Below are 42,977 nucleotides of genomic sequence, written 5' to 3'. Positions count from 1 at the left end.
AAGGGCGGTGTCTTAACCGCTTGACCAAGGAGCCGTTCTTAAGCACAAGATAGATTATAGCATAGCTAATATTTTAAATACAAGACATTTTTACAGCATATTAATGTTTTTTTAATAAATTAAATCAACAGCAGCATATTCCATTTTTACCATATAATATAGTAAAAGAACGCGCAGTAAAATTTTACTGCACGTTCCTAATTGTCAGCAACAGTTTGGAACATCATTATATATTAGGCTATGAACGATATATTGGCAGTAGTTAACTGGAATGAAAGTACGCTTAATACAAGCTTTTTTCAATCCTAGTCAACCTTGCCGGGACGGGACCTACGAATTCATAATGCATTCTGTCCCGTTCCCCCATATGCATGCATTTATCTTTTTACCATAATTTTTCTAATAAGTTCGTTTGTTCACGGTCTGGACCTACTGAAAAAATTGAAATATGAACGCCGCATAATTCTGAAATACGTTCTAAATAGCGACGTGCATTATCAGGCAACGCTTCTAATGAACGACAGCCTGTAATATCTTCTGTCCAACCAGGTAATTCTTCAAATATTGGTTTACAACGTTTTAATTGATCAAGGTTAGCTGGATACTCTGTAATTTCTTCTCCATCTAACTCATAAGCTGTACAAATTTTTACCGTATCTAAACCTGTTAGTACATCAATAGAGTTAATAGATAAGTCTGTAATACCACTAACACGACGTGAGTGACGTAGCACGACTGAATCAAACCAACCCACGCGACGTGGACGTCCTGTCGTCGTACCATATTCACGACCAACCTCTCTAATATGGTGCCCATCTTCATCAAATAGTTCAGTTGGGAAAGGACCATCGCCTACGCGAGATGTGTATGCTTTACATACACCAATTACTTTAGAAACGAAGGTTGGACCTACACCTGTACCAACAGTGACATTGCCGGCTACAGGATTGCTTGATGTGACGAAAGGATATGTACCATGATCAATATCTAACATAACACCTTGAGCACCTTCAAATAAGACTTTTTCTTCAGCAACAAATGCATCATCTAAGATTTTCGCTGTGTCCGTTACAAAGTCTTTTAAACGTTGACCAGCTGCATAATATTCTTCAAAAATGTCATCAAAAGTTGGGCAAGATTCATTGAACATACCTTTGAAATATGCGTCTTTATATTCAATATTTTCTTTTAAACGTCTTTCAAATGTCTCTTTTTCTAATAAATCTGCCATGCGGATACCGATACGTTGTACTTTATCTACATACGCAGGACCAATACCTTTCTTCGTTGTACCTATTTTGTTATCTCCTCGACGACGTTCTTCAAATTCATCTTGAGCAATATGATATGGCAAAATAACTTGTGCGCGGTTTGAAATACGTAAGTTACTTGTTGATACACCACGTTCATTTAAGCCGTCTAACTCTTTTAACAGAGCTACAGGATCGACAACAACACCATTTCCAATTACAGCAAGTTTATCTTTATAAAAAATACCAGATGGTACTAAATGTAATTTATAGGTTTCTCCACCAAACTGAATGGTATGACCAGCATTATTACCGCCAGAAAAACGTGCAATAACATCTGCCTGTTCCGCTAAAAAATCCGTGATTTTACCTTTACCTTCGTCTCCCCATTGTGTCCCAACTACTACGATTGATGACATAAGAGCACCTCCAAGTTTTCTCGATTAACCACTAGATATTCTATCAATAACAATCTGATATTGCAAATAAAAATCGAACATTAATTTTATAGTGTTTTTCACATTATTATTTTAGAATTTTGATGTCTATCCACTTCGAAAACACTTTAATATCAAGGTTTAAAGGTATTTTTACAAATTTCTAAGATACATACTTAGCTGTTAAAAAATATGTTAAAACAAAATAAAAACCGTACATTTAAAATTAAGCAAAATTAAACGTACGGAAATAAAAATATTCTTTTCTTACATTTCAGCATGTGCATAATCAATATCGGTAAATTTATTATATTGCTTCATAAAGTGAAGTTTGACGGTACCGGTTGGGCCGTTACGTTGCTTAGCTATAATAATTTCGATTTCACCATTATCATCATTTGTTTGTGGTTCGAAATTGCCACCATCTTCATCTTCTTCACCATCGCCACGATTATAATAATCATCACGATATAAAAATGCAACAATATCAGCATCTTGTTCTATAGAACCTGATTCACGGATGTCACTCATCATTGGTCGTTTATCTTGTCGTTGTTCAACACCACGAGATAGCTGACTTAACGCAATAACAGGACATTCTAATTCTCTAGCGATTGCTTTTAGTGTTCGAGAAATTTCTGAAACCTCTTGCTGACGATTATCAGATAAGCGTGAACCGCTCCCTTGTATTAATTGCAAGTAGTCAATCATAATCATATCTAAACCATGTTCTTGCTTTAAGCGACGACATTTAGAACGGATATCTGTAATACGAATACCTGGCGTGTCATCGATAAATATTTTCGTACGTGATAATTTACCTACCGCAATGGTAAAGCGATTCCAATCTTCTTCAGTCATCGTCCCTGTTCTTAAACGGTTAGAATCTACGTTGCCTGAGCTACATATCATACGCGTAGCAAGTTGGTCTGCCCCCATCTCTAAAGAAAAGATACCTACTGTATAATTATCCTCGTGAACCGCTACTTTTTGAGCAATATTAAGTGCGAAGGCAGTCTTACCTACTGATGGTCTAGCTGCAATAATAATCAAATCATTACGATTAAAGCCAGCTGTCATTTGGTCTAAGTCACGATAGCCTGTTGGTATCCCAGGCGTTTGACCGCTATTTTGGTCAAGTTCTTCTGCTGTTTCATAAACTTGACCTAAAATATCTCTAATATCTTTAAATCCTTCACTATCGCGTGTTGATGATAATTCTAAGATACGTCTTTCTGCATCACTTAAAATAGCATCTAATTCTAATTCATCATTATATCCGTCATTAGCAATACTATCTGCCGTTTGAATGAGCTTCCGCTTTAAAGCATGCTTCGCCACAATGTCAGTATAGTATTGAATGTTACGTGTCGTGGGTACGTTATTAGAAAGCTCAGCTAAATATTGCGGACCACCCGCTTCACTTAATGTACCATCATTTGTAAGTTGATCCATAAGTGTAACGACATCAATTTCTTTAGTATCTTCATTTAAATGCATCATTGCACGGAAGATATGTTGATGGGCGCCTCTATAAAATGACTCAGGAAGCAATACCTCCTGAGTCGAACTTAACAATTCTGGATCAATAATAATCGCACCTAAGACAGATTGTTCAGCTTCATTATTATGGGGCATTTGATTTTGCTCATATGATCTATCCATTATTGATTACACCTCTTAATCAAAAAGTTAAACCTCTTTGATATCAATCTTATCTTAATTAACAGCGTCTTATTGTTCTACTACATGTACACGAATTGTACCATCAACTTCTTTGTCTAATTTCACTGGTACATTCGTATAACCTAAAGCATGAATACCTTGTGGTAAGTCCATTTTACGTTTATCTAATTTAATATCATGCTGTTTTTTTAAACCTTCAGCAATTTGTTTTGTGCTTACAGAACCAAATAATTTGCCACCTTCACCTGTTTTAGCACTGATTTCAACTTCAATATCAGCTAATTTGGCTTTTAGCGCTTTGGCTTCATCAATTTCTTGTTGTCTATCTGCTGCTGCACGTTTATTTTGTTGTTCTAATTGTTTTAAATTGCCAGGAGTTGCTTCTACGGCATATTTATTTTTTAGTAAAAAGTTATTCGCATATCCTACTGGTACGTCTTTAACTTCTCCTTTTTTGCCTTTACCTTTAACATCTTGTGTAAAAATTACTTTCATGCATCTTCACTCCTACTGATTTGTTCTGTAATTGCTTGTTGTAATTGTTCGATTGCTTCATCAATGGTTACATCTTTAATTTGCGTTGCTGCATTGGTAAGATGGCCACCGCCACCTAATGCTTCCATAGTTAATTGTACATTAATTGAGCCTAACGAACGAGCAGAAATACCAATTAAATTATCTTCTCTTTTTGCGACAACATATGACGCTTCAATACCTTCTAAACTTAACAGCTCATCTGCTGCTTGTGCAACAGTCACGGGATGGTAAATTTTATCATCTGAACCATGTGCAATAGCAATGCCATTATCTTGCACTACTACAGTTTGAATCAGTTCAGAACGATTAATATACGTATCGACATCATCTTTTAAGAAATGCTGAGTCAATATCGTATCAGCACCATGTGCACGTAAGTAACTTGCAGCATCAAAAGTTCTAGAACCTGTTCTTAATGTAAAATTACGCGTATCAACGATAATTCCTGCATACATAACTGTTGATTCTAAGCGTGTTAAACGCTGTTCTGTCGGTTGATACTCTAATAATTCTGTAACAAGTTCAGCTGTTGAACTTGCATAAGGTTCCATGTAAATTAATAACGGGTTTGAAATAAAGCTTTCACCTCGTCTATGGTGGTCAATAACGACTTTACGATTAGCTTTATTTAAAATATTTTCGTCTAATACCATTTCTGGTTTGTGCGTATCGACAATGACGACTGTCGTTTTAGAAGTCATCATATCCCAAGCTTCATCTGATGTAACAAAGCGCTCTTTTAGTTCTGGCTTTTTATCAATTTCATTCATCACACGGCGTAAAGTTGGGTCAATATCCTCTTCATTTAACACAACATAGGCTTCTAAGTTATTCATTAGTGCAAAGCGAGAAACACCAATTGCAGCTCCGATAGCATCTAAATCTGGACGCTTATGTCCCATAATAATTACTTTGTCGCCTTCTGTTAAAATATCTTTCAAAGCATGAGATATAACACGCGCTCTCACACGCGTACGTTTTTCCATTGGGTCAGTCTTACCGCCATAGAAACGTACATTACCATTCATACTTTTAATCGCAACTTGGTCTCCGCCTCGACCTAAAGCAAGATCAAGACCTGATTGTGATAATTCACCCAAATCTATAAGATTTTCTGTGCCTTCTCCAACACCAATGCTTAGTGTAAGTTGGGCGCGATAACCAACACTTTTTTCTCGCAACTGACTTAAAATTTCAAAGTTAGACTTCTCAATTTCAGCTAAAATCTTTTGATTAAGATAAGCTACGAATTGATCTGAACTATAGCGTTTAAAATAAATATTATATTCAGAAGCCCAACGACTGATAACACGTGTTACCATTGAGTTGATTTCTGAACGTTGCGTATCGTTCATATTCTGTGTTATTTCATCATAATTATCTAAAAATAACGTTGCTATAATTGGCTTAGAGTCTTCATACAACTTATTTGTATGCACCTCATCGGTAATATCAAAGAAATAAAGACAATGATCATCTTCACTATAGCGCACGTGATAATGATAATTATTATTTTCAATTTCTACTTCTTGAATCTTTTCCAATTGCTTTAAAATATTGGGGAAAACCTCATTAATAGGTTCAGAAATTACGTTTGATTCTAAATGATCTGACATAAACTGATTGATCCATTCAATATGATCATCCGCATCTAAAACGACCATTCCTATTGGCAAACGTTTAATTGCCCTATTACTTCCTGCTGAGATATGGCCACTTAAATCATCCACATAGTTATCCATTTTTATCATTGCTTGTCGAGCTAATACCGCACTGATAACGATAATTACAAAGAGAATCGCTGCCGCTATCCCTGCAACAAGTGGTTTAAAGATAAACCCCAATATAACAAGGGCTATCGCCGTTAGAACCATTAAAATGTACGGAACAAACAAAGCTTTTTTTGTGGATTGTCGGTTCATTTTTCCACCTCTATTCGCTTTTTAGTATCTTTTTTTTATTATCTGTTTTAAGTTAATTCCTAAATCAAGCACCCCTATAAGTGCAACAATATGCGTTACTGGCGAAATAATTGTCCCAATTACCATTAATATTATTGTTACTACGTCTGGCATGCGTTTTGCTTTTCCGAAGAAATGAATCACGCTTAATCCTTGGATGTACATCAATAATGATAACATAATCTGTAAGTTTATAACGATACTTTGGAAGATACTCGGTTGTGTTGCAAACATTACACATATTAAATCAATAACATATAACCATAAGACTGAACGTTTAAACTGCCATGCGAATAATGGTTTGAATATTGGTGTTGCTATTTTAAACTTTCTAAGAATTGGGAATGTGACAAGCAAATTGATTAAAATAAGGATAAATATTGCTATTATCATATAACTTGGAAGCTGAATAGACAATTGTTTAATGATAAAACTTAATGTTTGTTCATATTCTGCTTTCATGCCACTTTGAACATACGCTTGATCCAATAAATCTTCTAGTGGTTTTACTGCTGTTCGAACTAATACTTGTGCCTTGGGAATATGACCAAACACTTGTAATAACATAAAACCAATAATAGTTATTGTGCTGGCGACCGTCGTCGCTATGTAAAGAATCTGTTCTTTAGATGCACGTTCTTTAAGTAATTGTCCGATGACAATACTTGAGATAAGTACTAATATCATGGCACTTAATACGATTTTATTGCCGAATAATACTGCAATAACCAAAGTCACAATTGTAGCCAAACCAAATGATGGTATTGACTTATTCCAGAGAATAATTCCAGGAATGGTTGCAAATAAACATAACAGCCAACCCACTTCTGGTAATATATATGTGACTAAAGCGACTACAATTAATGCAAGCGTACCGATAATAGTAGCTTTAGGTTCTATTTTTGAAAACAACTTCGCCACTCCTATACTAAATTTAACTATAAGCACTATTTTAACCCGTGTAGCATATTAAAACAAATAAAGGACTTATTGGCATAGTAACTTTCATTTAAATGTCTAAATTAGCTTATCTTTAGACATTTTACACAGTCGTATGTCTTACCTCAATATCCATGATTGTCACTTCATTTACGTTTAAATGTTGATACCTTTAAAAAATGATATAAATTAGGTGCCCAATTATTAAAATTAAGCAAAAAGCCATCATGTCCAACATTATCTGGAACAAAGAAATGACGGTGATATTTAAAGCGTGCGCCTAATTGCTGTACCAGGTCATCTGGATATAGTAAATCATCGATAAATCCCATTGTCAGTACTTTAGTATCTAAAGCTTGATATACTTCATCAACATCTGTTCTACCACGGTCAACGTTATGACTGTCTAAGACATCTAACATAGTTAAATAGCAATCCAAATCATAATGTTCTTTAAATTTATCACCTTGGTAACGTTGATAATTGACTACCTCATCAGGAGTAAAGCGTTCATCATAACTTTTAGATGAACGATATGTTAAAAATCCTAATTGTCTTGCAATACTCAAACCTTCTTTACCACCGATATGAATGGCTTGACGAGCAATCTCATTAAATGCACGACTGTATGATGATGTCTTATCGGTGGCTGCTAAAATTACTGCTTTATCAACAACAAATCGCCGATTATATAGTAATTCCATCACTTGCATCCCGCCAAGACTTCCACCAATTAATATGTTAATCTTGTTAAAACCTAATGCTTGAATTCCTAATTCTATTGCTTTGGTAACATCTCTTAAAGTCAATTTCTTAGGAAAATGTTGGTCTGTAAGATGTGAGCTAGAGCCAAATGGGCTTCCTATCACATTAAACGTTAGGAATTGATAATCATGAATTGGCATATAACCACCATCGATAATTTCACGCCACCAACCTGGCTGTTCATTGGTTCCATACGTTAAATGATTTCCAGTTAAGGCATGGCAAACCACAACCAAAGGCTGCCCTTGATAACCTACATGCTCATATCGCAGTTTTAAATTTTCTATTTTTTCGCCAGACTCTGTAGTAAATGCTCCAAGTTCCAAAGTATCGACAGTATAATTTATCATGACTACTCCTCCTTTAAATAATATAAAAAACCGCTCCTACTCTAAATGAAGTAAGAAGCGGTCATTGACTTATCATTCGAGTATCTCGTTGGTTTTAGCACCGTGCATTACTGTCGGTTGCTGAAGCGTCACTGGGCCAAATCCCTCAGCTTCTCATAATAAGATATATTTATGTCTATTATTAAGTTAAATTTAAATTTATTTTATCTAAAAAATATGATAACTGCAATGCCTTACTGCGATTTAGTATAGGTTAAAAGAATAAACGAAGCCCCGCCATTAACACAATGCCTGTCACAACTGTTATGGTCAAACTGCGTGAAATAAAAGCAACAACAATAGTCGGAATCGTAATAATCACGAATGATAAATTAATAGTAAAGCCTAAGCCGTGCGATGGTTGTTTTATCATAGCGTCTACAACTAATGCAGTAAACAGTGTAATAGGAATATAAGACAGCCATTTAACAACCTTCTCAGATAATTGTATGCGTGTAATCATAATAAAAGGCACAATTCGAATTATCAAAGTAACTAAACCACTAAAAAAGATAATAGCAAACATATACCAAGACGTTGTCATCGTTCCATCACCACCCCTAATGTCGAAGCAATGATAGCAGACAATAATATTGCCACATAAGTTGGCATAAACCAGCTAAAGATAAACATCATGACAATAACAGAGATGATTAAAACAATGTATATTTTAAGTTTAGAATTGGTAATAGCATCAAACTGCGCAATAGCTAAGAAGACAAACATTGCTGTAATAGCGTAATCTAGTCCAAAAACTTCAGGATTACTTATAAATTTGCCAAACACGGCACCGCCAATCGACGCAATCGTCCAAAAGACATATGCCGTAATATTTAAGCCATGAAGCCAGCGATCATTAATTTTTTCACCTTTTAAATAAGGTGAAATAGCCACGCCAAATGTTTCATCTGTCAATATTGAAGATAGCCCTACCCTATTCCATAACCCATATTGCTTATAATTGGGTGCAAGTGTCATTGATAATAAGAAAAAACGTGAATTGACAATAAGCGTCGTCACGATAATTGCTGTAATCGGTGTACCTGCAATGACTAACGCACAAATAATAAACTGAGCTGCTCCCGCATAAACAATCAGACATAAAAGGATAATTTCTAATAAACTAAAATGTTGTGATGCAGCTACAATGCCAAAAGAAATACCTACACCTGCATAACCTAATAATGTAGGTATACATTCTTTAACACCTTGTTTAAAGGAAAGATGTGTATCCATTTTATGCCTCCTCTTTTTATTTAATAATCAAGATAAGTCTAATATAACACTAGAACTGTATCAATCCTTTTATACTACCGTTTGTCTGACGTTAGACAAACGAATGTCTAAAAATCTTTATATAAGTACCTTTAATTTTAATAAATTTTTCTGATAATTATTTAGACTACTCGCATTCAAATAACTTATCATTAAAAAAACAGGGAAACCATTGAGTTCGTATCTTTCTCAATCTTTCCCTGTATGATGATTTAATCTATGACATATAACGATGCGTCAACAAATAACGCTATTTATTTAACTGGTTTAATTTCTGTTTTACCGCCCATGAATGGCACTAAAGCTTCTGGAATAGTAATTGAACCGTCAGCATTTTGATAGTTTTCAACAATTGCCGCAAACGTACGTCCTACAGCAAGTCCACTACCGTTTAAAGTATGTGCTAATTCTGGCTTAGCAGCATGATCACGTTTGAATCGAATATTTGCACGACGCGCTTGGAAATCTGTACAGTTTGAGCATGAACTAATTTCTTTATAATCATTATAACTTGGTAACCATACTTCTAAGTCATATGTTTTAGCAGCACTGAATCCAATGTCTCCAGTACACAGAATAACACGACGATATGGTAATTTAAGCTCTTCTAAAATCGCTTCCGCATTCGTTGTCATTTCTTCTAGTGCATTCCAAGAATCTTCTGGTTTTTCAAAGCGAACCATTTCAACTTTATCGAATTGATGCAAACGGATTAAACCTCTTGTATCTCTACCAGCAGATCCAGCTTCACTACGGAAACAAGCAGATTGGCCAGTGAATTTTTCAGGTAAGACACCTGGTTGAATAATTTCATCACGATAATAGTTTGTTAATGGTACTTCTGCTGTAGGTATTGTGTATAGACCCTCTTTTTCTACTTTAAATAAATCTTCTTCAAATTTAGGTAATTGTCCAGTACCAAACATTGTATCAGCATTTACTAACTGAGGAACCATCATTTCAGTATAACCATGTTGTGTTGTATGTTTCGTAATCATATAGTTCATCAAAGCACGTTCCAATTGTGCACCGTCTTTTGTTAAATAAACAAAACGCGCACCTGATACTTTTGCAGCACGTTCAAAGTTAGCCATGTTTAATTCTTCAACTAAATCCCAATGTGCTTTTGGCTCAAAGTCGAAGTCACGTGGCGTTCCCCATTTTTTAAGTTCTACGTTTTCTTCATCAGAAGCCCCTTGTGGCACATCATCATGGATTAAATTAGGAATGCGGATTAATGTATCTTTGATCTTGTTATCAATCTCGTTAAGTTTAGTGTCAATTTCTTTAATTTTATCGCCTAGCTCACGCATTTCTTTAATAACATCATCCGCATTTTCTTGATTGCGTTTCTTTTCAGCAATTTGCTCACTTACTTTATTGCGATTCGCTTTCATTTCTTCAGTTTGACCAATTAATTTACGGCGTTGTTCATCTAATTGAAGCACGTCATCAACTACTTTAGGATCATCCCCGCGTAGTTTAATTTTATCCTTAACTTTTTCAGGCTCAGTTCTAAATAATCTAATATCTAACATGTAATATTCATCCTTCCCAAAATTTATATATAGTGCAGCAAAACACAAAAAAGACCACATCCCTAGACAAGGGACGTGGTCTTTACGCGTTGCCACCCTATTTAACAATTCATGCTAAAGCATCAATTGCACTTCACTATTATAACGGTATTACCGATTGCTCACATGAGTAGGTAGATTCATATAAATAGTGATTACTTGTTCACACTTTTACCACAAGCTCTCTGAAATCAACATGTTTATACTACTTATCCTACGAACAATAACTTATTAAGTTAATTTCAATATAGCAAAGTATCTTTCACATTTCAAGTTAAATTCTAAGCCATAACTTGTATAGATAATAATATTTACAAAATTGCCACTTTTTCTTCTACTTGAATTCATTACAAAATCTATTGACGAAATGCGATTACAGGTATAGTATTTTCTATTGTATTTATAGGACTTAGAATATATAGAAAAAATAGACATTTAATCATTATCATACAGTTAAAGTATAGGTTAAAGGAGGATATATAATGGAAACGTTAAATTCAGTTAATATCCCTAAAAGAAAAGATGAAACACATAAAGGTGATTACGGCAAAATATTACTCATTGGTGGAACAGTAAATTTAGGTGGCGCAATTATGCTAGCAGCACGCGCTTGTGTTTTTAGTGGTAGTGGATTGATTACGGTCGCAACACATCCTACAAACCATTCAGCGTTGCATTCACGTTGCCCAGAAGCCATGGTTATCGATATTAATGACACTAAAATGTTGACTAAAATGATTGAAAATACCGATTGTATCCTGATTGGTCCAGGGCTAGGTTGTGATTTTAAAGGCAACAATGCGATTACATTCCTTTTACAAAATATTCAGCCTCATCAAACCTTGATTGTTGATGGCGATGCAATTACAATTTTTAGCAAGCTTAAACCAGAAATTCCGACATGTCACGTTATATTTACGCCACATCAAAAGGAATGGGAACGTTTAAGTGGTATTCCAATTGAAGAACAAACTTACGAACGTAATCGCGAAGCAGTTGATAAACTTGGTGCAACAGTTGTCTTAAAAAAACATGGTACAGAAATCTATTTCAAAGAAGAAGATTACAAGCTTACTATTGGTAGCCCAGCAATGGCTACAGGTGGCATGGGTGATACACTTGCAGGTATGATTACAAGCTTTGTAGGACAATTTGATAACTATAAAGACGCTGTCACAAGTGCCACATATACACATAGCTACATTGGTGAAAAACTCTCTGAAAAAATGTACGTTGTACCACCTTCAACTTTAATCAGTAAGATTCCATATGTCATGAAAGAATTAGAAGTTAAAGCATAAGATTTTAAATTAAAACCACCCGTTCACACGGGTGGTTTGTTTTGCGGCTATAAGCCTTTCATACTGGCCAGCCCTAAAAGGGTACTGACAAGTCAGCCAACTGCACTACTATTCCAGCAACTCTAGAGCGTTACTATGTTTTCTTTTTATACCAATTTATTCTTCATGATCATCTTCAGTTGCATCACTATGATCTATATCTTCGTTCACACGATCCATAAAATCTTGTCTAACATCAATACGATCATCATTTGATGTATTGTCATTATCTTCATGTTCTGCTTCAGGTGCCTCTGTATGAATTGCATCACCTGGTGCACTATTTTCAATGACTTCTTCACTATCGTTAGTTAATTTATTATCATCTGTCATTGCTTCACTCTGTTCATCATCTTCTGAATCATTTTGTACTTTAGCAACAGTTGATACAAATTGTTCATTACCTAAACGCATTAATCTTACACCTTGTGCAGCACGACCATTTTGTGAAATATCTTGAACGTCTAATCTAATAATAACGCCACCATTTGTGACAATCATTAAATCTTCTTCTCCAGTAACTGTAGTGATACAAACAACGTTACCATTTCGTTCCGTAATCGTAGCAGTCTTAATACCTTTACCACCACGATTAGACAAGCGATATTCTCCTACTGGCGTACGTTTACCATAACCATTTTCAGTAACGACTAAGACCTCATCTTCACTTTCTGAATGAGCAACATCTAAACCTACTACGGTATCTCCTTCTCTTAAAGTGATACCTTTAACACCGGCAGCTGTACGACCAAGTGGACGTAGCGATGTTTCTGCAAAACGAATAAGTGATGCATGTGCTGTACCAATTAAGATATCTTGTTGACCATCTGTTAAGCGTACCGCAATAAGTTCATCATCTTCTTTAAAGCCAATCGCAATTTTACCGTTTTTATTGATATGTGAAAAGTTACTTAATGCTGAACGCTTCACAATACCATTTTTAGTAGCAAAGATTAAATAGTTACCTTCGCTTTCTAAGTCATTGACGGCAATCATGGTACTGATTGATTCATCATTCGCAAGTTCTATTGCATTAACGACTGGAATACCTTTGGATTGGCGAGATAATTCTGGTACTTCATAGCCTTTAAGTTTGTAGACACGACCCTTATTCGTAAAGAAGAGCACATGGTCATGTGTACTTAACGTAACCAATTGGCTAACAAAGTCTTCTTCTAATGTATTCATACCTTGCACACCTCTGCCGCCTCTATTTTGAGCACGGTAAGTTGATACTGGTAATCGTTTAATGTAGTTATTATGACTTAACGTAATCACGATTTGTTCTTCAGGAATGAGGTCTTCATCCTCAATATTATCAATGCCACCTAACTGAATTTCCGTACGACGTTCATCACCAAAACGCTCTTTAATTTCAGTCAGTTCATCACGCACTAATTGTAATAAGACCTCTTCATCAGCTAAAATTCGTTCAAGTTCATCGATATATGCCAATAATTCATTATATTCCGCTTCGATTTTATCTCGTTCTAATCCAGTTAAACGGCGCAAACGCATATCTAAAATTGCTTGAGCTTGTCGCTCAGTTAACTTAAAGCGTTCTTGTAAGCTAGTCATTGCCACTTTGTCCGTCTCTGACTCGCGGATAGTGCTAATAATTTCATCAATATGATCTAACGCAATACGTAAACCTTCAAGGATGTGGGCACGATCTTTTGCTTTTCTTAAGTTATATTCTGTACGACGACGTACAACAACCTTTTGATGTTCTAAATATTGTACTAATGCTTCTTTTAAGTTAATTAACTTAGGTCGCCCATCAACAAGGGCAATCATATTCGCACCAAATGATGTTTGTAATGGCGTTAACTTGTATAAATTATTTAGAATTACGTTGGCATTAGCATCTTTACGAATATCAATTACAACTCTTACACCGGTGCGTAAGCTTGTTTCATCACGTAAATCAGTAATACCGTCTACTTTTTTATCACGTACCAATTCAGCAATTTTTTCAATCATACGAGCTTTGTTAACTTGATAAGGAATTTCTGTGACGACTATACGCTGACGACCGCCACCACGTTCTTCAATTTCTGCGCGTGCACGCATTTGAATGGAACCTCGACCTGTTTCATATGCACGACGAATACCACTTTTCCCTAAAATTATACCAGAGGTTGGGAAGTCCGGACCTTTAATATCTTCCATTAATTCAGCAATGGTTATGTCTGGGTTCTTACTGAGATTTAACACACCATCAATGACTTCAGTTAAATTATGTGGAGGAATGTTAGTAGCCATACCTACTGCAATACCTGATGCACCGTTAACTAATAAGTTAGGGAAGCGTGCTGGTAAGACTGCCGGCTCTCTTTCAGTACCATCATAATTATCTAAAAAGTCAATCGTGTCTTTATTGATGTCTCGAAGAAGTTCTAGCGTAATTTTAGTCATTTTTGCTTCGGTGTAACGCATTGCTGCAGCGCCATCACCATCCATAGAACCAAAGTTACCTTGACCATCTACGAGCGGATAACGATAGCTAAACGTTTGCGCCATTCTAACCATTGCATCATAAATTGACGAGTCACCATGAGGGTGATATTTCCCCATTACATCACCCACGATACGTGCTGATTTCTTATATGGTTTATCTGGTGTCATACCTTGTTCATTTAAACCGTATAGTATACGTCTGTGTACAGGTTTCAAACCATCTCGAACATCAGGTAAAGCACGTGAAACGATAACACTCATGGCGTAGTCTAAGAATGATTCTCGCATTTCACTGGTTATATTTCGTTCATTAATTCTTGATTGTGGTAAGTCAGCCATCAAGAAATCCTCCTTCAAAAGTTCATTTCATAGTGCTTAGAAATCTAAAGTTGCATATACCGCATTATCTTCAATAAATTGACGACGGTTTTCCACAACGTCACCCATCAACATTTCGAATGTTTTATCCGCTTCAATGGCATCATCTAATCTTACTTGTAACATCATACGATTATCTGGATTCATCGTTGTTTCCCAAAGTTGATCTGCGTTCATTTCTCCTAAACCTTTATATCGAGAAATTTGCCATTTAGGTGTTGGGCTTAACTCTGATTTTAATTTATCTAATTCTTTATCATTAAAGACATAATATTTTTGTTTACCTTGCGTCAACTTAAATAATGGTGGTTGCGCAATATAAACATAACCTGCTTCGATAAGTGGACGCATAAAGCGATAGAAGAATGTTAATAATAACGTTCTAATATGCGCACCATCAACATCAGCATCCGTCATAATAACAATTTTATGATAACGTGCTTTTGAAATATCAAATTCTCCACCAATACCAGTACCAAATGCAGTAATCATTTGGCGAATTTCGTTATTGTTTAATATGCGATCTAAACGTGACTTTTCAACATTTAAGATTTTACCTCTTAACGGCAAAATTGCTTGTGTTCTAGAGTCACGACCTTCTTTCGTAGACCCCCCGGCAGAGTCACCCTCTACAATAAAGATTTCACTTTCATCAGGATTTTTACTTGAACAGTCTGCTAATTTACCTGGTAAGCTTGAAATTTCTAAATGTGATTTACGGCGTGTTACTTCTCGCGCCTTTTTAGCTGCAACGCGTGCACGTGAAGCCATAATTCCTTTTTCAACAATGATGCGTGCCACATTTGGATTTTCATATAAGAAGCGCTCGAAATACTCAGAAAATAGTTTATCTACCACTTGACGTACTTCTGAGTTTCCTAATTTTGTTTTTGTTTGTCCTTCAAACTGTGGATCACCATGTTTGATTGACACTACGGCCGTTAAACCTTCTCGTGTATCTTCACCTGACAATCTATCTTTGTCTTCTTTAATAATCTTACTTTTTGTACCATAGCTATTTAACACACGTGTTAGTGCACGTTTAAAACCATCTTCATGCGTTCCGCCTTCATACGTGTGTATATTATTCGCATAAGATAATAAATTCGTCGCATAACCACTGTTATATTGAATGGCTATTTCGATTTCAATATCATCTTTCATTTGATGAATATAAATCGGTTCTTCATGAATCGGCTCTTTATTTTCATTCATTAACTCAACATATGATTTAATACCGCCTTCGTAATGATATGTATCTTCTCGTTGTTCTTCATCATCACGTTCATCTTTTAATGTGATAGAAATACCTTTATTTAAGAAGGCTAGCTCACGAATACGCTTTTGCAATGTATCGTAATCATATACTGTTGTTTCGGTAAAAATTTCGCTATCCGCTTTAAAGCGAATCACCGTACCTGTTTTATCTGTTTCCCCAACTTCTTTTAAATCAAATTGAGGGACACCTTTTTTATAAGCTTGATGGTAAATCGTTTCATTTCGATGTACATAGACTTCTAAGTCTTCGGATAACGCATTTACAACTGAAGATCCTACACCATGAAGTCCACCCGAAACTTTATAGCCTCCGCCGCCAAATTTACCGCCGGCATGTAAGACTGTTAAGATAACTTCAACTGCTGGGCGCCCCATTTTTTCTTGAATATCAACTGGAATGCCACGGCCATTATCCGTTACTTTAATCCAATTATCCTTTTCAATAATTACTTCTATTTGATCTGCATATCCTGCTAAAGCTTCATCAATACTATTATCTACAATTTCCCAAACTAAATGATGTAGACCTCTTTCTGAAGTCGAGCCAATATACATACCTGGTCTTTTTCGAACCGCTTCAAGACCTTCTAATACTTGTATCTGTCCAGCACCATAGTTATCTGTGTTGTTTACATCTGACAATGTAGTCACCATCACTTTCTGTTACTTAATAATTTCACCTTGTTTAATGCGATATAACCTTGCATTATTCATAATGTCATGGTCGATACCGTCTACCGATGTTGTCGTTACAAATGTTTGTACTTTATGTTGAATCGTACTTAATAAATGTGTTTGTCTCGAATCATCTAATTCACTTAAAACGTCATCCAGTAATAAGATTGGATATTCCCCAACTTCAATATTCATTAATTCAATTTCTGCTAGTTTAATTGATAACGCCGTCGTACGTTGTTGACCTTGTGAACCATAAGTCTGTGCATCCATGCTATTTACATTAAATCCCAAATCGTCTCTATGCGGACCGAAAAGACAAACACCACGATCAATTTCTCTATCAAGATTGTCATTTAAAAACGTAATTACTTCTGACAATAAAATAGATTCATCTTGGCTTGTATCACTTAATTTAATACTTGGTAAATAATTAAGTGATAACGCTTCTTTATCGTTTGTTATTCCCGCATGGATGGGCTGTGCTAGAGCTTCTAAATCATGAATAAAATGCTCGCGTCTTAAAGTGACATTTAATGCATATTGCGCAAACTGTTGATTTAGGACTTCTAACATAGTGACGTCCGTCTTATGTCCGTATTGTAACTGCTTTAAGTAATTATTCTTTTGTTTAAGAATACGCTGATACTGAGCCAAATCATTCAGATATACTGCTGATATTTGTCCTAATTCCATATCGATAAATCGACGTCTTATTTGTGGAGACCCCTTAACAATATTTAAATCTTCAGGTGCAAAAAGAACCACGTTTAAATGACCGACATATTGAGTTAGTCGACTTTGTTCTAAGTGGTTCACTTTAACTTGTTTGCCCTTTTTAGTTATAAACATTGTTAGTGGCATTGTTCCGTGGCGATAATTTAGCTCACCTTCTATTTTAGCATACTCAGCTTTAAAACGTATAAGCTCTTTGTCATTTGAAGTACGGTGGCTTTTAGCCAATGCCAAAGTATAAATTGATTCAAGTAAATTCGTCTTCCCTTGAGCGTTCTCACCAATAAGGATATTCACTTCTGGATGACAATTTAACGTAACTGCTTCATAGTTACGATAGTTTTCTAATTGGAGTGTTTTTAATTTCATTGTTCACCTTGATGAATGATAATGAAGTCGTCTATTTCAGAAATTTCTGGAATAGCAATGCGATCATGATGTGTTAATTTTTTACCACGACGTGTTTCTCGACTTCCATTAATCAAGACTTCAACATCTTGGAGAAACCATTTTGCTTGTCCACCAGATTCAATAATACCCTCAGTCTTCAAAAATTGACCTAAAGTAATGTCTCCTGCAACAGCAATTTCTTGAACCAAATTAATCACTCCGTTTCTTTTTCATATCATTAGTATATTATACCTGTTTTATCAGGAAATTTCATTTAAAAGAAAGTGTGTAAGCGCTTAACAAATAATTTATTTTGTTATTTACAATAAAAAATGATGCAATACAGTAAAAATGAGAATAAGTAGAGGTTTAAAGTAGCTTATATCGTTTTTTTGCATTTTAAAGGGGCATACAACGCGTTTAACATATTTACTAAAACTTCATCATAAATTAAAAATTAGCCTCTAATTTAAGCTCTTAGAGGCTTTATATGAAGCATTGATAAACAAAAGAAAGCAAGATTGCTCTCTTTTGTTTGATTTGAACTAAATCATATACGCTATGTGTTTTAATATGTGCGAATTGGCAAGATAAGCTGTGTTACTGAGTCATCGGCTTTAGGTTTTAAAATGAATGGTTTCATTGTTCCAAAGAATTCTATTTCTACTTCATCATTATCGATGGCTTTTAACGCATCCATCATGTATTTAGAATTAAATGAAATTTTTAAATTTCCGCCCTCAACATTGGTTGCATTTACTTCTTCTTTAACTGTACCAATTTCAGGAGATGTTGAAGATAATTCAACGACGTCATTTCCTGTACTTAATTTAATGACATTATTTCCACCTTCACGTGCTAATAATGACGCACGATCAATCGCATGATAAAACTCACCATTATCAATGCCTAATTTGATTTCATAATTTTCAGGGAACAAGCGTGTTGTATCTGGATAATGTCCTTCTAACAAACGAGATGTGAAGTTGATATGGCCAACTTTAAATAAAACTTGGTTTTGTGCAAAAAAGATATCAATATCTTCTTCACTATCACTCATAATTTTATTTAATTCAGATAAAGCCTTTCCTGGAATGATAACATTTTTATTTTCTGAGTTATCTTCTAACTGCAATTTTCTAACAGCCAAACGATGTGAATCGGTTGCTGTGCATATTAATTCATTATCTTGTATAAGCCAGTTAACCCCAGTTAATACTGGTCGTGTTTCTGAGGTGGACACTGCGAAATTCGTTTGTGCTATCACATTTTTTAGTACTTTAACCGATAGTTGAATCGCATCGTCTCTTGAAACTTGTGGTAATAGTGGATATTGATCTGGATCTAAGCCACTAAGATTGAATTCAGAATGTCCAGATGTAATAAGTGTTTGAAATTGTTCGTTTGTAGATAGTTTAACTTCATTTCCTGGTAACTTTTTAATGATATCAACGAAGAAACGACCAGGAAGTACAACTGAACCAGTTTCAGAAATGGTAACAATATCTTCACCATCTACTTGTTTGGGTATTGTAATTTCAATAGATATCTCTGAATCTGAACCGGTCAAAATCACTTCATTATCTTTAGCATCAATTTTAATACCAGTTAAAATCGGTAATGTTGTTCTAGGTGAGATTGCTTTTAACGTATCATTGAGTTGTGTAATAAAGTAATCTCGTTTTATTGTGAATTCCATCATTAAATTAAACTCCTTCCAGTCGTTTATATATAATTATATAGGTTTTAAATTCATAGTAATAGTAGTAGGGCTTGTGGATTAGTGGATAAGTTTCTCAATCATTGATGATAGCTAAGTTATGCACATGTGGATAAACTGTGTACTGTGTGTATGACTTTTACACATTATCCACAAAATCACATTATCGTATTTTAAATATATAGTCTCATTTAAGAAATATTACAGTTATATATTCCCATAAATTGACGGGCTAATCTATAGCTAAACAATGAAAATAATTTCCCACTTATTGATTCCTAATTTCTTTTTCAAGATTTTCTACTTCTTGTTTGAAAGTTGAATCGGCTTTAATATCATTTGCAATCTTCTCATGCGCATGAATAACTGTCGTATGGTCACGTCCTCCGAATTCTTCACCTATTTTAGGCAATGAGAAATCAGTAAGTTCGCGAGACAGATACATTGCAATTTGTCTTGGATATGCAATGGATTTGGTACGTTTCTTTGCACTAAAATCTTCAATCCGTACACTATAGTACTGGCCAACAACTTTTTGAATATCTTGTATTGTTATTTTCTTAGATTTTGGAACTTGAATGATATCTTTGAGTGCTTCAGCAGTGAGTTCAGTAGTAATAGGTCGTCCTTGCAACTGAGAATAAGCTAATAATCTGGTTAGTGCACCTTCTAATTCTCTAATATTTGATTGAATTTGATTAGCTATATAGTTTAAGGCTTCCATTGGTATTTCTAAGTTTTCTTCTTCCATTTTCTTTTGTAAGATTGCCATACGTGTTTCATAATCTGGTGGTGTAATATCAACGATTAATCCCCATTCAAAGCGCGAGCGTAAGCGATCTTCCAATTTAGCGATTTCCTTTGGAGGACGGTCACTAGAAATAACGATTTGCTTATTATTTTGATGTAATTCATTGAATGTATGGAAGAACTCTTCTTGTGTTTGCTCTTTGTTTTGAATAAATTGAATATCATCGATTAACAGCACATCAATATTTCGATATTTTTCACGAAAGGCTTCATTTTCGCCGTCACGAATAGATTTGATAAATTCATTTGTAAATTTTTCACTAGAAGTATAAAGCACTTTGGCATTAGGATTATTACTTAAAACATGATGTCCAATTGCATGCATTAAATGTGTTTTACCTAGTCCAACACCACCATAGATAAATAAAGGATTGTATGCTTCGGCAGGCGCTTCAGCAACTGCTAAACTTGCGGCATGCGGAAATCTATTACCTGGCCCAATGACAAATGTATCGAAGGTATTATGTGTATTAAATTGATCAGTACCTACGTGCGCGTCATGTTCATCCTCTGCTTTAGCTTTTGATGATGTAGGCGCTTTTTTAGATGCTGAATCCCCTTCACTAACAATTTCAGCAAGTTGTTCGGCTGTAAGAAACTTAGGTGTAATATCTAATCCCATTATCTCTGAAAAGATGGATTCGAATATGGCTGAGTACTTTTGGTTGAGCCAACTAGCATAAAATTCATAACCAACAAGCACAATTGCTGTATTATTTTCAATTTTGTATAGTTCCGAATCTTTTAAAAAGGTGTTCATGCTTGTTTCTGAAATATGTAACTTTGCTGCTTCTAAAACTTTTTCCCAGATTTCTTGTTCTGACATAAAAACTCCATCTTTCTTTAATTTTGACTTATACACAAAATTCAGTATGGTGGATAAAGATAATCACAATATGTTAATAATTATCCACAAGTTAATCACAAATAGTGGATAACTCACTTAGTTTATCTCTTTATTCACAACCAAATTGTATATAATTTGAATAAATAACCCCTTATAAAATCAATATTCGAGCAACTTATCCACACAATTATAATTGTTAAGCTTAGAACATGTCAAATAACTGTGAATATGTGGTTAAATCGAGCGTAACTATGTGCATAACTGCAAAATTATCCACAACTTATTTGGTTGTTTTTGTGTATAAGTGGATAACTTATGCACGTCTCATATTTTGACGATAACAGTTACGGGAAATAATTATACTGATTGCTTTTAAATTGAAATATATGTAGTGTTTATTTTCATTGAAACTGTGATGAAAATATTTTTGGTGTTCAGCTAAAACTATCTTGCTTTATAAAAAGTATTTTGTTATATTGTAGTAGTTGCTTGAATTATGACTAGATAAAACGAAAACAAATGAAGATTTCTGATAAACAGAAATGATATTTATCTATTAAAATAATCAGTTTCATTGGCTCAGGTGAATGAAAAGAGTTAGTTATTAGTTAAAGATGGAGGTGTTTTGCATGGTAAAACGTACTTATCAACCAAATAAACGTAAACACAGTAAAGTGCACGGTTTCAGAAAACGTATGAGCACTAAAAACGGCCGCAAAGTATTGGCGCGTCGTCGTCGTAAAGGTCGCAAAGTTTTATCAGCATAAGATCACTGATTCATCAGTGGTCTTTTTTTTCGTTTAGAATGTATTATATTAAAATAAGATAATGAATTAAGCGAGTGATGTGGACGTGGAAAAAGCATATCGAATTAAAAAAAATGCTGATTTTCAATTGATTTATCGCCATGGAAAGTCAGTAGCAAACAGACAATTTGTCGTATACACATATCAGAATCAGATAGCTCATTTTCGCTTAGGTATCAGTGTTTCTAAGAAGATTGGGAATGCAGTGATACGCAATAAGATTAAACGTGCGATCAGAGAGAATTTTAAAGTACACAAACAAGATATTATTGCCAAAGACATCATTGTTATTGCTAGGCATCCAGCTAAAAATATGACGACTTTAGAAATTCAAAGTAGTTTGGAACATGTCTTAAAAATAGCTAAAGTATTTAATAAAAAAATTTAGCAAGACGAAATAATTATACATCCGTAAGTCTAACGTCAGACAAACCGAACACTTACCTAAAGATATAAAGCGGGATACTCGCAATTTAAAATGAAACAATTTACAATGTTAAAATGAAATTTTACTTGAATAAGGAGGCGAGTAGCGTTATGGATTTCGATACAATTACTAGTATTTCGACACCTATGGGAGAAGGTGCTATTGGAATAGTCAGACTATCAGGACCACAAGCAATTGAAATCGGTGATAAGCTTTATAAAGGGAAATACAAATTAGCTGAAGTCGATTCTCATACGATAAACTACGGTCATATTGTTGATCCTGAGACGAATGAAGTAGTAGAAGAAGTAATGATATCTGTATTACGTGCGCCTAAAACGTTTACTAGAGAAGATATCATTGAAATTAATTGTCACGGCGGCATATTGACCATTAATCGCGTGTTAGAATTGACTATGACTCATGGTGCAAGGATGGCTGAACCAGGAGAATATTCTAAGCGTGCCTTTTTAAATGGACGGATAGACTTATCACAAGCAGAAGCAGTTATGGATTTTATTCGCTCTAAAACAGACCGCGCATCAAAAGTTGCGATGAATCAAATTGAAGGGCGTTTAAGTGATTTAATAAAACGACAGCGACAATCTATTTTAGAAATATTGGCACAGGTAGAAGTGAATATCGATTACCCTGAATACGATGATGTCGAAGATGCTACGACCGAATTTTTATTGGAACAATCTAAAAATATTAAAGCCGAGATTGACAAGTTATTAGAGACAGGTGCTCAAGGTAAGATCATGCGAGAAGGTTTATCAACAGTCATCGTTGGTAAGCCAAACGTAGGCAAGTCTTCAATGCTTAACAACCTTATTCAAGATAATAAAGCAATCGTGACCGAAGTTGCAGGAACAACACGAGATGTGTTAGAAGAATACGTTAACGTAAGAGGCGTACCATTAAGATTAGTTGATACAGCAGGTATTAGAGACACAGAAGACATAGTAGAAAAAATAGGTGTTGAACGTTCTCGTAAAGCTTTAAGTCAAGCCGATTTAATTTTGTTTGTCCTTAATTATAATGAGCCTTTAACAAAAGAAGATCGTACTTTATTTGAAGTAATTAAAAATGAAGATGTTATCGTAATTGTTAATAAAACAGATTTAGCACAGCAATTAAACATTGAAGAAGTTCAGGAAATGATTGGTAATAAACCATTGATACAAACATCTATGCTTAAACAAGAAGGTATAGATGAACTTGAAATTCAAATACGAGATTTATTTTTTGGTGGCGATGTTCAAAATCAAGATATGACATATGTTTCTAATTCACGTCATATCGCATTGCTCAAACAGGCAAGACATGCAATTCAAGATGCTATTGACGCTGCTGAATCTGGCGTTCCAATGGATATGGTACAAATAGATTTAACACGAACATGGGAAATTTTAGGTGAAATCATTGGTGAATCAGCTAGTGATGAACTTATTAATCAGTTATTTAGTCAATTCTGTTTAGGAAAATAAATAAGTGGATTGGTAGTCTATAAATATGTAAATGGAAAAGGGAGGTTGAATCATGACACAAAATTATGACGTGATTGTTATTGGTGCTGGTCACGCAGGTATTGAAGCAGGTTTAGCTTCTGCGCGTCGTGGCGCTAAAACATTAATGTTAACCATCAATTTAGATAATATAGCGTTTATGCCATGTAATCCATCAGTTGGTGGGCCAGCAAAGGGTATCGTGGTAAGAGAAATCGATGCGTTAGGTGGCCAAATGGCGAAAACAATTGATAAAACACACATTCAAATGCGCATGTTAAACACAGGTAAAGGACCTGCAGTAAGAGCACTACGCGCTCAAGCTGACAAAGTGCTATACCAACAAGAAATGAAACGCGTTATTGAAGACGAAGCACATTTAGATATTATGCAAGGTATGGTTGATGATTTAATTATTGAAGATAATGTAGTTAAAGGTGTGCGTACAAATATTGGTACAGAATATCATGCTAAAGCAGTAGTCATTACTACAGGAACATTTTTACGTGGTGAAATTATTTTAGGAAATATGAAATATTCAAGTGGGCCGAACCATCAATTGCCATCTATTACGTTAGCAGATAATTTAAGAGAACTCGGCTTTGAAGTAGTTCGTTTTAAAACTGGAACGCCACCACGTGTTAATGCGAAAACCATCGATTATTCTAAAACAGAAATTCAACCGGGTGATGATGTAGGTCGAGCATTTAGCTTTGAAACAACGGAATATATTTTAGATCAATTGCCATGTTGGTTAACTTATACTAATGGCGAAACACATAAAGTCATCGATGATAATTTACATTTATCAGCGATGTATTCAGGTATGATTAAAGGTACAGGACCACGCTATTGTCCTTCAATTGAAGATAAGTTTGTGCGCTTTAATGATAAACCACGCCATCAGTTATTCTTAGAGCCAGAAGGTCGCAATACGAATGAAGTATATGTTCAAGGGTTATCTACAAGCCTTCCTGAACACGTACAACGTCAAATGTTAGAAACCATTCCTGGTCTTGAAAAAGCTGATATGATGCGTGCAGGTTATGCAATTGAATATGATGCGATTGTGCCAACTCAATTATGGCCTACATTAGAAACGAAAAAGATTAAAAACCTATATACTGCAGGACAAATTAACGGTACGTCTGGATATGAAGAAGCGGCTGGCCAAGGTATTATGGCTGGTATTAATGCTGCAGGAAAAGTGCTAGGCACAGGTGAAAAAATTCTAAGTCGTTCAGATGCATATATTGGTGTGTTAATTGATGATTTGGTAACTAAAGGTACCAATGAACCATATCGTTTATTAACTTCTCGTGCCGAATATCGCTTATTACTTCGTCATGATAATGCTGATTTACGCTTAACTGACATAGGCTATGAATTAGGTATGATTTCTGAAGCACGCTATGCACGTTTTAATGAAAAACGTCAACAAATTCAAGATGAAATTGACCGTTTAACTCATATTCGCATTAAACCAAATGCACATACGCAATCTGTGATTGAAGCACATGGAGGTTCTCAGCTTAAAGATGGTATTCTAGCTATTGATTTATTACGTCGTCCTGAAATGACGTATGATACTATTTTAGAAATTTTAGGAGAAGCACATCAATTGCCTGAAGCAGTTGCTGAACAAGTTGAAATACAAACAAAATATGAAGGTTATATCAATAAATCATTACAACAAGTAGAAAAAGTGAAACGTATGGAACAAAAGAAAATTCCAGAAGACTTGGATTATAGTAAAGTCGATAGTTTGGCAACGGAAGCACGTGAAAAATTAGCCAAGGTTAAACCATTGAATATCGCACAAGCATCACGTATTTCAGGTGTTAATCCTGCAGATATTTCAATTTTACTTGTGTATTTAGAACAAGGTAAGTTGCAAAGGGTGAAAAGCGAATGAACACTGTAAAATGGTTAACTGAGAAATTAAAAGAACACGATATTGTATTGACTGAAAAACAACAAGCACAATTTCAAACGTATTATCAATTACTTGTTGAGTGGAATGAAAAGATGAATTTAACAAGTATTACCGATGAACATGATGTTTATTTAAAACATTTCTATGATTCTATTACACCAAGTTTTTATCATGATTTTAATCAACCATTAACTGTTTGTGACGTTGGTGCAGGAGCTGGTTTTCCTAGCATTCCATTAAAAATCGTTTATCCAACTTTGAAAGTTACAATTGTTGATTCACTGAATAAGCGCATTCAATTTCTTAATCATTTAGCTAGTGAGCTAGAATTACAAGATGTTAGCTTTATTCATGATCGTGCAGAAACCTTTGGTAAAGGTGTCTACAGGGAGTCTTATGATATTGTAACAGCAAGGGCTGTGGCTCGTTTAACGGTACTTAGTGAATTATGCTTACCTCTTGTGAAAAAAGGCGGTCAGTTTATTGCATTGAAGTCGTCAAAAGGTGGCGAAGAACTCGAAGAAGCGCAATTTGCTATTAACGTTTTAGGCGGTAAACTAGCAATGACATTCAATTTTGACTTACCTGAAAATGCTGGTGAAAGACAAATGATTGTTATCGATAAACAACGACAAACAGCTAAAAAGTATCCGAGAAAACCTGGTACACCTAATAAATCTCCTTTACTTGAAAAATAAAACAGATTAAAATAACCTCAAATGAGAAGGAGCGAATGGATAATGAAAAAGCCTTTTTCAAAATTATTTGGTTTAAAAAATAAAGAAGACATTGTTGGCTATATTGAAGAAGATCGCAATTCTAATGTTGAATCCATTCAAATTGAACGTATTGTGCCTAATCGTTATCAACCACGACAGGTTTTTGACCCTAGTAAATTAAAAGAACTTGCTGAATCGATTGATGAACATGGTTTGTTACAACCCATTGTTGTAAGACCAATTGAAGAGCACATGTATGAAATTATTGCTGGAGAACGACGTTTTAGGGCATTGCAATCGTTACAAAAATCACATGCTGATGTCATTATTCGTGACATGAGTGATGAGGAAACGGCCGTAGTTGCTTTAATTGAAAATATTCAGAGAGAGAACTTATCTGTAGTAGAAGAAGCGGAAGCCTATAAAAAATTACTTGAAATAGGTAATACAACACAAAGTGAATTAGCTAAGAGTTTGGGGAAAAGCCAAAGCTTTATTGCCAATAAGTTACGTCTGTTGAAATTAGCACCTAAAGTTATCGTGCGCCTTAGAGAAGGTAAAATTACTGAACGACACGCACGAGCAGTCTTACCTCTGTCTAATGAAGTACAAGAACAGCTCATTGAACAAGTCATTCAACAAAAGCTTAATGTTAAACAAACAGAAGCACGAGTCAAGCAACAAGTAGGACCAGAAAAGGTTACAGCACAAACATTTCAGTTTTCGCATGATTTAACGCAAGCTAGGGATGAAGTGGGTAAGAGCATCCAAGCAATCGAACAGTCAGGTATTCGAGTAGAACATCGTGATAAAGATCACGATGATTACTATGAAATTAAAATTAAAATATATAAACACTAGATAATACAGATTGGGATATCGTTCCAAGAAACATAAGCCAGTAAATGAGTTTACAAAAATTCATTTACTGGCTTATTTGTTTATAATATTTTGTATTAGCATGTCTTTTTATATCGAATTACGTTTAAAAATAAAGCATATTTGTATCATTTAATAGATGTCACTTAACTAAATGAATACGGTGTCTTATGTATCAAAGGCAACATCCGTTACGAATAGAACTTTCAGCTTTAATACCTTTAAATAAGATTTCTTAACATATTAATGAGAGTGTGGAAATCATACTCGAAGAAAAGATTTTGGTGTTTCAATGATGTTTCGTTACAGTTAAATCCCTAACTGTTTTTATTTTCATTTGCCCTGTTTACAATTTAGAAATTACGATTTATATTAATAGTAAACGGTACGTTTCGTTTTACAATAAAATGTCAAAGAAGGGAAAAGATTGTTTAGTATTTCTAGTGCTATTCTACACTTTGTTATCGGTGGTTTTGCAGTGGCATTTGCATCGATTATGTCAGAAAAAATTGGAGGTAAGTTAGGAGGAATTATCGCTACACTGCCGGCAGTCTATTTAGCAGCAATCATTGCATTGGCAATTGATCATCGTGGTGAAGAACTTGTCAAAATGTCTATGCATTTGAGTACAGGTGCAATTATTGGTATTGCTTCTTGTATATTAACAGTGGCATTAACATCTATCTATATAAGTAAGAAAGGTTATGTTAAAGGTAGCATTTTTGCACTTGTTTGTTGGTTTATTATTTCAGTTGCCATCTTTTTAGTAAAACACATTTAAATTTGGAGGCTTTCGTAACATGAAACTTGCTGTAATTAAATTTTTAGTTGGTGGCACGGCAGTCTTATTAAGCTATATTGTATCTGTCGTTTTGCCATGGAAAGAATTTGGAGGTATCTTTGCGACCTTACCGGCAGTCTTTTTAGTATCATTATTTATTACGGGTATGCAATTTGGTGATGAAGTAGCCATGCATGTGAGTCGTGGTGCTATTTTTGGTATGACGGGTGTCTTATGTAGTATTATCGCAACATGGGCCATGCTCAACTATACACATCAGTGGCTATTAAGTGTTATTATTGGTTTCATAGTTTGGTTTGTAAGTGCATTTTTAATATTTGAGTTAGTTGAATTTATAGCACGTAAAAGAAGGGAACGACATGGCTGGAAGACCAAAGGATCCAACGATAGATAAAAAGATTTTTAGTGAAATTGAACGTTTATTAGAAATGTCACACTACGGTGAGATTACGATAGAGCAAATTGCAGAAAATACTGGTGTATCGAAGGCAACGATTTATAGACGATGGAAAGATAAAGCATCCATTATTATCGATATGTTTGTTACGCATACACGTGATATTACGTTTAATCATATAAATTTATATGATGCATTGTTTGCTTTTGCCACACAAATCATGGCTATTTATAAGACGAATTTAGGAAGAGCTGTGATTGAGATATTAGTCAGTTCTAAGCAATCTGAGGCTAGAGGATTATTTATGAAAGGTTACTTTGAAAGTAATCGGCGAAATTTTAAAGAGATGATTGCACCTTATCTTAATGAAGAAGACCAAGATTTAATGATTGATTTAGTATTTTCACCCATTTATTTTAATATCTTAATTAAGCCTCAAGAGTTAGATGAGCATTATATTCAACGGTTATTAAAGCGTTTGCTTAAGGCCTATGATATTGAGCAATAACGATTTTAACAGTTTGGGACATCATTATGTTTTAGACTATGAACGATATATTGGCAGTAGTTGACTGATTTGAAAATACGTTTATACTAAGCTTTTTCAATCCTGGTCAACCTTGCTGGGGCGGGACTACGAATTCCTAATGAATTCAGTCCCGCTCACATTTTTATTTAACAAACTAATAATTATTGAAATCGTTTACATAATATATTCATAATGCTAGCATTAACTTAGCAATCTTGTGGAAAATCAAACATCGAGATATCGACATAAATGTAACAACAAAACAATGAGGTGGATAAAGATGGATCATGAAATTCCTAGAAAGATGAAAGTGGCAGTGTTAAATGAACCGTACGATATTGAAATTAAAGAAGTGAATGTGCCAGAACTTGGGCCGCATGATGTATTGGTACAAATGTTAGCAGTTGGTGTATGTGGCTCTGATGTGCATTATTATGCTCATGGTAGTGTCGGTGAATTTGTAGTTGAAGCACCACTTATTTTAGGACATGAATGCGCTGGAAAAGTAGCAGCTGTAGGCAGTGATGTAACGCATTTTAAACCTGGAGATCGAGTGGCAGTTGAACCGGGTGTGCCATGTGGAACATGTGAATATTGTAAAACCGGAAAATATAATTTGTGCCCAGACGTTGTATTTCTCGCAACACCTCCTGTTGACGGGGCATTTACGGAATATTTGAAGCATCCAGAAGATTACTTATTCCATATTCCAGACACATTGAGCTATGAACAAGCAACCCTGAATGAACCATTGTCAGTTGGTATACAAGCTTGTCGTCGAGCAAATATTCAACCAGGATCATCTGTAGTGATAATGGGAATGGGACCTGTGGGATTAATGACGGTTGTCGCGGCCAAAGCCTTTGGAGCTACTCAAATTATCGTATCTGATATGGAACAAAATCGTTTAGATGAAGCACTAAAATTAGGGGCAACAACAACTATTAATGTCAAAGACGAAGATGTTAATCAACGAATAAATGAATTAACACAGCAACATGGTGTTGACTACGCAATTGAGACAGCAGGAAATCAAATTGCCTTACGCAGTGCTTTAGCAGCATTAAAAAATGGTGGTACTCTAGCAGCGGTAGGTTTAGCTCAAGAGGCGGATAATCCTCTTAATATTCCTTTTATTACCAATCATGAAATAAACCTTGTTGGTATTTTTAGATATGCAAATACGTATGATACAGGCATTCAAATTTTAAGTCATACTGATGCAGATTTAAATTCTATGTTTACACATCAATATCCTTTGTCAGAAACAAAAGCAGCAATGGAGCGTGCAAGAACAGATAAATCTGGTTCGTTAAAAGTGATTGTATATCCAAATGGTATCGAAGCAGCCAAATTATAAATTTAGAGATAAATATTCAGTTTGGGACATCATTATATTTTAGACTATGAACGATATATTGGCAGTAGTTGACGGGATTGAAAATATGATTATACCAATATTTTTTCACTTCTAGTCAACTGTGCTAGGATGGGACAGAATTCATCATGAATACTATCCCACTCACGGATATATCATTATTGATAAGGTTATACATTGTTATGCAATATAGCAGTATAGCCTTATTGTTTTTTAGTTTTAAGATATATTTTTGAAAATTCTATTTAATATTTTCTAATAAAGTTAGAAATATTGAACTTTTAGCATAAAGTTGTTATTTTATTCAAAATTAACTATGAAATACATGTTATTTTCCTATGGTTGTAAAATAAATTGTGTTAGCATTGTAAATGGTAACGGTTTCATAAAATGTGAAAAGGAGGGTTGTTAATGAATATTGAAGAAACAAAACGCTTTATTGAAGCGGGTCATCTTTCCGTAGGCATTGAATTTGGATCGACAAGAATTAAGACGGTAGCCATTGATGATGATTTTAATACAATAGCTACGGGCTCATTTGAATGGGAAAATAGTTTTGACAATGGCTATTGGACTTATTCCATGAATGATGCATGGGTTGGTTTACAAAAAAGTTATGGTGAAATGACACGATACGTTAAAGATACATATGATACGACTGTTAATCAAATAGCGTCATTAGGTATTAGTGGCATGATGCATGGTTATTTAGTATTTGATGAACATGATGATTTACTTGTACCTTTTAGAACATGGCGTAACAATAATGCGAATGAAGCAGCTACGGTATTACGTGAAGATTTTAATGTTAATATTCCCGAGCGTTGGAGTATCGCACAACTTTTTCAATCAGCGATGGAGACAGAACCCCATGTCGAACGTGTAAGATATATGACGACATTAGCGGGTTATATTCATTGGTATTTAACCGATGAAAAAGTGATTGGTATTGGTGATGCTTCCGGAATGTTTCCAATTGATAGTCAACGGCTAGATTATCGTCAAGATTTAATGAACCGCTTTAATAAGTTATTTGCGCAGCGTGGTTATAACCAAAAGATTGGTGACATTTTACCTCGTGTTGTCGTAGCAGGTGAGTCTGCTGGTAGACTAACTGAAACAGGTGCAAAATTAATTGATCCAAATGGTGAGTTGCAGGCAGGATGTCCTCTTTGTGCCCCTGAGGGAGACGCAGCAACAGGTATGGTTGCAACGAATAGTGTAGCACCGCGTACAGGTAATGTTTCAGCAGGTACAAGTATCTTCTCAATGATTGTGTTAGAACAACCTATTCAACGTGTTTATCCAGAAGTAGATATTGTGACGACGCCAGATGGTTATGAGGTAGCCATGATTCATGCGAATAATTGCACGTCTGATATTAATCTATGGATAAATCTTTTTGAAGAAGTATTACAAACGATGGGCGTCAATTACGACAAAAATGAGCTTTTTACAAAAGTTTTTGAAAGCGCTTTAAACGGAGAGGATAACCTGGGAAATTTATTATCTTATGGCTATATCTCTGGGGAATTCATTACCGATGTACCTCAAGGTTATCCTATGTTAGTGCGGTCGGTAGATAGTAACTTTAATTTAGCAAACTTAATGAAAACGCATATTTATAGCGCATTCAGTACGTTGAAAATTGGCGTTGATTTATTGAAAGAAAATGAAAATATTACTATAGATTCTATGCTTGGTCACGGTGGTATTTTTAAAACTGAAAAGGTTGCGCAAACGTTTTTAGCAGCAGCGCTTGAAACAAATGTACGTGTCATGCAAACGGCAAGTGAAGGCGGTGCATGGGGCATTGCAGTATTAGCACAATATTTAAAAGACCAACGCAATAGTGATTTAGCCACTTATTTAAGCAACTATGCGTTTAAGAATACGACGTCTGTTGCTATTGAGCCAACTGCTGCAGAAGTGGAAAGTTTTCGAATGTATACTGAACGTTTCAAGCAAGGTATTCCACTTGAAAAATTAGCAGCAAAAAAATTCGGAATGTAAAAGTTTAAACAAAATAATGAAAGTGGGATGGAAACGTGGTTAATAAGATACAAAGTCAGCAAACAGAGCGTCAATTTTTAGGCTTACCAATGGTACTTATTTGGGGCTATGTTGCAGTGGCTATTTTTATGACGGGTGATGGTGTTGAGCAAGCGTTCTTGTCTAAATATATTGGGAGTCTAGGATTTAGTAGCTCAGAAGCTGGTAGAGTACTGGCTGTTTATGGCTTGGTTGTGGCTATCGCATCATGGTTATCAGGTGTGTTAGCAGAAATATTTAGCCCAAGACGTATCATGACATTTGCCTTTATTATTTGGATTATCTTTCATGTAGGATTTCTAGTGTTTGGTTTAGAACAACAAAACTATGCGATGATGCTTATCATGTATGGCATCCGCGGTTTTGCTTATCCAATGTTTATTTATAGCTTTGTCGTATGGATTACATATTCTTCACCTGCCTATAAACTCGCATCCGCGATGGGTTGGTTCTGGGCGATGTATTCTATAGGTATTGGTGTATTAGGTTCATATTTACCAAGCTTTACGATTCCATTTATTGGAGAGTTGGGTTCATTATGGTTATCAATTGTATTTATTCTAGTTGGTGGACTCATTGCAACGTTCTTGGTGAAAGATAAAAAAGGTGAAGACGTTGAAGCAAAGCGTATGACGACAAAAGAAATGTTTGCAGAATTTGGTCGAGGAATCACGCTTCTAGGTAATAAGCAAGTAGCTATTGCTTTTGTGGTGCGGATTATTAACCAATTATCGCTATTTGGCTTAGTTGCTTTTTTACCGCGTGTATATACTGATGAATTCGGCTTTACAACATCTGAATGGCTACGCGTATGGGGACTGATGTATTTTATCACAATCTTCACTAACTTATTCTGGGGTGTTGTCGGTGATAAAATTGGCTGGGTGCGCCAAGTGCGTTGGTTCGGTTGTATTGGCATGGCCTTATCAACTTTAGCCTTCTATTATTTGCCATCGTGGAGTGGTCCAAACATCTTTGTGACGACATTAATAGCGTTAATGTTAGGTTTCGCAGTGGCGGCATATGTACCGATGTCAGCTATTTTCCCAACATTAGTGCCGGAACATAAGGGTGCGGCAGTATCTGTACATAACCTGGCTGCAGGATTAAGTAATTTTTGTGGTCCTGCGATAGCAAGTGTCACATTAATGTTTACTACAGAAAAAGTAACTATTTGGGTCTATGCCATTCTTTATATCATAGGCTTCATCTTGACATTCTTTATGAAAGTGCAGCAACCAACGAAAGAAGTAGAAATAACAAATCAAGTACAAACGAATGAAGGAGTGTAATTTATGACAAATATTATTGATCAATTTAGAGTAAATGGTAAAGTAGCAATCGTAACTGGTGGGGCGATGGGTCTAGGTAAAGCAATGGCTGAAGCGCTAGCACAAGCAGGTGCAGATATTGTAATTGCCGACATTAAGTTAGATTTAGCAGAAGAAACAGCTCAAGCTATTGCACACAATGAAGGTGTTAAAACCACAGCATTAAAAGTAGATGTTACAAATCCTGATGATGTTAATAAGATGGTACAAGACGTTGTTAAAAAATATGGAAAAATTGATATTTTAGTTAATAATGCAGGAATGACAATTAATGAAAAAGCGGAAGATGTTTCTTATGAAAATTGGTTAAAAGTCATCAATCTTAACTTAAATGGGGTTTTCTTAGTGGCACAAGCAGTTGGACGCCAAATGATTAAACAAGGAAATGGTTCAATCATTAATACATCATCAATGTCTGGCTTAATTGCAAATAAACCACAAGAGCAAGCATCTTATAACGCATCTAAAGCAGGCGTCATTATGTTAACGAAAAGTTTAGCCATGGAATGGTCTAAATACGGTATTAAAGTAAATACAATCGCACCAGGTTATATGAAAACAGCATTAACTGAACCAATGTTTAATACTGGTGGCGATATGATTGATTATTGGATGGGAGCAACACCAATGGGTCGTCCAGGCGAGCCACACGAATTAGGCGGTATTGTCGTTTACCTCGCATCTGATGCATCAACATTTGCTCAAGGTAGTGTATTTACAATCGATGGTGGTTACACAGCATTATAATATAATTTCAAAACAGTCTGAGATATCAATCTCACAATAATAGCACAATGATGGTTTGCCATAATCATCGTTGTGCTTGTTTTATATTCAATGATCTTTTGAAATGTAAAATAAATCGCTAAATTTTGTTAAGGAATCGTATTAAATGAGATAAAAAATTAATAATTAATAATATTGTCAAAAATGGGGTGGTCAAAATGATTTGACTAGTATATGATAAAAGAAATTTCATACAAAAGGATGGAATATCAGTGAAAAAGATTATACTAATTCTAATACTAACAATGTGTATGGCAATTTCTTTATATGGTTGCGAAGAGAACAAGAAAAAGAAAGTAGCAAAGAAGCCTGTTAATATTGAATATGTTGCGCCTCAATCACAAACGGGAAAGAAATATGACGATAAAATTGAGTCATTACAAAAGTTATTGTCTAAAGAGTTAAAAGCGCCTGTGAATATACAGCGTACAACTAGCGATTATAAGATGATTGAAGATTTAGCATCTAAAAAAATGGATGTGGCTATCATGTCGCCAGTAACCTATACAATTGGTCGAGATAAAGGAACAGTAGATGTTCTGTTAAAATCTAAAGACTATTTAGTTGATGATAAAGGAAATCAAACTAAGAAATTGGGAGATTATTATCGTTCACAAATTGTGGTTAAAAAAGATAGTGACATTAAAAAGCTTAGAGATTTAAAAGGGAAAAAAGTTGGGTTACAAGATGCAGATTCAGCTGCAGGATATATTTATCCATTAGCTGATTTGCAAAGAGAACATATTCCTAAAAGTGCATTGCGTGTGTCTCAATTTAAAGATGAAGATCAAGCATTAAAGACGTTGCTAGATGGAGATATAGATGCCGTGGCTACTTATGATGATGCACGTGTAGAGCTAAAAAAATCTAAACCTAATGTTTATAAAGATACGAGAGTCATTTATACATCAGATAAAATACCAAATGACACTATTTCGGTTCGTGTAGATTTAAGTGACGAATGGCGTAATAAAATTGCAAAAGCATTTATTAATGTCAGCAAAAAGAAAGAAGGACGTCAATTAATTCATGACCTCTTTGACCATGAAGGATATGAAAAAACAAGTGAAGCGGACTTTAAGAAAGTTAGAGATAACCGTATCTTGATAGACGGCTAGAAATATTAACAGAAGGGTATCACCATATCAGTTTGGGCATCATTATGTCCTAAGTTATGAACTAAATATTGGCAGTAGTTGATTGGATTGAAAATACGCTTATACCAAGCTGTTTTCATTCCTAGTCAACCTTGCTGGGGCGGGACTTCGAATTCATAATGCATTCTGTTCCGCTCCTTTTTTTACCAAAGATACACATTGTTTTGTAACACATAAATAAAATTTTAGACATACGGACGTCTAAAAAACACGATGATATCAAATTGTCAAAGCATTTTGTCACTATTAATACTGCAGTTTCTAAAGATATTTGATAGATTAATACTATAACATACGTTTCTATAAAACTATCACTTATTTAAATGAGTGAAATTTTCACAGAGATAATCTAAGGAGTGCAAAATGATAAATGTTGGGCAACAATTAAAAAAATATAGAATACAGCAAGGTTATTCACAAGAAGTATTGGCTGAAAAATTATATGTTTCTAGACAAACGATTTCTAACTGGGAAAATAATAAAAGTTTGCCTGATATCCACAATTTATTAATGATGTGCTCGCTATTTAATGTATCCTTAGATGATCTTGTTAAAGGAGACGTATATCAAATGGATAGAGAAGTAGTACGTAAGGAAATGAACAAATGGACATGGTGTATGTTAGTAACATTTGTAATAGCCGCTGTGTTGATAGGGCCTATGATACATTATTTTAGTTGGCTAGGATTATTTATCATATTGATTTTATACATGATAGGCCTTTTTGCAAGTATACGAATAGATCGACTTAAATATAAACATAACATGGAAAATGCAGATCGTATTATTGCATTTATGAATGGAGAAGATCCTAATAAAGTTCAAGTAACGAAAAAACGTGAGCTCTTCACGAGTGCTTTAGCTTTTATCTGTTTTGTTGGTAGTATTATGATTATTGTACTAGCTAGTTTATGGTTAACTGATGTATTCTTATAAATTTAAAAATGGGGCAGTCATCACAGTTATTTCATTTAGCTGTGTTACTGCCCCTATATACTATCTACTTATGATTATTCTTTTCTTCACGACGTTTTAAGTAATAAGCGCCCCCGAGTAACCCTGCAGGCACACCAAGAATAGGTGTTGTTATACTACTTAAAATGATAACAGCTAGTGTCAATGTTATACCGTTAAACCAATTAACCTCTAAGTTTTTTAAATCCTCGTATGATTGTTTAACTAATTCTTTAAATTTCATGACAATACATCCTTTCAAAATATATTAATTTAATGCTTGTTTAATCTTATTGTTTGCATGGATAAATGAAATAACAGCAAATATTAAATAAACGATGGTATACACAACCATGACTACAATAACAGGTCTTAAATCTTGTTGCCCTAATAAATTCATAAAAGCCAGAGCTGCGAATAAAGCATGTAATAAGGCAATCAATAAAGGTAAACCAAAGTTGAATAATATTTTAAAACCTATACCTTTCATCATATCAATATGCGTGAAACCAATACGACGTAAGATACGATAATTGCTCATTTCATCTTCGGTTTCATCCATCTGCTTAATATAAATAATACAACCCGCTGCAACTAAGAAGGCTAGACCAAGGAATGAAGAAACAAACATTAAGATACCATTTGATTGATCTAGCATGGTTGTTGTTTGACTTTGAATCGTGACATTAGGTGCGACACGCTGAGCTATATGTTCGGCCTGTTTAAGCTGTTGATGCGTGTGAATATTATAGCCATAGTGTGTAGCAATAAGCTTATCATTTGCCAACGATTGGTATTTTTCCGGACTTACTTTTAATACAGGCCCACCATTTGATGCAAGCATTGAAATCACTTCATCTTTATTTATTGCGTTAACGTTAAAGGTTTGTTGTGATTGTCCTTTAACAGTGACATTGCGATTTAAGTGAATGTTAACTATACCGCTTAATGGACCCTTGAGATTCGTTAGTGTTGCCTTATTACCTTGTACTTTTTGATCTGGCATGATACCCAAGCTTAGTTGATTATTTGTATCATTTAATTTATTTTTTAGTGCCTCACTTTTGACAATTTTGGTCATTAAGACAGATACTTCTTTTTTATGATAACGAATGCCTTTTTGCTTTAACTGTTCTTCAAATTTTTGTGCAGAAGATGCTTTTGAAAAGTTGATATCTTGTGGTGACGTTGCCTTAAGTGTGTAATCAGTATTGGATTTACTAATGACACCAAAGCATAAAATCGTAACCGTGACCGCTGAAATGATTGCGATAATCGTTAGCGATAAAGCATTTTTCTTCATTCTGTGCATAATAGACGACGTAAAGACGACATCTGTAATATTAATACGTCCATGCTTTAATTTTTTCAAAGATTTAAAAATAATAGAAACTGAACTTCTGAAAAATAAATAGGCACCGACAATCGTTAAGAATAGAATAACAAAAGGTGATAACATTGTGAGTGTTAAGGCTTTAAATTGACCAAACATTTCCGTGGAAATATAATATCCAAAGGCTATCATGATGATACCTAATAGGCCGGCAACCGTTTCAGGTATGGTGATGCGTGCTTTAGTAGCTTCTGAAGATATATTATCTTTCATCATATCTAAAATGCTACGTTTCTTTAAAAAACGTCGATTTTGCAAAAATATCATAATAAAAGCTAATAGTAGCATGATCATGGTTTGAATCAACGCCATGGGTTCAAAACTAATTGAGACATTAATAGATAAATGCATCATACGTATTAAGATTGATAATAAAAGCTGTGAACCAAACGTTCCAATAAATATTCCTATAATACCTGTCAGTGCAAAAAAGGTAAACTGTTCTATTGATAACATACGTAAGATGTTATGTTTATTTAAACCAATCAATTGAAATAGTGCAAATTCTTTTGTTCGTCGTTTAATAAATAAATGATTGGTATACATTAAGAAAATGATAATAATAATGAAGAGAAAAATAGCACCTATCATTGCACCTTTTTGAACAATTGTACCAGCATTCTCGTTATTAATACTTTTTGTATATTGTAAAGTGACAAAACTATAATACAGTACAATACTTAAAATAAGTGAAAATAAATACAACATATAGTTTTTGATGTTTTGACGTAAATTTTTAAAAATGATTTGATTAAACGTCATTAGCTACACCACCCATTGAAGACTGCAGTTGAATAATGCGGTCATAAAAGGTGCTTTTAGTGTGTTCACCTTGTCGGAAATCAGAATAAATAGCACCATCTTTTAACATAATGACACGTTGTGCGAAACTTGCTGCTGAAGGATCGTGAGTAACCATTACAATCGTTGTATTAAAGTGTTGGTTCATATCTTCTAAACGATGTAGTAAATCTTGGGCGCTTTTAGAATCAAGCGCACCTGTAGGCTCGTCAGCAAAAATGATGCTTGGTTTATGAACGAAAGCACGAGCAGCTGCTGTTCTTTGTTGTTGACCACCAGAAATTTCACTAGGATATTTATGACTTAAGTCATGGATACCTAAGGCTTGTGTTACTTCGCTATAATTTTGCTCCATCTCTGCTGCAGATAACTTTTGTACTGATAGTGGTAACATGATGTTTTCTTTGACAGTTAACGTTGGTAAGACGCTATAGTCTTGAAAGATAAAACCTAAGTCTGTTTTACGAAATTGTGCAAGTTGTTTATCATTTAAGTTGTTTAATGTGTGACCATTAATTTCAACAGTACCACCTGATAATGTATCAATAGAGCTGATTACATTAAGTAACGTTGTTTTACCTGAACCAGATGGGCCCATAATTGCTACAAATTCTCCTTTATCAACCGAAAAGTTAATATCGTGTAGTGCTTTATATTTTTGTTTTTTACCATAAACTTTAGATAAATGATTAACATTTAATATAGGCATTGTGTCACTCCTCTTGTTTTATCGATATTTTTATTTTATGAGTTATTCAACACAAGCGCCTTTATCTAATCTTACAAACAATGATGTTTAACTTACAAAGTTGAAAGAAATAAATAATAACAAGCTATAGTTAATATGAGTTTTATTTTTAGCGGGAATAGATTATAATTTTAAAAATGAACTATGATAAAATAGAATATATCAAATAACGCAGATTATAAATTGTAAAATGAGACATAAGTCGTTAGCATAATAGAAATCTAAAATAATTAGGCGGGATAAAAGTGAAAAAAGAGATCTTAGAGTGGATTGTGTCTATAGCAGTTGCACTTATCATTGTAGGTATAGTTGTTAAATTTATTGGAGTTACATATTCAGTTTCGGGAGATTCAATGTATCCAACATTTAAAGATAGAGAAAAAGTAGTAGTGAGTAAAATTTCCAAAACGTTAGACCATATTGATAATGGTGATATCGTTGTCTTTAAAGAAGATAAAGATAGAGACTTTATTAAACGTTTAATTGGTAAACCTGGAGACAAAGTTGAGTATAAAGGTGACCAACTATATGTTAATAATAAAAAAATTGATGAGCCTTATTTAAAATATAACAAAGAGCATAAAAATGGTAAGTATCTGACAGGTTCTTTCAAATCGAGTGATTTGCAAAATGCTAATGGTGAGACGAAGATTCCTAAAGACAAATATTTAGTGTTAGGTGATAATCGTCAAAACAGTTTAGATAGTCGTTTTCCACAGGTAGGGCTTATTGATAAAGAACAAATTGTAGGTAAAGTTGTGTTACGTTTCTGGCCATTTGGTGAGTGGACAACAAAATTTAATCCTGGAACATTTGATAAGTAAATAATCAAAAGTAAGCGTACAATCTATGAGTAACAAAATAGATTGTGCGCTTTATTTTTTTGTCACATTTTGCTATAAAGATGATATAATGTTTTATAATTACATAATTGTATCAGGAGAAAATTAAATGAAAGTATTAAAGAATTATCAAAGTGTATTTATTATCTTATTTTTCTTACTTTTAAGTGCCATTACGCCATTAAGTGGTGATGATTGGACTTGGCGCACGCATGTTGGGATGGATAGATTAAAAAGTTTCTTTTATGACTATAATGGACGATATATCAGTAATATTATTGAGATTATCTTTGTGCGTTCAAGTTTTATTAGAGTGATAGGAATGACCATTTTTTCATCATTATTAATTTTATTAATGAGTCGTTTAGCATATAAGAAACGCGCGTTACAAAAAAGTATTGTCACATTAATTATTGTGATGCTTATGCCAACTCAGATTTTTGCTGAAACATTTGGATGGGTAGCAGGATATGTAAATTACGTAACTTCAGCTGTTGCCATGCTTTACTTTGTATTGTTGGGGCAGGCTATTGTTAATCGGCAATGGAAAGTTACACCGTTAAATGTTTTGCTAAATATTATTTTGGCAATTTTATCGATGTTACTTGTGGAACATGTAAGCTTATATTTATTGTTTGTCACTGTTTATTTTAGTATTATTTATTATTTAAAATATAAACGTATTTCTAAATATCTAGTCTATGGTTTTGTTAGTTTGTTTATTGGAGCTATAGCAATGTTCTCAAATAAAGCATATTATTCAATTGCTACAGCAAAAGATGCTTATCGCACGGTAGGTACAGACCAAGGCTTATTTAATGCGATGTTAGATATTTATTATACGCATAATATGTATTTGATTCCGCTTATTTTTCTAGCATGTGTTTATGTTGCTAAGAAACTGAATCGCATTGATAAAGTGAATGTGATATTATTACTCGGCATGTTTTTAGGAACGGTATATTTATTCTTTAACCATCGTAACTTAGAAGTACCACACCCTAGCATGACGCACATTGTAGCAGGTATATTATTTATTATTTACCTTGGTGCTTTTATAGGATTTGCTTTATATAATTTTTATCAAACATCACGTTTCGACATGTTAGTGCTGTATGCTTTAAGTACATTTGTCTGTACGGTACCATTTTTCTTTATCACACCATATGGTGGACGTACAGCATTAGCAAGTTTAATCTTTGTTCTATTAATTGTGTTAACCATGGTAGATGAGGTGACACCAGATGTTACCTTTACTTATAGTAATTGGATCAATGTGGGATTGATTGTGACGTTAGTCGTTACGATATTATTACCAATCGGTGAAAATAAGAAAACTGAAATGGAACGTACTCAAATTGTTGAACATCTACCTAAAAATGCGAAAACAGTGGAGTTACCGGGCTTGCCATATCCACAGTTTCATCATATGGGAGACCCAACTGAAAATACCTATATGACACCATTTTTCAAATTGTATTATGGCATTGACTACAAAAAAACAAAGTTTATTATTAAAACACACTATCATTAATAAAAAATAAGTATTTATAAAAGGGAGCGGGACAGAATTCATTATGAATTCTTAGTCCCGCCCCGGCAAGGTTGACTAGGATTGAAAAAAGCTTGGTATACGCGTATTTTCAATCCAGTCAACTACTGCCAATATAGAACTCAGAGCCTAAAATATAATTATGTCCCAGACTTTATTATATATTTAAAATGTATATAGATTAATTTATTGGATTACACGGTTTCTTGACCACGTTTGTTCCAAGTTAAAATAAAGCTGAGCATAGCTAAAATGCTAACAATGGTTAATAAGATAAACCCAGCATCCCAGCCCATGTGATCAACAATAAAACCGAGTACGATGTTAGCCATCACTGCACCAAACAAATAGCCAAATAAGCCAGTTAAACCAGCTGCTGTACCTGCAGCTTTCTTTGGTACATAGTCTAGTGCTTGAAGGCCAATGAGCATAACAGGACCATAAATAAGGAATCCAATCATAATTAATGAGATATTATCTAACCAGGCATGTCCTGGTGGATTTAACCAGTAGATGAGTACAAAGACAGTA

The 42,977-nt window shown here is 34.5% G+C and carries 36 protein-coding genes, 1 pseudogene and 1 riboswitch; of the genes and pseudogenes, 18 read left to right on the top strand and 19 right to left on the bottom strand.

What is annotated here, in order from left to right:
- Nucleotides 1-385: 385 nt before the first annotated feature.
- The 9 genes from HMPREF3267_RS05235 to serS form a co-directional block, all read right to left on the bottom strand.
- A complete protein-coding gene (locus HMPREF3267_RS05235; protein ID WP_002461018.1) occupies nucleotides 386-1,669 on the bottom strand; it encodes an adenylosuccinate synthase in 1,284 nt (427 codons plus the stop codon).
- Between the two features lie 285 nt (nucleotides 1,670-1,954).
- Nucleotides 1,955-3,352, bottom strand: coding sequence for a replicative DNA helicase (gene dnaB / locus HMPREF3267_RS05230; protein ID WP_002461019.1), 1,398 nt, complete (start codon nucleotides 3,350-3,352; stop codon nucleotides 1,955-1,957).
- A 69-nt stretch (nucleotides 3,353-3,421) separates the two neighbouring features.
- Nucleotides 3,422-3,868 (bottom strand): 50S ribosomal protein L9, encoded by a 447-nt coding sequence (gene rplI, locus HMPREF3267_RS05225; RefSeq protein WP_002461020.1) that lies wholly within the window; start codon nucleotides 3,866-3,868, stop codon nucleotides 3,422-3,424.
- Nucleotides 3,865-5,832: a DHH family phosphoesterase gene (locus HMPREF3267_RS05220; protein ID WP_037544102.1), complete on the bottom strand. Its 1,968-nt coding sequence runs from the start codon at nucleotides 5,830-5,832 to the stop codon at nucleotides 3,865-3,867. Before HMPREF3267_RS05220 ends, rplI begins: the two co-directional genes overlap by 4 nt.
- 21 nt (nucleotides 5,833-5,853) lie before the next feature.
- Nucleotides 5,854-6,783 carry a DUF2232 domain-containing protein gene (locus HMPREF3267_RS05215; protein WP_062078393.1) on the bottom strand — a complete coding sequence of 310 codons (930 nt, stop codon included), beginning with the start codon at nucleotides 6,781-6,783 and terminating at the stop codon, nucleotides 5,854-5,856.
- 173 nt (nucleotides 6,784-6,956) lie between these two features.
- Complete coding sequence (locus HMPREF3267_RS05210; protein WP_002479196.1) at nucleotides 6,957-7,925, bottom strand: homoserine O-acetyltransferase MetX; 969 nt, start codon at nucleotides 7,923-7,925, stop codon at nucleotides 6,957-6,959.
- Nucleotides 7,926-7,991: 66 nt separating this feature from the next.
- Nucleotides 7,992-8,090, bottom strand: a riboswitch (SAM riboswitch).
- An 88-nt stretch (nucleotides 8,091-8,178) separates the two neighbouring features.
- Complete coding sequence (locus tag HMPREF3267_RS05205) at nucleotides 8,179-8,508, bottom strand: AzlD domain-containing protein (RefSeq protein WP_002479197.1); 330 nt, start codon at nucleotides 8,506-8,508, stop codon at nucleotides 8,179-8,181.
- The gene (locus HMPREF3267_RS05200; protein ID WP_002461029.1) at nucleotides 8,505-9,200 is read right to left on the bottom strand and encodes an AzlC family ABC transporter permease; all 696 of its coding nucleotides are present in this window, start codon (nucleotides 9,198-9,200) and stop codon (nucleotides 8,505-8,507) included. The genes HMPREF3267_RS05205 and HMPREF3267_RS05200 overlap by 4 nt, the downstream gene beginning before the upstream one ends.
- 293 nt (nucleotides 9,201-9,493) lie before the next feature.
- A complete protein-coding gene (gene serS / locus HMPREF3267_RS05195) occupies nucleotides 9,494-10,777 on the bottom strand; it encodes a serine--tRNA ligase (protein ID WP_002479198.1) in 1,284 nt (427 codons plus the stop codon).
- A 521-nt stretch (nucleotides 10,778-11,298) separates the two neighbouring features.
- Here serS and HMPREF3267_RS05190 point away from each other — a divergent pair.
- Entirely contained in the window at nucleotides 11,299-12,117 is an 819-nt protein-coding gene (locus tag HMPREF3267_RS05190) for an NAD(P)H-hydrate dehydratase (RefSeq protein ID WP_002461032.1), read from the top strand.
- 156 nt (nucleotides 12,118-12,273) lie between these two features.
- On the opposite strand, the gene gyrA is transcribed toward HMPREF3267_RS05190, so the two are convergent.
- From gyrA to dnaA, 6 genes are all read right to left on the bottom strand, one after another.
- On the bottom strand, nucleotides 12,274-14,955 hold the full coding sequence (gyrA, locus tag HMPREF3267_RS05185) for a DNA gyrase subunit A (protein WP_062078397.1): 2,682 nt from the start codon (nucleotides 14,953-14,955) through the stop codon (nucleotides 12,274-12,276).
- A 36-nt stretch (nucleotides 14,956-14,991) separates the two neighbouring features.
- Nucleotides 14,992-16,926, bottom strand: coding sequence for a DNA topoisomerase (ATP-hydrolyzing) subunit B (gene gyrB / locus HMPREF3267_RS05180; protein WP_002461035.1), 1,935 nt, complete (start codon nucleotides 16,924-16,926; stop codon nucleotides 14,992-14,994).
- 9 nt (nucleotides 16,927-16,935) lie between these two features.
- Complete coding sequence (gene recF / locus HMPREF3267_RS05175; RefSeq protein ID WP_002479200.1) at nucleotides 16,936-18,051, bottom strand: DNA replication/repair protein RecF; 1,116 nt, start codon at nucleotides 18,049-18,051, stop codon at nucleotides 16,936-16,938.
- A complete protein-coding gene (yaaA, locus tag HMPREF3267_RS05170) occupies nucleotides 18,048-18,290 on the bottom strand; it encodes a S4 domain-containing protein YaaA (RefSeq protein WP_002461038.1) in 243 nt (80 codons plus the stop codon). The genes recF and yaaA overlap by 4 nt, the downstream gene beginning before the upstream one ends.
- Before the next feature lie 350 nt (nucleotides 18,291-18,640).
- A complete protein-coding gene (dnaN, locus tag HMPREF3267_RS05165) occupies nucleotides 18,641-19,774 on the bottom strand; it encodes a DNA polymerase III subunit beta (protein WP_002461039.1) in 1,134 nt (377 codons plus the stop codon).
- Between the two features lie 286 nt (nucleotides 19,775-20,060).
- A complete protein-coding gene (gene dnaA, locus HMPREF3267_RS05160) occupies nucleotides 20,061-21,428 on the bottom strand; it encodes a chromosomal replication initiator protein DnaA (protein ID WP_062078399.1) in 1,368 nt (455 codons plus the stop codon).
- A gap of 650 nt (nucleotides 21,429-22,078) precedes the next feature.
- On the opposite strand from dnaA, the gene rpmH reads away from it, so the two are divergent.
- From rpmH to HMPREF3267_RS05085, 15 genes are all read left to right on the top strand, one after another.
- Nucleotides 22,079-22,216 (top strand): 50S ribosomal protein L34, encoded by a 138-nt coding sequence (rpmH, locus tag HMPREF3267_RS05155; RefSeq protein WP_000240855.1) that lies wholly within the window; start codon nucleotides 22,079-22,081, stop codon nucleotides 22,214-22,216.
- A gap of 79 nt (nucleotides 22,217-22,295) precedes the next feature.
- Complete coding sequence (rnpA, locus tag HMPREF3267_RS05150) at nucleotides 22,296-22,643, top strand: ribonuclease P protein component (protein ID WP_002461042.1); 348 nt, start codon at nucleotides 22,296-22,298, stop codon at nucleotides 22,641-22,643.
- A gap of 149 nt (nucleotides 22,644-22,792) precedes the next feature.
- Nucleotides 22,793-24,172, top strand: coding sequence for a tRNA uridine-5-carboxymethylaminomethyl(34) synthesis GTPase MnmE (gene mnmE, locus HMPREF3267_RS05145; RefSeq protein WP_062078403.1), 1,380 nt, complete (start codon nucleotides 22,793-22,795; stop codon nucleotides 24,170-24,172).
- A gap of 52 nt (nucleotides 24,173-24,224) precedes the next feature.
- A complete protein-coding gene (gene mnmG / locus HMPREF3267_RS05140) occupies nucleotides 24,225-26,105 on the top strand; it encodes a tRNA uridine-5-carboxymethylaminomethyl(34) synthesis enzyme MnmG (protein ID WP_002479206.1) in 1,881 nt (626 codons plus the stop codon).
- On the top strand, nucleotides 26,102-26,824 hold the full coding sequence (rsmG, locus tag HMPREF3267_RS05135) for a 16S rRNA (guanine(527)-N(7))-methyltransferase RsmG (protein WP_062078405.1): 723 nt from the start codon (nucleotides 26,102-26,104) through the stop codon (nucleotides 26,822-26,824). Before mnmG ends, rsmG begins: the two co-directional genes overlap by 4 nt.
- A gap of 42 nt (nucleotides 26,825-26,866) precedes the next feature.
- On the top strand, nucleotides 26,867-27,706 hold the full coding sequence (locus tag HMPREF3267_RS05130) for a ParB/RepB/Spo0J family partition protein (RefSeq protein WP_002492074.1): 840 nt from the start codon (nucleotides 26,867-26,869) through the stop codon (nucleotides 27,704-27,706).
- A 445-nt stretch (nucleotides 27,707-28,151) separates the two neighbouring features.
- Nucleotides 28,152-28,505 (top strand): DUF3147 family protein, encoded by a 354-nt coding sequence (locus HMPREF3267_RS05125; RefSeq protein ID WP_002461048.1) that lies wholly within the window; start codon nucleotides 28,152-28,154, stop codon nucleotides 28,503-28,505.
- Nucleotides 28,506-28,524: 19 nt separating this feature from the next.
- Nucleotides 28,525-28,920, top strand: a complete 396-nt coding sequence (locus tag HMPREF3267_RS05120; RefSeq protein ID WP_002461049.1) for a DUF3147 family protein — start codon at nucleotides 28,525-28,527, stop codon at nucleotides 28,918-28,920.
- Nucleotides 28,886-29,431 carry a TetR/AcrR family transcriptional regulator gene (locus tag HMPREF3267_RS05115; RefSeq protein WP_002479208.1) on the top strand — a complete coding sequence of 182 codons (546 nt, stop codon included), beginning with the start codon at nucleotides 28,886-28,888 and terminating at the stop codon, nucleotides 29,429-29,431. The genes HMPREF3267_RS05120 and HMPREF3267_RS05115 overlap by 35 nt, the downstream gene beginning before the upstream one ends.
- A 301-nt stretch (nucleotides 29,432-29,732) precedes the next feature.
- Nucleotides 29,733-30,812: an NAD(P)-dependent alcohol dehydrogenase gene (locus HMPREF3267_RS05110; protein ID WP_002479209.1), complete on the top strand. Its 1,080-nt coding sequence runs from the start codon at nucleotides 29,733-29,735 to the stop codon at nucleotides 30,810-30,812.
- A 429-nt stretch (nucleotides 30,813-31,241) separates the two neighbouring features.
- Nucleotides 31,242-32,843: a xylulokinase gene (locus HMPREF3267_RS05105; RefSeq protein ID WP_062078407.1), complete on the top strand. Its 1,602-nt coding sequence runs from the start codon at nucleotides 31,242-31,244 to the stop codon at nucleotides 32,841-32,843.
- 35 nt (nucleotides 32,844-32,878) lie between these two features.
- The gene (locus HMPREF3267_RS05100) at nucleotides 32,879-34,174 is read left to right on the top strand and encodes an MFS transporter (protein WP_002461056.1); all 1,296 of its coding nucleotides are present in this window, start codon (nucleotides 32,879-32,881) and stop codon (nucleotides 34,172-34,174) included.
- A 3-nt stretch (nucleotides 34,175-34,177) separates the two neighbouring features.
- Nucleotides 34,178-34,960 carry a glucose 1-dehydrogenase gene (locus tag HMPREF3267_RS05095; RefSeq protein WP_002479212.1) on the top strand — a complete coding sequence of 261 codons (783 nt, stop codon included), beginning with the start codon at nucleotides 34,178-34,180 and terminating at the stop codon, nucleotides 34,958-34,960.
- Between the two features lie 251 nt (nucleotides 34,961-35,211).
- The gene (locus HMPREF3267_RS05090) at nucleotides 35,212-36,117 is read left to right on the top strand and encodes a phosphate/phosphite/phosphonate ABC transporter substrate-binding protein (protein ID WP_062078409.1); all 906 of its coding nucleotides are present in this window, start codon (nucleotides 35,212-35,214) and stop codon (nucleotides 36,115-36,117) included.
- A 405-nt stretch (nucleotides 36,118-36,522) separates the two neighbouring features.
- Nucleotides 36,523-37,092 carry a helix-turn-helix domain-containing protein gene (locus HMPREF3267_RS05085; protein WP_037543495.1) on the top strand — a complete coding sequence of 190 codons (570 nt, stop codon included), beginning with the start codon at nucleotides 36,523-36,525 and terminating at the stop codon, nucleotides 37,090-37,092.
- A 64-nt stretch (nucleotides 37,093-37,156) separates the two neighbouring features.
- Here HMPREF3267_RS05085 and HMPREF3267_RS05080 read toward each other — a convergent pair whose 3' ends face one another.
- From HMPREF3267_RS05080 to HMPREF3267_RS05070, 3 genes are read right to left on the bottom strand one after another with little or no spacing between them, the layout of a single operon-like run.
- Nucleotides 37,157-37,354 (bottom strand): VraH family peptide resistance protein, encoded by a 198-nt coding sequence (locus tag HMPREF3267_RS05080; protein WP_002461061.1) that lies wholly within the window; start codon nucleotides 37,352-37,354, stop codon nucleotides 37,157-37,159.
- Nucleotides 37,355-37,378: 24 nt separating this feature from the next.
- The gene (locus HMPREF3267_RS05075) at nucleotides 37,379-39,265 is read right to left on the bottom strand and encodes an FtsX-like permease family protein (protein ID WP_062078411.1); all 1,887 of its coding nucleotides are present in this window, start codon (nucleotides 39,263-39,265) and stop codon (nucleotides 37,379-37,381) included.
- Nucleotides 39,255-40,013 carry an ABC transporter ATP-binding protein gene (locus tag HMPREF3267_RS05070; protein ID WP_062078413.1) on the bottom strand — a complete coding sequence of 253 codons (759 nt, stop codon included), beginning with the start codon at nucleotides 40,011-40,013 and terminating at the stop codon, nucleotides 39,255-39,257. The genes HMPREF3267_RS05075 and HMPREF3267_RS05070 overlap by 11 nt, the downstream gene beginning before the upstream one ends.
- Before the next feature lie 284 nt (nucleotides 40,014-40,297).
- Here HMPREF3267_RS05070 and lepB point away from each other — a divergent pair, with 284 nt between their 5' ends.
- Complete coding sequence (gene lepB / locus HMPREF3267_RS05065) at nucleotides 40,298-40,876, top strand: signal peptidase I (protein WP_002461066.1); 579 nt, start codon at nucleotides 40,298-40,300, stop codon at nucleotides 40,874-40,876.
- A 127-nt stretch (nucleotides 40,877-41,003) separates the two neighbouring features.
- Complete coding sequence (locus tag HMPREF3267_RS05060; RefSeq protein WP_062078415.1) at nucleotides 41,004-42,428, top strand: DUF6056 family protein; 1,425 nt, start codon at nucleotides 41,004-41,006, stop codon at nucleotides 42,426-42,428.
- A gap of 212 nt (nucleotides 42,429-42,640) precedes the next feature.
- Here HMPREF3267_RS05060 and HMPREF3267_RS05055 read toward each other — a convergent pair.
- Nucleotides 42,641-42,977, bottom strand: a pseudogene (locus HMPREF3267_RS05055) (glycerol-3-phosphate transporter); the annotation flags it as partial.

It is taken from the genome of Staphylococcus sp. HMSC62D11 (assembly GCF_001839145.1).
Lineage (GTDB): Bacteria > Bacillota > Bacilli > Staphylococcales > Staphylococcaceae > Staphylococcus > Staphylococcus lugdunensis.
This window is presented reverse-complemented; position numbering and strand designations above follow the sequence as displayed.

What these genes read in the sequence shown, in the direction of transcription:
- HMPREF3267_RS05120 (WP_002461049.1), top strand. Translation starts at nt 28,525, where the DNA reads ATGAAACTTGCTGTAATTAAATTTTTAGTTGGTGGCACGGCAGTCTTA.
- gyrA (WP_062078397.1), bottom strand. Translation starts at nt 14,955, where the DNA reads ATGGCTGACTTACCACAATCAAGAATTAATGAACGAAATATAACCAGT.
- serS (WP_002479198.1), bottom strand. Translation starts at nt 10,777, where the DNA reads ATGTTAGATATTAGATTATTTAGAACTGAGCCTGAAAAAGTTAAGGAT.
- HMPREF3267_RS05080 (WP_002461061.1), bottom strand. Translation starts at nt 37,354, where the DNA reads ATGAAATTTAAAGAATTAGTTAAACAATCATACGAGGATTTAAAAAAC.
- HMPREF3267_RS05105 (WP_062078407.1), top strand. Translation starts at nt 31,242, where the DNA reads ATGAATATTGAAGAAACAAAACGCTTTATTGAAGCGGGTCATCTTTCC.
- HMPREF3267_RS05220 (WP_037544102.1), bottom strand. Translation starts at nt 5,832, where the DNA reads ATGAACCGACAATCCACAAAAAAAGCTTTGTTTGTTCCGTACATTTTA.
- dnaN (WP_002461039.1), bottom strand. Translation starts at nt 19,774, where the DNA reads ATGATGGAATTCACAATAAAACGAGATTACTTTATTACACAACTCAAT.
- HMPREF3267_RS05115 (WP_002479208.1), top strand. Translation starts at nt 28,886, where the DNA reads ATGGCTGGAAGACCAAAGGATCCAACGATAGATAAAAAGATTTTTAGT.
- HMPREF3267_RS05130 (WP_002492074.1), top strand. Translation starts at nt 26,867, where the DNA reads ATGAAAAAGCCTTTTTCAAAATTATTTGGTTTAAAAAATAAAGAAGAC.
- HMPREF3267_RS05205 (WP_002479197.1), bottom strand. Translation starts at nt 8,508, where the DNA reads ATGACAACGTCTTGGTATATGTTTGCTATTATCTTTTTTAGTGGTTTA.
- rsmG (WP_062078405.1), top strand. Translation starts at nt 26,102, where the DNA reads ATGAACACTGTAAAATGGTTAACTGAGAAATTAAAAGAACACGATATT.
- mnmG (WP_002479206.1), top strand. Translation starts at nt 24,225, where the DNA reads ATGACACAAAATTATGACGTGATTGTTATTGGTGCTGGTCACGCAGGT.
- mnmE (WP_062078403.1), top strand. Translation starts at nt 22,793, where the DNA reads ATGGATTTCGATACAATTACTAGTATTTCGACACCTATGGGAGAAGGT.
- dnaA (WP_062078399.1), bottom strand. Translation starts at nt 21,428, where the DNA reads ATGTCAGAACAAGAAATCTGGGAAAAAGTTTTAGAAGCAGCAAAGTTA.
- rplI (WP_002461020.1), bottom strand. Translation starts at nt 3,868, where the DNA reads ATGAAAGTAATTTTTACACAAGATGTTAAAGGTAAAGGCAAAAAAGGA.
- dnaB (WP_002461019.1), bottom strand. Translation starts at nt 3,352, where the DNA reads ATGGATAGATCATATGAGCAAAATCAAATGCCCCATAATAATGAAGCT.
- recF (WP_002479200.1), bottom strand. Translation starts at nt 18,051, where the DNA reads ATGAAATTAAAAACACTCCAATTAGAAAACTATCGTAACTATGAAGCA.
- HMPREF3267_RS05200 (WP_002461029.1), bottom strand. Translation starts at nt 9,200, where the DNA reads ATGGATACACATCTTTCCTTTAAACAAGGTGTTAAAGAATGTATACCT.
- HMPREF3267_RS05095 (WP_002479212.1), top strand. Translation starts at nt 34,178, where the DNA reads ATGACAAATATTATTGATCAATTTAGAGTAAATGGTAAAGTAGCAATC.
- HMPREF3267_RS05110 (WP_002479209.1), top strand. Translation starts at nt 29,733, where the DNA reads ATGGATCATGAAATTCCTAGAAAGATGAAAGTGGCAGTGTTAAATGAA.
- rpmH (WP_000240855.1), top strand. Translation starts at nt 22,079, where the DNA reads ATGGTAAAACGTACTTATCAACCAAATAAACGTAAACACAGTAAAGTG.
- gyrB (WP_002461035.1), bottom strand. Translation starts at nt 16,926, where the DNA reads ATGGTGACTACATTGTCAGATGTAAACAACACAGATAACTATGGTGCT.
- HMPREF3267_RS05075 (WP_062078411.1), bottom strand. Translation starts at nt 39,265, where the DNA reads ATGACGTTTAATCAAATCATTTTTAAAAATTTACGTCAAAACATCAAA.
- HMPREF3267_RS05235 (WP_002461018.1), bottom strand. Translation starts at nt 1,669, where the DNA reads ATGTCATCAATCGTAGTAGTTGGGACACAATGGGGAGACGAAGGTAAA.
- HMPREF3267_RS05060 (WP_062078415.1), top strand. Translation starts at nt 41,004, where the DNA reads ATGAAAGTATTAAAGAATTATCAAAGTGTATTTATTATCTTATTTTTC.
- HMPREF3267_RS05190 (WP_002461032.1), top strand. Translation starts at nt 11,299, where the DNA reads ATGGAAACGTTAAATTCAGTTAATATCCCTAAAAGAAAAGATGAAACA.
- HMPREF3267_RS05210 (WP_002479196.1), bottom strand. Translation starts at nt 7,925, where the DNA reads ATGATAAATTATACTGTCGATACTTTGGAACTTGGAGCATTTACTACA.
- HMPREF3267_RS05070 (WP_062078413.1), bottom strand. Translation starts at nt 40,013, where the DNA reads ATGCCTATATTAAATGTTAATCATTTATCTAAAGTTTATGGTAAAAAA.